This is a genomic window from Mesorhizobium sp. Root695, assembly GCF_001428185.1.
Classification (GTDB): domain Bacteria; phylum Pseudomonadota; class Alphaproteobacteria; order Rhizobiales; family Rhizobiaceae; genus Mesorhizobium.
The window spans coordinates 331193-385902 of record NZ_LMHO01000023.1 but is presented as its reverse complement, the minus strand read 5'-3'; the positions used below and the strand labels follow the sequence as shown (position 1 = coordinate 385902).

The 54710-nt window shown below is 64.1% G+C and carries 61 protein-coding genes and 1 pseudogene (2 of these 62 running past the window's edge); 34 read left to right on the top strand and 28 right to left on the bottom strand.

The features are described 5' to 3' along the window. Positions 1-104 carry the start of an ABC transporter ATP-binding protein gene (locus ASD99_RS20985; RefSeq protein WP_057144748.1) on the bottom strand. It extends 1789 nt beyond the left edge of the window, so only the first 104 of its 1893 coding nucleotides appear in the window; it begins with the start codon at positions 102-104; its stop codon lies off the left edge, out of view. Positions 105-152: 48 nt separating this feature from the next. Further along, positions 153-2048, bottom strand: a complete 1896-nt coding sequence (locus ASD99_RS20980) for an ABC transporter ATP-binding protein (protein ID WP_057144747.1) — start codon at positions 2046-2048, stop codon at positions 153-155. A 194-nt stretch (positions 2049-2242) separates the two neighbouring features. On the opposite strand from ASD99_RS20980, the gene ASD99_RS20975 reads away from it, so the two are divergent. Genes ASD99_RS20975 through ASD99_RS20965 form a run of 3 tightly spaced genes read left to right on the top strand, consistent with a single transcriptional unit; the run spans position 2243 to position 5467 of the window. Continuing rightward, the gene (locus ASD99_RS20975; protein ID WP_057144746.1) at positions 2243-3265 is read left to right on the top strand and encodes an LLM class flavin-dependent oxidoreductase; all 1023 of its coding nucleotides are present in this window, start codon (positions 2243-2245) and stop codon (positions 3263-3265) included. Positions 3266-3303: 38 nt separating this feature from the next. After that, positions 3304-3948 carry a ThuA domain-containing protein gene (locus ASD99_RS20970; protein ID WP_056591216.1) on the top strand — a complete coding sequence of 215 codons (645 nt, stop codon included), beginning with the start codon at positions 3304-3306 and terminating at the stop codon, positions 3946-3948. 25 nt (positions 3949-3973) lie between these two features. Continuing rightward, positions 3974-5467 (top strand): aldehyde dehydrogenase family protein, encoded by a 1494-nt coding sequence (locus tag ASD99_RS20965; protein ID WP_057144745.1) that lies wholly within the window; start codon positions 3974-3976, stop codon positions 5465-5467. 78 nt (positions 5468-5545) lie between these two features. On the opposite strand, the gene ASD99_RS20960 is transcribed toward ASD99_RS20965, so the two are convergent. Continuing rightward, positions 5546-7567: an amidase gene (locus ASD99_RS20960; RefSeq protein ID WP_057144744.1), complete on the bottom strand. Its 2022-nt coding sequence runs from the start codon at positions 7565-7567 to the stop codon at positions 5546-5548. A gap of 145 nt (positions 7568-7712) precedes the next feature. Here ASD99_RS20960 and ASD99_RS34360 point away from each other — a divergent pair, with 145 nt between their 5' ends. Continuing rightward, positions 7713-7988, top strand: a complete 276-nt coding sequence (locus ASD99_RS34360) for a hypothetical protein (protein ID WP_057144920.1) — start codon at positions 7713-7715, stop codon at positions 7986-7988. 15 nt (positions 7989-8003) lie between these two features. Here ASD99_RS34360 and ASD99_RS20950 read toward each other — a convergent pair whose 3' ends face one another. From ASD99_RS20950 to ASD99_RS20935, 4 genes are all read right to left on the bottom strand, one after another. Beyond that, the gene (locus ASD99_RS20950) at positions 8004-9095 is read right to left on the bottom strand and encodes a Gfo/Idh/MocA family protein (RefSeq protein ID WP_057144743.1); all 1092 of its coding nucleotides are present in this window, start codon (positions 9093-9095) and stop codon (positions 8004-8006) included. A 63-nt stretch (positions 9096-9158) separates the two neighbouring features. Beyond that, positions 9159-9923, bottom strand: coding sequence for an ATP-binding cassette domain-containing protein (locus ASD99_RS20945; RefSeq protein ID WP_057144742.1), 765 nt, complete (start codon positions 9921-9923; stop codon positions 9159-9161). After that, positions 9920-10921, bottom strand: a complete 1002-nt coding sequence (locus tag ASD99_RS20940; protein WP_056591230.1) for an ABC transporter permease — start codon at positions 10919-10921, stop codon at positions 9920-9922. The genes ASD99_RS20945 and ASD99_RS20940 overlap by 4 nt, the downstream gene beginning before the upstream one ends. Continuing rightward, positions 10918-11922 carry a substrate-binding domain-containing protein gene (locus ASD99_RS20935; RefSeq protein ID WP_057144741.1) on the bottom strand — a complete coding sequence of 335 codons (1005 nt, stop codon included), beginning with the start codon at positions 11920-11922 and terminating at the stop codon, positions 10918-10920. The genes ASD99_RS20940 and ASD99_RS20935 overlap by 4 nt, the downstream gene beginning before the upstream one ends. A gap of 260 nt (positions 11923-12182) precedes the next feature. Here ASD99_RS20935 and ASD99_RS33945 point away from each other — a divergent pair, with 260 nt between their 5' ends. Beyond that, a complete protein-coding gene (locus ASD99_RS33945) occupies positions 12183-12539 on the top strand; it encodes a hypothetical protein (protein WP_162252276.1) in 357 nt (118 codons plus the stop codon). 119 nt (positions 12540-12658) lie between these two features. Continuing rightward, positions 12659-12856: a hypothetical protein gene (locus ASD99_RS20925; protein ID WP_056591239.1), complete on the top strand. Its 198-nt coding sequence runs from the start codon at positions 12659-12661 to the stop codon at positions 12854-12856. Between the two features lie 528 nt (positions 12857-13384). Here the strand turns inward: ASD99_RS20925 and ASD99_RS20915 are convergent. The 7 genes from ASD99_RS20915 to ASD99_RS20885 all read right to left on the bottom strand — a co-directional run bounded on the left by ASD99_RS20915 (position 13385) and on the right by ASD99_RS20885 (position 19923). After that, on the bottom strand, positions 13385-14020 hold the full coding sequence (locus ASD99_RS20915; RefSeq protein ID WP_056591245.1) for an outer-membrane lipoprotein carrier protein LolA: 636 nt from the start codon (positions 14018-14020) through the stop codon (positions 13385-13387). A gap of 56 nt (positions 14021-14076) precedes the next feature. Further along, complete coding sequence (locus ASD99_RS20910) at positions 14077-14340, bottom strand: YMGG-like glycine zipper-containing protein (RefSeq protein WP_056591248.1); 264 nt, start codon at positions 14338-14340, stop codon at positions 14077-14079. Positions 14341-14423: 83 nt separating this feature from the next. Further along, positions 14424-14906 carry a VOC family protein gene (locus ASD99_RS20905; protein WP_057144740.1) on the bottom strand — a complete coding sequence of 161 codons (483 nt, stop codon included), beginning with the start codon at positions 14904-14906 and terminating at the stop codon, positions 14424-14426. Between the two features lie 184 nt (positions 14907-15090). After that, on the bottom strand, positions 15091-16239 hold the full coding sequence (locus ASD99_RS20900) for an amidohydrolase (protein ID WP_057144919.1): 1149 nt from the start codon (positions 16237-16239) through the stop codon (positions 15091-15093). A gap of 274 nt (positions 16240-16513) precedes the next feature. Next, positions 16514-16957: an SRPBCC family protein gene (locus tag ASD99_RS20895; RefSeq protein WP_057144739.1), complete on the bottom strand. Its 444-nt coding sequence runs from the start codon at positions 16955-16957 to the stop codon at positions 16514-16516. 291 nt (positions 16958-17248) lie between these two features. Beyond that, positions 17249-17644 carry a response regulator gene (locus tag ASD99_RS20890; RefSeq protein WP_057144738.1) on the bottom strand — a complete coding sequence of 132 codons (396 nt, stop codon included), beginning with the start codon at positions 17642-17644 and terminating at the stop codon, positions 17249-17251. Positions 17645-17652: 8 nt separating this feature from the next. Beyond that, positions 17653-19923 carry a PAS domain S-box protein gene (locus ASD99_RS20885; protein ID WP_057144737.1) on the bottom strand — a complete coding sequence of 757 codons (2271 nt, stop codon included), beginning with the start codon at positions 19921-19923 and terminating at the stop codon, positions 17653-17655. A gap of 338 nt (positions 19924-20261) precedes the next feature. Between ASD99_RS20885 and ASD99_RS34140 the strand changes: the two genes are divergently transcribed. Then, a complete protein-coding gene (locus ASD99_RS34140; RefSeq protein WP_082583366.1) occupies positions 20262-20405 on the top strand; it encodes a hypothetical protein in 144 nt (47 codons plus the stop codon). Between the two features lie 34 nt (positions 20406-20439). On the opposite strand, the gene ASD99_RS20880 is transcribed toward ASD99_RS34140, so the two are convergent. The 3 genes from ASD99_RS20880 to ASD99_RS20870 form a co-directional block, all read right to left on the bottom strand. Further along, positions 20440-21726: a DUF763 domain-containing protein gene (locus tag ASD99_RS20880; RefSeq protein WP_057144736.1), complete on the bottom strand. Its 1287-nt coding sequence runs from the start codon at positions 21724-21726 to the stop codon at positions 20440-20442. Between the two features lie 176 nt (positions 21727-21902). After that, a complete protein-coding gene (locus ASD99_RS20875; RefSeq protein ID WP_057144735.1) occupies positions 21903-22595 on the bottom strand; it encodes a DUF2270 domain-containing protein in 693 nt (230 codons plus the stop codon). 111 nt (positions 22596-22706) lie between these two features. Then, positions 22707-23924, bottom strand: coding sequence for an MFS transporter (locus ASD99_RS20870; protein ID WP_057144734.1), 1218 nt, complete (start codon positions 23922-23924; stop codon positions 22707-22709). Between the two features lie 112 nt (positions 23925-24036). Here ASD99_RS20870 and ASD99_RS20865 point away from each other — a divergent pair, with 112 nt between their 5' ends. Next, positions 24037-24945 carry a LysR family transcriptional regulator gene (locus ASD99_RS20865; protein ID WP_057144918.1) on the top strand — a complete coding sequence of 303 codons (909 nt, stop codon included), beginning with the start codon at positions 24037-24039 and terminating at the stop codon, positions 24943-24945. A gap of 141 nt (positions 24946-25086) precedes the next feature. After that, a complete protein-coding gene (locus ASD99_RS20860; RefSeq protein ID WP_056591271.1) occupies positions 25087-25809 on the top strand; it encodes a gamma-glutamylcyclotransferase in 723 nt (240 codons plus the stop codon). Here ASD99_RS20860 and ASD99_RS20855 read toward each other — a convergent pair. The 5 genes from ASD99_RS20855 to ASD99_RS20835 all read right to left on the bottom strand — a co-directional run bounded on the left by ASD99_RS20855 (position 25796) and on the right by ASD99_RS20835 (position 32091). Continuing rightward, positions 25796-27748 (bottom strand): glycoside hydrolase family 127 protein, encoded by a 1953-nt coding sequence (locus ASD99_RS20855; protein ID WP_057144733.1) that lies wholly within the window; start codon positions 27746-27748, stop codon positions 25796-25798. The two genes, ASD99_RS20860 and ASD99_RS20855, sit on opposite strands and share 14 nt — an antisense overlap. 22 nt (positions 27749-27770) lie before the next feature. Then, positions 27771-28628, bottom strand: a complete 858-nt coding sequence (locus ASD99_RS20850) for a carbohydrate ABC transporter permease (protein WP_056591276.1) — start codon at positions 28626-28628, stop codon at positions 27771-27773. Then, a complete protein-coding gene (locus ASD99_RS20845; protein WP_057144732.1) occupies positions 28628-29548 on the bottom strand; it encodes a carbohydrate ABC transporter permease in 921 nt (306 codons plus the stop codon). Before ASD99_RS20845 ends, ASD99_RS20850 begins: the two co-directional genes overlap by 1 nt. A gap of 170 nt (positions 29549-29718) precedes the next feature. Beyond that, complete coding sequence (locus ASD99_RS20840) at positions 29719-30966, bottom strand: ABC transporter substrate-binding protein (protein ID WP_056591285.1); 1248 nt, start codon at positions 30964-30966, stop codon at positions 29719-29721. Positions 30967-31029: 63 nt separating this feature from the next. After that, a complete protein-coding gene (locus tag ASD99_RS20835) occupies positions 31030-32091 on the bottom strand; it encodes a LacI family DNA-binding transcriptional regulator (protein ID WP_057144731.1) in 1062 nt (353 codons plus the stop codon). A 268-nt stretch (positions 32092-32359) separates the two neighbouring features. Here ASD99_RS20835 and ASD99_RS20830 point away from each other — a divergent pair, with 268 nt between their 5' ends. The 4 genes from ASD99_RS20830 (at position 32360) to ASD99_RS20815 (ending at position 34286) form a co-directional block, all read left to right on the top strand. Further along, positions 32360-33436 carry a sensor domain-containing diguanylate cyclase gene (locus ASD99_RS20830; RefSeq protein ID WP_057144730.1) on the top strand — a complete coding sequence of 359 codons (1077 nt, stop codon included), beginning with the start codon at positions 32360-32362 and terminating at the stop codon, positions 33434-33436. Between the two features lie 172 nt (positions 33437-33608). Beyond that, positions 33609-33815, top strand: a complete 207-nt coding sequence (locus tag ASD99_RS20825; RefSeq protein WP_056591295.1) for a hypothetical protein — start codon at positions 33609-33611, stop codon at positions 33813-33815. Positions 33816-33820: 5 nt separating this feature from the next. After that, positions 33821-34012 carry a hypothetical protein gene (locus ASD99_RS20820; RefSeq protein WP_057144729.1) on the top strand — a complete coding sequence of 64 codons (192 nt, stop codon included), beginning with the start codon at positions 33821-33823 and terminating at the stop codon, positions 34010-34012. 52 nt (positions 34013-34064) lie between these two features. Beyond that, positions 34065-34286: a DUF6500 family protein gene (locus ASD99_RS20815; RefSeq protein ID WP_057144728.1), complete on the top strand. Its 222-nt coding sequence runs from the start codon at positions 34065-34067 to the stop codon at positions 34284-34286. Between the two features lie 50 nt (positions 34287-34336). On the opposite strand, the gene ASD99_RS20810 is transcribed toward ASD99_RS20815, so the two are convergent. Next, positions 34337-34603, bottom strand: coding sequence for a DUF1488 domain-containing protein (locus ASD99_RS20810; protein ID WP_057144727.1), 267 nt, complete (start codon positions 34601-34603; stop codon positions 34337-34339). Next, complete coding sequence (locus tag ASD99_RS20805; protein ID WP_057144726.1) at positions 34600-34854, bottom strand: hypothetical protein; 255 nt, start codon at positions 34852-34854, stop codon at positions 34600-34602. The genes ASD99_RS20810 and ASD99_RS20805 overlap by 4 nt, the downstream gene beginning before the upstream one ends. 249 nt (positions 34855-35103) lie before the next feature. On the opposite strand from ASD99_RS20805, the gene ASD99_RS20800 reads away from it, so the two are divergent. The 5 genes from ASD99_RS20800 to ASD99_RS20785 all read left to right on the top strand — a co-directional run bounded on the left by ASD99_RS20800 (position 35104) and on the right by ASD99_RS20785 (position 38751). Continuing rightward, complete coding sequence (locus tag ASD99_RS20800) at positions 35104-35433, top strand: co-chaperone GroES (protein ID WP_056591324.1); 330 nt, start codon at positions 35104-35106, stop codon at positions 35431-35433. 100 nt (positions 35434-35533) lie between these two features. Continuing rightward, positions 35534-37165 (top strand): chaperonin GroEL, encoded by a 1632-nt coding sequence (gene groL, locus ASD99_RS20795; protein WP_056591328.1) that lies wholly within the window; start codon positions 35534-35536, stop codon positions 37163-37165. 141 nt (positions 37166-37306) lie between these two features. Beyond that, the gene (locus ASD99_RS34135; RefSeq protein ID WP_164482308.1) at positions 37307-37465 is read left to right on the top strand and encodes a hypothetical protein; all 159 of its coding nucleotides are present in this window, start codon (positions 37307-37309) and stop codon (positions 37463-37465) included. A 291-nt stretch (positions 37466-37756) separates the two neighbouring features. After that, positions 37757-38071 (top strand): GYD domain-containing protein, encoded by a 315-nt coding sequence (locus tag ASD99_RS20790; protein ID WP_056591331.1) that lies wholly within the window; start codon positions 37757-37759, stop codon positions 38069-38071. Between the two features lie 182 nt (positions 38072-38253). Next, positions 38254-38751: a GAF domain-containing protein gene (locus tag ASD99_RS20785; protein ID WP_056591334.1), complete on the top strand. Its 498-nt coding sequence runs from the start codon at positions 38254-38256 to the stop codon at positions 38749-38751. 65 nt (positions 38752-38816) lie between these two features. On the opposite strand, the gene ASD99_RS20780 is transcribed toward ASD99_RS20785, so the two are convergent. The 4 genes from ASD99_RS20780 to ASD99_RS20765 form a co-directional block, all read right to left on the bottom strand. After that, the gene (locus tag ASD99_RS20780; RefSeq protein ID WP_056591337.1) at positions 38817-39872 is read right to left on the bottom strand and encodes a YeiH family protein; all 1056 of its coding nucleotides are present in this window, start codon (positions 39870-39872) and stop codon (positions 38817-38819) included. Positions 39873-40108: 236 nt separating this feature from the next. Then, a complete protein-coding gene (locus ASD99_RS20775) occupies positions 40109-40495 on the bottom strand; it encodes an ester cyclase (protein WP_056591340.1) in 387 nt (128 codons plus the stop codon). Between the two features lie 158 nt (positions 40496-40653). After that, positions 40654-41643: a carbon-nitrogen hydrolase family protein gene (locus ASD99_RS20770; protein ID WP_057144917.1), complete on the bottom strand. Its 990-nt coding sequence runs from the start codon at positions 41641-41643 to the stop codon at positions 40654-40656. Between the two features lie 222 nt (positions 41644-41865). Continuing rightward, entirely contained in the window at positions 41866-42765 is a 900-nt protein-coding gene (locus ASD99_RS20765; protein WP_056591347.1) for a LysR family transcriptional regulator, read from the bottom strand. A 154-nt stretch (positions 42766-42919) separates the two neighbouring features. Between ASD99_RS20765 and ASD99_RS20760 the strand changes: the two genes are divergently transcribed. The 16 genes and pseudogenes from ASD99_RS20760 to arsK form a co-directional block, all read left to right on the top strand. Continuing rightward, a complete protein-coding gene (locus ASD99_RS20760; RefSeq protein WP_056591350.1) occupies positions 42920-43315 on the top strand; it encodes a cupin domain-containing protein in 396 nt (131 codons plus the stop codon). Positions 43316-43331: 16 nt separating this feature from the next. After that, on the top strand, positions 43332-44315 hold the full coding sequence (locus ASD99_RS20755) for an aldo/keto reductase (RefSeq protein ID WP_056592155.1): 984 nt from the start codon (positions 43332-43334) through the stop codon (positions 44313-44315). Positions 44316-44336: 21 nt separating this feature from the next. Then, positions 44337-44932 (top strand): annotated as a pseudogene (locus ASD99_RS35505) (flavodoxin). Between the two features lie 63 nt (positions 44933-44995). Beyond that, a complete protein-coding gene (locus ASD99_RS20745) occupies positions 44996-45736 on the top strand; it encodes an SDR family oxidoreductase (protein WP_057144916.1) in 741 nt (246 codons plus the stop codon). A 211-nt stretch (positions 45737-45947) separates the two neighbouring features. Next, entirely contained in the window at positions 45948-46412 is a 465-nt protein-coding gene (locus ASD99_RS20740) for a GNAT family N-acetyltransferase (RefSeq protein WP_057144725.1), read from the top strand. Positions 46413-46427: 15 nt separating this feature from the next. After that, complete coding sequence (locus tag ASD99_RS20735) at positions 46428-46811, top strand: ACT domain-containing protein (RefSeq protein WP_056591356.1); 384 nt, start codon at positions 46428-46430, stop codon at positions 46809-46811. Positions 46812-46968: 157 nt separating this feature from the next. Continuing rightward, positions 46969-48402, top strand: coding sequence for an aldehyde dehydrogenase family protein (locus ASD99_RS20730; RefSeq protein ID WP_057144724.1), 1434 nt, complete (start codon positions 46969-46971; stop codon positions 48400-48402). Between the two features lie 173 nt (positions 48403-48575). After that, the gene (locus tag ASD99_RS20725) at positions 48576-48986 is read left to right on the top strand and encodes an MbcA/ParS/Xre antitoxin family protein (protein WP_056591363.1); all 411 of its coding nucleotides are present in this window, start codon (positions 48576-48578) and stop codon (positions 48984-48986) included. After that, positions 48980-49678, top strand: coding sequence for an RES family NAD+ phosphorylase (locus tag ASD99_RS20720; protein ID WP_056591367.1), 699 nt, complete (start codon positions 48980-48982; stop codon positions 49676-49678). Before ASD99_RS20725 ends, ASD99_RS20720 begins: the two co-directional genes overlap by 7 nt. Positions 49679-49752: 74 nt before the next feature. Beyond that, complete coding sequence (locus tag ASD99_RS20715) at positions 49753-50085, top strand: ArsR/SmtB family transcription factor (RefSeq protein ID WP_056591369.1); 333 nt, start codon at positions 49753-49755, stop codon at positions 50083-50085. A gap of 16 nt (positions 50086-50101) precedes the next feature. Then, positions 50102-50608, top strand: a complete 507-nt coding sequence (locus ASD99_RS20710; RefSeq protein WP_056591374.1) for an arsenate reductase ArsC — start codon at positions 50102-50104, stop codon at positions 50606-50608. A 16-nt stretch (positions 50609-50624) separates the two neighbouring features. Beyond that, the gene (arsB, locus tag ASD99_RS20705) at positions 50625-51734 is read left to right on the top strand and encodes an ACR3 family arsenite efflux transporter (RefSeq protein WP_057144723.1); all 1110 of its coding nucleotides are present in this window, start codon (positions 50625-50627) and stop codon (positions 51732-51734) included. Beyond that, complete coding sequence (gene arsC / locus ASD99_RS20700; protein WP_056591379.1) at positions 51731-52153, top strand: arsenate reductase (glutaredoxin); 423 nt, start codon at positions 51731-51733, stop codon at positions 52151-52153. Before arsB ends, arsC begins: the two co-directional genes overlap by 4 nt. A gap of 63 nt (positions 52154-52216) precedes the next feature. Continuing rightward, a complete protein-coding gene (locus tag ASD99_RS20695; protein WP_056591381.1) occupies positions 52217-52537 on the top strand; it encodes an ArsR/SmtB family transcription factor in 321 nt (106 codons plus the stop codon). Positions 52538-52581: 44 nt separating this feature from the next. Further along, positions 52582-54012 (top strand): NAD(P)-binding domain-containing protein, encoded by a 1431-nt coding sequence (locus tag ASD99_RS20690; protein ID WP_082583365.1) that lies wholly within the window; start codon positions 52582-52584, stop codon positions 54010-54012. Then, on the top strand, positions 54005-54710 hold the 5' portion of the coding sequence (gene arsK, locus ASD99_RS20685; protein ID WP_057144722.1) for an arsenite efflux MFS transporter ArsK. 536 nt of this gene lie beyond the right edge of the window; 706 of the gene's 1242 nt are visible here — the first part of the coding sequence; the start codon lies at positions 54005-54007; its stop codon lies off the right edge, out of view. Before ASD99_RS20690 ends, arsK begins: the two co-directional genes overlap by 8 nt.

Genomic DNA, 54710 nt, shown 5'->3' with positions numbered 1-54710 from the left:
TAGGCCTTGCCGAAGACCTCTTCCTCGTCGCGGTGCGAGCCGACGACAGCCTTTGTCGGCCGGCCGCTGGTGTCCTCCTTGTCGTCGTCGCTCTGTGTCGACATCACGCGGCTCTATCTCTTTAGTTTTGACGCAATTCCCAAGGGAAAGCGCTACGCGCTTTTCCCGGGAAAACCGGTTTCCACTTTTCCTGGAATTGCTCCCGCCGCGACAGGCCGGTCATCGTCCGGCCGCAGCTGTAAATCGTAGAGCGCGCGATAGCGCCCACTGAGCGCCAGCAATTCCTCATGCGTGCCGCGCTCGACGATCCGGCCGTTCTCGACGAACAGTATCTGGTCGGCATGCATCAGCGAGCTCAGCCGGTGCGAGATGATCAGCGTGACGCGGTCCTTGGCGAAGCGCTTCATCGCCGCCCGGATGCGCTGCTCGGTGCCGGCGTCTATTGCCGCGGTCGAATCGTCGAAGACCAGCACCGATGGCCGCAACATCAGGCTGCGCGCGATGGTCAGGCGCTGCCGCTGGCCGCCGGAAAGCGATGCGCCGCGTTCGCCGACGACCGTGGTGTAACCGGCCGGGAGGCCGATGATGTAGTTGTGCAGCTGGGCGTACTCGGCCGCCTGCCCAATGCGGGTCTCGCGCGCCCAGGGATTGCCGTAGGCGATGTTGTTCTCGATCGAGGTGGTGAACAGGAACGCATCCTGCTGCACGACGCCGACCGCCTTGCGCAGCGATTTCAGCGTCACCTCACGGATGTCCTGGCCGTCGATGGTGATCGCACCTGACGTGACGTCGTAGAAGCGCGGGATCAGATGCGCGATGGTCGACTTGCCGCTACCCGGGGGGCCGACAATCCCGACGGTTTCGCCGGACCTCGCCTCGAAGGAGATGCCGGACAGCGTCGGGCGATCGCCCGCCCCCTCATAGCGGAAGCCGACATTGTCGAAGCGCAGCACGCCGTCGGTGACGACGAGGTCCCTGGCGCCGGGCGCGTCCTCGATGTCGAGTTCGGCGTCGAGCAGTTCGAACAGCCGCGTGCCGCAGGTCGAGGCGCGCGCGAAGGAGTTGACCATCAGGCCGAGCTGGCGCACCGGCATCTGCAGGATGGTCATGAAGGTGAGGAACTGGGCCAGCGTGCCGACGCTGATCTGGCCTGCGATCACCTTCTGGCCGCCGAACCAGAGCACCAGCCCCATGGCGGCCAGGAACGAGAAGTTCATGGCGCTGGTGTTCGAGACGCGGATGTCGACGCGCTGATTGGCAAGTTCCAGCGCCGACAGCTTGGCGCGGTCGAATTTTTCGAGCTCATGCCGCTGTGCCGCGAAGGCCCGCACGACGCGGATGCCGCCGAGGTTCTCGTCCATCACCCGGCTCAGCACCGACAGGCGCTCCTGCAAAGTCAGCCAGGTGCTGCGCAACTTGAGCTGGGTGACTGAGGACCGCCAGGCAACGAACGGCACAAAACTCAGGCTGAGCAGCCCGAGTACGAGATCGGTGCTGATCAGCAGGTAGGCGCCGACGCCGATCAGTACGCCGAGCAGGACGACGCGCAGGATGCCGGTGGAAAAGAACATGCGCACGCCGTCGAGATCGAGCAGGCCAAGCGTGATCAGATCGCCGGTGTGGACCCTGTCGTGGTAGGCGAAGCTCAGGCGCTGGATCTTCTCGTAGAAGGCCAGGCGCAGTTCGTAGCCGGTGCGGTGGCCGACGGCCTCGCCATAGTAGTTCTGCGCCATGGTGAAGAGACCGCGCAGGATGCTGACGACGAGCAGCGTCAGCGCCGTGTTCCACAGCGCCTGCTCCGCCGCGGTTCCGGCACCCGCGGCCATCACGCCCTGTGCCTGGTCGATGGCACGTCCCAGCAGGCGCGGAATGAAAAGCTGCAGCGTCGCGGCGATGAAGGTCGAGACGATGGTGATGCCGACCTGCCAGGGATGGCGCAGCGTCATGCGCACGATGCGGAGCAAGGTGCTGAGACCCTTGCCCCAGGAGGCTTCCGCTACATGAGCAAACGATTTCCCGCGCTCCGGCGCGCCGCCGATTGCTTGCATGTTCAAGGGAAATATCCAAACCAATCCGGAGGTTAGCCCGGACTAATAAAGCGACTCATTCAGATGGCGCGATGTTACGCGTGTCCGAGTTGACCGTTCAAGAGCCAATTCTGACATCGCACTGTGCCTGATCCAGACGTGCCGGAAATCTCTTTTGCATTGAAGCCTGACGCGCATCCTTATATCGCATGGCTATGAAGAAAATCGGTTTCCTGTCGTTCGGTCACTGGACGCCCTCGTCGCAATCGCAAGTGCGCTCGGCTTCGGATGCGCTTTTGCAATCCATCGAGCTGGCCGTCGCCGCCGAGCAGCTTGGCGCGGACGGGGCGTATTTCCGCGTGCATCATTTCGCCCGCCAGCTCGCTTCGCCGTTCCCGCTGCTGGCGGCCGTTGGCGCCAGAACCAACCGCATCGAAATCGGCACCGCGGTCATCGATATGCGCTACGAGAATCCGCTCTACATGGCCGAGGATGCGGGTGCCGCCGACATCATCGCCGGCGGCCGCCTGCAGCTTGGCATCAGCCGTGGCTCGCCCGAGCAGGTCATCGATGGCTGGCGCCATTTCGGCTACGCGCCGCCGGAAGGCAAAAGCGACGCCGACATGGCGCGGCATCACGCCGAGGTCTTCCTCGAGACGCTGCGCGGCGAGGGCTTCGCCCAGCCCAATCCGCGGCCGATGTTCCCCAACCCGCCCGGCCTGCTGCGCCTCGAGCCGTATTCGGAGGGCCTGCGCGAGCGGATCTGGTGGGGTGCGGCCACCAACGCCACTTCGGAGTGGGCGGCGAAGCTCGGCATGAACCTGCAAAGCTCGACGCTCAAATTCGACGAGAGCGGCAAGCCGTTTCACATCCAGCAGGCCGAGCAGATCCGCATCTACCGCGAGGCCTGGAAGGCTGCCGGCCACACGCGTGAGCCGCGCGTCTCGGTCAGCCGAAGCATCTTCGCGCTGGTCGACGATCGCGACCGCGCCTATTTCGGGCGCGGCAACGAGAGCCGCGACCAGATCGGCTTCATCGAGGAGAACACCAAGGCGATCTTCGGGCGCAGCTACGCGGCCGAGCCGGATGTGCTGATCAAGGAATTGGCGCAGGACGAGGCGATCGCCGAGGCTGACACGCTGCTGCTCACCGTTCCGAACCAGCTCGGCGTCGACTACAATGCGCATGTCATCGAGGCGATCCTGACTCATGTCGCGCCGGCGCTGGGTTGGCGCTGACGTTCGGATCAAGGCGGATAGTTCCAGGGAGGTACACCATGCCGAAGAAAGCCCTGATTGCCTGGGGCGGCTGGGAAGGTCACACACCGGAGCGCAGCGCCAACGTCGTGCGCGCGCTGCTGGAGCGGAACGGGTTCGACGTCACGCTCGGCCAGGGCACCGCGATGTTCGCCGATCCGGCGCTTGCTTCCTTCGATCTCATCGTGCCTGTCATCACGATGTCGACGATCGAAAAGGCCGAGCTGCAGAACCTGACGCTTGCGGTTCGCCAGGGCAGCGGGCTTGGCGGCTTCCACGGCACGATGGGCGACAGTTTCCGCAATGAAACCGATTATCAGTTCATGACCGGCGGCCAGTGGGTCGCGCATCCCGGCGACATCATCGACTACACGGTGGCCGTCACCCGGCCGGACGACCCGATCACAAAGGGCGTCAGTGATTTCGCCTACCGGTCGGAACAGTATTACATGCATGTCGACCCGAGCAACGAGGTGCTGGCCACGACAACCTTCACCGACGCGCATTTCCCGGGGATAGGCGGCGTTGTGATGCCGGTCGTCTGGAAGCGCCGCTATGGCGCTGGGAAGGTTTTCTACAGCGCTCTCGGCCACAATGCCGACGAGTTCGCAGTGCCGGAAATGGCCTTGATTTTAGAGCGGGGTCTCATCTGGGCCGCCCGCTAGGTCGGTGCGAACTGAGGACAGGACCATGACGGCACCGGTGAGAGATTTCCCGCTGCACACGCCCATCGATGGCCGGCACCGCAAGATGCTGATCGATGGCGCCTGGTGCGACGCGCTCAGCGGCCGGACCTTCGAGACGCGCAACCCCGCAACCGGCGCTGTGATCGGCACCGTGCCGCTCTCCGAGTCCCGTGACATCGACCTCGCCGTGGCGGCGGCCAGGCGCGCCTTCGATGGACCGTGGAGCCGGTTCAAGCCCTATGAGCGCCAGGTGCTGCTGCTCAAGATCGCCGACCTGATGGAGCGTCATTGGGAGGAGATTGCGCTTTCGGACACGACGGATATGGGCATGCCCATCGTGCGCACGCTGGCCAACAAGAACCGTGTGCTCGGCATGCTGCGCTTCTATGCCGGCATGGCGACGTCGATCCACGGCCACACGATCGGCAATTCGCTGCCGGGCGAGATCATCTCCTACACGCGCAAGGAACCGGTTGGCGTCGTCGGTGCGATCATTCCCTGGAACGCGCCGACCGCCGCCTCGATCTGGAAGATCGGTCCGGCGCTGGCGACCGGCTGCACCATCGTGCTGAAACCTTCCGAGGAAGCGCCGCTGACGCCGCTGCTGATCGGTGCGCTGATGATGGAGGCCGGCGTGCCGCCCGGCGTCGTCAACGTCGTCACCGGCACGGGTGGGGAGGCCGGCGCGCCGCTTGCCGCCCATATGGACGTCGACAAGATCGTCTTCACCGGCTCGACAGCGACCGGCCAGAACATCCTGCGCGCCTCGGCCGGCAACATGAAGCGGGTCTCGCTGGAACTCGGCGGCAAGTCGCCGGTCATCGTCTGCGCTGATGCCGATCTCGAACGCGCCGTGCCGATCGCGGCCATGTCGGTGTTCGCGAATTCCGGCCAGATCTGCATCGCTGGCTCGCGGCTGTTCGTCGAACGGCCGATCCATGACGAATTCGTCGAGCGGGTCTCGGCCTATGCGGCTAAGCTCAGGATCGGCGACGGCGCCGATCCCGAGACCGAGATCGGACCGCTGATTTCGCTCAGGCAGCTCGAACGCGTCACCGGTTTCATCGCGGATGGCACCAGGCAGGGCGCAAGGCTGGTCACTGGCGGCAACCGCATCACCGAAGGCGCGCTTGGCGCCGGCAACTTCATCACGCCGAGCGTCTTTTCCGGCGTCACCGACGACATGCGCATTGCCCGGGAGGAAATCTTCGGCCCGGTCATCTCGGCACTGCCGTTCGACACGCTGGACGAAGTTGTGCGGCGCGGCAACGACACGCTTTATGGGTTGGGTGCCGGCGTGTTCACCCGCGACCTCGGCAAGGCGCATCAACTGGCCAACCGCCTGCGCGCCGGCTCCGTCTGGGTCAACACCTATCACGCCATCGACCCGGCGGTGCCCTTCGGCGGCTACAAGATGAGCGGCTACGGACGTGAGGGCGGTGCGGAGCACCTCGACGAATATCTGAGCACGAAAGGCGTCTGGATCAGGACGGATTGAGAGGGATGGAGAGCCGGAATTTTGCCGGTGGCAATCTATGGCGCGAAGGAACGCGACGTGGATACTTCACCTCACAGCTCACCCGATGCCGCCGGTGACCACATAAGCGCCGGCGCTGCGCCCGTCGTCCAGCCGCACCACGGCCGTCACGATCGAGCCATACGGACCGCGCCAGACGCTGTGCAGCCGCTGATGCTCGACGGCCGGGACGAGCGTGCGCCCGCTGAAGCGCGCGCGGCTTCGCTGCACCGCGACGGCTTCTCCGTTGACATGCACCTTGACGCTGGCCGTTTCGGCGGCCTCCCTGGGCAGGTCGAGCGTGATGATGATCTCGTCCTCATCGCCGGAAGACCCCGTTTCGGCGGAAAGCACTATTGCAAGCGGAAGCCCCTTGCCGTCGCCGTCTCGGGCTGGCCGGGCTGAAAAGACCTCATCGGCCAGCTCGGGCGTGCGCGGCGGGCGGGTGCGGCGGTGACTGGACTGTTCGTAGTCGCCGGCCATGCGCAGCAGCCTCTCGTCGTCATAGGCCTTGCCGGCGAGGGTGAGGCCGACCGGCATGCCGATGTCGGCCATGGTGCCCATCGGCACGGTGACGGTCGGGATGCCGAAATGGCGCCAGACCAGATTGCCGTTGGCGACCCAGGTGCCGTTGCGCCAGGCAAGCGTGGCGGAAGCCTCGTTGACATCGGCATCGGCCGGCCCGACATCGGCGGCGGCGGGCAGCACCACGGCGTCGATGCCTTGCGCGTCGAGCCAGTCCTCGAAATCGATCCGCCTCGTCGCCTCCAGCCCTTTCAGGCCTTCTTTGAGCGTCGGAATATCCAGGACGGGGGTGACGCCGGCCCGCGCCCGCTCGACATACTCCCTCAGATCGAAGCCACCGTCATAGCGGTCAGGCAGCGTGCCCGGTGGCTGCGGGAAGATCTTGGGGCCATCGACCGAGGCGAGGTCGGGGAGCGCCGGATCGGCGTTGGCGCGTAAAAAGTCATCCCAGCCCCAGATGCAGAGATCCCAGAGTTCGTGCTCGGCGAAGTCTTCTGGCACCAGCCCGCGCTCGACCATGCTGCGCGCGCCGGGGCGGTCGCGTTCGTAGTTGGAGACGACGGGGAAATCGACCTCGACCACCTCGGCGCCAAGCCGCCTGAGATCAGCCGCTGCCTGCTCCCACAGGGCAAGCACCGAGGCGCAGGTTTCGATCTGCGTATCCGCCTCGCTGTCCCTGCCGATATACATTCTGGGCACCCCAAGCCGCATGCCTTTCAACGATCCGGCCAGTGTGAGACCGGTATAGCGCGTCGGCCGCACGTCGGCGCTTTTCGGCAGCTTGACCCAGGGCTGCGCGCGCCAGAAATCGCCTCGCGTCTCGGGATCGTCGGCGACGATCACGTCGAGCAGTTCGAGCATGTCGGGCACGCTGCGCGTGTGCGGCACCACGACATCCATGGTCGGCACCAGCGGCCAGTTGCCGCGCACCGAAATGACGCCGCGTGACGGCGTGTAGGCGACCAGCGCGTTGTTGGTGGCCGGCGCGCGGCCGGACGACCAGGTTTCCTCGCCGAGTCCGAAGGCGCAGAAGCTGGCCGCGGTCGCCGTACCGGAGCCGTTGGACGAGCCCGACGCGAAGGCGGCGGTCAGGTATTCGGCATTGTAGGGGCTTTCGGCGCGGCCATAGACGCCGCGCTGCATGCCGCCATTGGCCATTGGCGGCATGTTGGTGAGGCCGATCAGCACGGCGCCGCCGGCACGCAGCCGGGCGATGGTGAAGGCGTCTTCATTGGCGACGAGATGCTCGAAGGCCGGCGAACCGGCGGCCACCGTCAGTCCCGACACTTTGTAGCTGTCCTTGGCGGTGTAGGGGATGCCGTCGAGCGGCCCGAGCACGGCGCCGTTACGGCGCCGCCGGTCGGAAGCGGCGGCCTCCTCGAACATATCGGGGTTGAGCACCGGAACGGCGTTGAGGGCGATGCCGTGGCGGTCGAAATGCGCGATGCGCCTGAGATAGGCCCCGACCAGTTCGACGCTGGTGACGGTGCCGTCATCGAGCGCGCGGCGCAGTTGATCGATCGTCGCTTCGACGAGATGAAGGCCGGTATCGGTCATCACGGGTCCCACATTTCCACGCGCCATGGATGAGCGAGGCCGTTGGCTTCGGCAAGAGCCTATCGCGGTCTTCTCTGGAACTTTTGTCCGGCTGGCGATTTTGGATGTATGCTGCGATTCCGGAATGGCCAGGAGGGTGTTGCCGATGACCACGAAATGCGTTGCGATCCTAGCTCTCGCTCTGGCAATGGGCTCAAGCCTTTGCGCTCCGGCGTTCGCTGGCGATCGGCATCACGACCGCCGGGTGCAAGCCCAACGCTACGTTCCCGCCGAAGGCGACCTTATCGACATCCTGTTCGGCGGCCCGCGCTACTATGATCAGCAGCTGTTTACGACGGCGGCTGGAGCCTGCTCATACAATCGCGTCGGACCGGACGCGAATGCGTTGAACAAGATCAACGATCATCACTGTGGGAAGTAGGCAGTAGGCAGTAGGCTAGCCCCAGCGCCGGCTGCTCTCCTTCATCCGCTCGATGATCTCGGCCATCAGCGCCAGGTCGCGGCGGGAATCGGCGAGGTCGGTCAGCGGCTTCGTGCCTTCGGTGATGTGGCGGTGGAAAATCTCGAGTTCATTCGAGAAGGCATCGCCATAGAGCGGGCCGAAGCTTTTCGTCACTGGGCCGAGCGGGCCGGCATCTGTGACCTCCAGCCGGGTCGGCAGGCTGCGGATATAGGGCGTGTCGTAGATGATGCGCACGCGCCTGGTGTTGGAGCGCACCTCGATCATGGCGTCGAACAGGCCGAGATCGTCGACGACGGCATCATACAGACAAGCGAAATGCCCATAGTCGAAAGTGACCGATGTGTTGGCGCCGCCATTGGTGCGGTGGGCGGTGAGCACGCCCGCCGGCTCGCCGATCAGCCCGCGCATCGCCGAAATGTGGTGCGAGGACAGCGCTGTCAGGCCGCGATAGGCGCGCACCAGATCGGCTGGTGCGCCGGCGCCAACCACCTCGCGGATCAGTGCGTCGCGTTCGCGTGCGCCACGCGCCAGCAGGGCAGGGTCAATGTCTCTGGGATAAAGGACGTTCTGGCTCTTCTTGAGGAAATGCCGGCCTTCCGAAATCAGGTCGAAGATGCGGACATGGGTGATGTCGGCGAAGGCCGGCAGCTCGTCCCTGGCCGCTAGATAGGCCGGCGCGTAGCGGCGCATGTAGCCGACGAAAAGCGTCTTGTCGTAGCCCGGCATCAGCGCCAGCAGATCGTCGATCTCGCGCACCGTGAGACAAGCGGGCTTTTCCAGCAGGATGTGCTTGTTGGCAGCAATCGCCGCGCGCACGAAGCGGCTATGGGTGTCATCGGACGACAGCACGAACACCGCGTCGATGTCGGGCGAGTTGATCAGCGCCTCGGCCGTCTCGAAGGCCTTTGCCGTCGGATGTTGCGAGGTGCACAGCGCCACCAGGCTCGGCGACACGTCATACACGCCCGCGATCACCCAGCGGTCGCGCTGATCGCTCAGCACCGGCAGATGGATCGACTGCGCGACCTCTCCAAGACCGACAAGCCCGACACAAATTGGTGCCATTCGCAAACTCCCTTTGATTTCAAGTCTCGGGCTGGCCAGGACGGCCAGCTGTTGATTGACCGATCAAGCCGCGCCGGTGACCAGCGCGACGAGCTCGTTGCCTGATGTTTCCGAGGCGCGCACGGTCGCCGCCATCTTTCCCGCCCGCATTATCCAGATCTGGTCGGACAGGCGGCGGACCTGATCGAAATTGTGGCTGACCAGGATGACGCTGACGGACTGTTCGCGCAGGCGCCGGACCAGCGCCTCGACATTGGCCGTCTCCTGCACGCCGAGCGCCGCCGTCGGCTCGTCCATCACCACCAACTTGGCGCCGGAGCCGACGGCGCGGCAGATCGAGATCGCCTGCCGCTGGCCGCCCGACAGGCGCCGCACCCGCTGGTTGATCGACGGCACGTTGATCGACAGCCGCGACAGCATGGAGCGGGCCTCGCGCTTCATCGCCTTGCGGTCGAGGAACGCGAAGGGGCCGATGCGGCGCACGATCTCGCGGTTGAGGAACAGGTTCTGCGCCACCGTCAGTTCGTCGATCAGCGCCAGGTTCTGGTGCACGGTCTCGATGCCGGCTTTGCGCGCCTCGTCGGGGTTGGCGAAGGGCCGCGCCCTTCCGTCGAAGAACAAATTGCCAGCGTCGGGCTGATGCACGCCGACCAGGCTGCGGATGAGCGTCGACTTGCCGGCGCCATTGTCGCCGATGACGGCGGTGACCTCGCCGCGGCGGGCCTGGAAGGCGACGTCGGTGAAGGCGCGGATGCCGCCGAAATGCTTGCTCAGCCCTTCGCAGGCTATGATCGCCTCTGTGGCGGGGATGTGATGAGGCGCGCTCATTTCTGATACCGCATGATCAGCGCCGCCAGCACCACGATGGCACCCACGGCAAGCGGTTGATAGAAGGCCGACACGTTGAGCAAGGTCAGGCCGTTGACGAGCGCGGTCAGCATCAGCGCGCCGATGGCGGGTCCCAGAATGCTGGCGCGGCCGCCGAACAGGCTGACGCCGCCTAGCACCACCGCCGCCACCGAATTGAGCAGCAGGCTGGTGTTGATCTGCGGTTCGGCCGAGCCGATGCGGGCGACCAGGAGAATGGCCGCGATGCCGGCGCAGAGACCGGAGATCGTATAGGCGGCGATCTTGACCCGGTCGGTGCGTATGCCGAGCGCGCCGGCACTTTCGGTCTGGCCGCCGGTCGCCAGCAGGTGCACGCCGAAGCGCGTGTGGTAGAGCGCGATATGCGCGACGATGACGGCCGCGATTGCCACCCAGACCGGATAGCCGAACGGTCCGAACGAGCCGGAGGCGAGCCTGAGCAGGAAGGTCGAGCCGACCATGGTCGGTTCACCGCCCGACAGGATGAGCCCTAGCCCGGTGATGCCCGACAGCGTGCCGAGCGTCACCACGAAGTCGGGTATCTTGCCGGCCGTGATGATCAGGCCGTTGAGGAAGCCGACGGCGCTGGTGGCGAGCACCGCGAGCACGCAGGCGATGAAGATGCCGTAGCCGGCTGCATTGACGAGGCCGAGGATGATGGCGCCGAGCATGACGGCTGCTGCCAGCGACAGGTCGATGCCCGAGGTGGCGATGACGAAGGTCTGGCCGATCGACAGCACGACCAGGATCGCCGCCGCCAACAGCAGCGCCTGCAGGTTGGCGACGCTGAGAAAGACCGGCTGGGCGATGCCGAAGACGATGACGAGGCCGACCAGGCCGACGACGGATGCCCAGTCGGCCCAGAAGGAGGGATCGAGGAGGAGAGCCGCCAGGGAGGGACGGCTCTCCTCCGCACCCGCCGAATGGGCGGCGGGCGCGTTGTCTGCGGGTGTGCTCACTTCAGCATCTCGCGGAAGGGATCGGGATAGTCGCCGCCGGGACGCGGAAAGTTCTTCAGCGAGGCCTCGGCATTGTCCTTGTTGATCAACAGCACCGGTGCGGGCACGTTGGCGGGCAGTTCCTTGCCCTTGGCCGCGACCGCACAGGCTTCAACGCCCATGGCGCCAACGACATATGGGTATTGCGCGACGGTGGCCGAGAGTTCGCCTGCGGCGATCGATTTCAGCGCGTCGACGATGCCGTCGAGGCCGATCACCTTGACGTCCTTGCCAGAGGTCTGCACGGCGCGCTCGACGCCGAGCGCCATGATGTCGTTGGCGGCGAAGAAGCCGGCGAGATCCGGATGGGCGGCGAGGATATCGGTGGCGGCGGTCAACGCCTTTTCGCGATCCCAGTCGGCGCTGACCATCACCACGACTTCGAGCTTGCCTTCGACGGCCTGCTTGAAGCCCTTGATGCGGGCGTTGGAACCGACATCGCCGACGATGCCGGCGATCAGCGCGACCTTGGAGCCCTTCGGCACCAGCTTCAGCATCTCTTCACCAGCCAGCGCGCCGGCGGCGACATTGTCGGTGCCGATATAGGTCGAGACGGCAAAGCCGGCGGCCTTGGCCTGTTCGGGGTCGATGGTCGAGTCGATGTTGACGATCGGCTTCTTCTTCTGGGCGACCGGCACCAGCGCCTGGACGAGGTTGGAGACGCTGATCGGGTTGACCAGATAGCAATCGAAATCCTGCATGGCCATGGCGGTCAGGCGATCGGCCTGGCCGGTGGCATCACCCATATTGGCGGCGGCCTGGACGCTGACATTGACGCCGTTGGCCTTGGCCTGCTCCTCGATGCCCTTCTGCATGGTCTGGAAGAACGGGTTGTCGAGACCTTTGACGATGGCCGCGACTTTCGCCGCATCCGCGGCTTGGGCGGGCGCTGAGACGATGGTTGCAAGCATGCCTGCGCCAAGCAGGCTGGTGCCGAGTTTCAGGCAATTGTACACGCGCATGGTTTTTCCTCCTCCTGATTGTTTTATGTGCTGCATCAATGTCGCTGTCCGGCGACTGCAATGTCCGACGGTGCGCAAGCGACCCCGGCGCCTGGCGCGACGATCCGCCAGCAGGTTGGTGCCCGCCCTGTGGTGTGCGGGTCGCAGCCCCGGTTCGGGCGCTTTTTGATGTCAGGCATTGCTCCTCCCAGAGCGCCGGCCGATGCCATGCCAGCGTTTGCGCATGTTTTATAAAAAATTGACACGCGTCAAGATTTAAAATGGTGCGCAGCGATTTTGACCGTGCGGTCCCTTACAGCATGACTGGCCAGCCGATATGTGCTACAACCAAGACGCGAAAAATGCCGTTCGGAGGGAACCTCTTGGGGCATCCGCGTTGGTCGCTGCTTTTTGTGCAAAAGGGAGGTTTTGGGATGGAGCGTTTCACGGAATTGCCGGCAGCGGTCGAAGGCGGTGCGTGCATCGGGCTTTTCCGCCACGAAGTGCCGCTGGCACTGCTTGCAGCGATTGAAACGGTTCAGCCCGTCAATTTTTCGCTGCTGCCATCCTTGGCGGCGTTGAACGGCTGGCGGGTCAATGAAGGCGACCGGTCGCTTTCAGATGACCTGCTGGCATGAGCAAAGCCCGCCGCCATCGCATCAAAAAATCATACCTTAAGAGAAATCACGCCCTGTCGTCGAAAGCGGCGATCAGGCATGGGGGGCAAGGGGAGGTTGTAGAGCGTTGGAGATGAACAATGTCTGATCAGGACGACCTGATCCGTTCGGCCATCGGACGGCTGCTCGCCGAGAAGACAGGTACCGCCGTCATCTCGATGAAGGAGAGCATTACGGAGCTTCTGGCGCTGACTGGTGCCGCGCTGGATGAAAGCCTGCAGGACCTTCTGCTCGAGATGGCCGAAGTCCGCGGCATGACGGTCGCTCTCGATATTTAGGACCGCCATCGATATGGCAGGCAGAGCCGATACGAGTAGAACGCGTCGGGCGCTTCAGAAGGCCTCATAGACCTCGCCGTTTCTAGGCCGAAGATCACGATCGTCGCGGGTCAATTCGTCCTGGTGGGATCGATCGTCATCAGGCGTGCTCTGGCCTCGATGAGGCGCCTTTGCGCGGCCCTTATCCGCCCGCACAATGCTAGATTGAGGGCGACGCCACCTTCCTCATCCAGCAAGTCATTCGCGCGCTTGAGAGAGTTCTCAGCTCGTCTTACGCGCAGTCTGGCGTTGGCCGTTTCGATGCTATGAATTTCAATCATTTGTCCAGAGTCCTTTTGGAGTTCCGGTCCCTTCACTGAGTAAACCGCCGCTGATCGGATTGGTTCCGGCGATGGCGGGCACCGCCGTGGCAGGCGGCGCGATCCAGTCGTGCCTGCAACGGTGTCGCGCGGCTATGGTGACGATGCTGCCAGGCTTTGACCGGATGACCTCCGGCTCGCGGCCTACCCAATGGTGGCGATCCGCCAGCTATTTCGTTGTGGTGTTGAATTCACGGTTTGCCGCATAATCGATGGTGAAGGTACCCGCGGGAGGGCGAACGCCCTGCTTCACATTGAAGATCGTGACCGTCGTAGTGAGGCCCCTTTCGTCGGTAAGGCTCCATTTGCGTAAATCGAGCGATTTCCTGTCAAACACCATGGTGATGCTCGAATTGCCGAAGGCCGACTTGTCAGCCAGCTTAATGATAATTTGAGCGCCATCGTCTCTGATGCTTTTGAGGCGACGGCCAGAGAAGTCGACCTTGTTGTCGAGCAGCAGCTTGAGCGGCGTCTTCGAGAGAGCATAAAGCCGCGATGTCTTCAGCTTCTTGTTATAAACCACCAAGGATTTGCCATCTGCAATGACGCTGACCCCTGATTGGCCAGCATAGTTGAAGCGAATCTTGCCCGGGCGTTGGAGAAAAAACCTGCCACCGGTCTTTTCCGCTTTTGGGCCCGACTGGACGAAGTCCCCGGACATGGACTTTACCGATGAGAAGTGATCGGCAATCGTCTTCGCTTCCACAGGAGCGGCCGAGATCGCGGTCGTAAGTCCAACATTTATCGCGGCAGCGCTGGCGACGGCAAACCAGAGAGCCAGCAGTTTCTTGATGTCATATGCCATTCACTTATCCTACCCCGAGCAGGCGCGTGATCGAAAGAGATCACGCGCCTTTGAGATCAGTAGCCGTCCGGACAGCGTGCAACGTAAACTCGGCCATGCCGATCGCGATATCTGCACTGGCCGGCTTCGCTGGCGTGCCCGATGACCGCCCCGGCGATCGCTCCGACCGCACCGCCAACAACCGCCCCTTGCACCGGATCGCCGGCCACCGCGGCGCCTATGGCTGCGCCACCCAAGCCGCCGACGGCAGCGCCTTGCTCGGTGCGGGAGCATGCCGCGAGCGGAATGAGTAGGCTCAAAATGAGCAGCGTCTTCTTCATTGGTTCTCTCCTGAGGCCATTATTAGCCGAAGCTTAAATGCGCCACGGAGTTTTTCGATCCATCGACCCTTGCCTGTCGAGCGTCAGCCGCGCCGGGCCGCGTCGATCGCCGCGACGTCGATCTTCCTCATCTCCATCATCGCATCAAACGCGCGCTTGGCTTCGTCGCCGCCTGCCGCCATCGCCTCGGTCAGCGTGCGTGGCGTGATTTGCCAGGACACGCCCCATTTGTCCTTGCACCAGCCGCACGCGCTTTCCTGGCCGCCATTGCCGACGATGGCATTCCAGTAGCGGTCGGTTTCCTGTTGATCGTCAGTGGCGATCTGGAACGAGAAGGCTTCGCTTTGCTTGAACGCGGAGCCGCCGTTCAATCCGATGCAGGGAATGCCTGCAACCGTGAATTCGACCGTCAACACGTCGCCCTTCTTGCCGGACGGAAAATCGCTTGGCGCACGGTGAACGGCGCCCATCTCGGTGTCGGGAAAGGTCTCCGCGTAGAAGCGAGCCGCAGCCTCGGCGTCCTTGTCGAACCAGAGGCAAATCGTGTTCTTTGGCGTCTTTGGCATTGCGTGTTCCTTTCGATCTGAAGCCTGATTTCCGTCCTTGTGTCCCACCCAAGCTCTTCCAGAATAGGTCGCCAACCGCTTTTCTCCACCCTGGCGCAAGCAAGCCGACAAGCGCGGCTGACCGCTTCGCGTCAGAGCGCTCGGCGGAATGCTGTTTTCTGCGCCAGAGGGGATCTGGCAGACGTCAGCCCAGAAGATTACGCGCCGTGCGCATGAAGATCTTTGAGCCGATCGGGATCAGGTCGTCGGGAAAGTCGTAGTCCGGATTGTGCAACGCAGGATGCCGCTCGCCTGCACCGAGGAAGAACATCGCCGACGAAGCGCTGTGGCCGAACAGGCCGAAGTCCTCCGAGGCGCGCATCGGCAGGGCTTCTTCGCCGTGCACGACGCCCTCTTCCTGGAGCGCCCTTTGCAGATGCTCCACCGCATCCGATGCGTTGACGCTGGCGACGAAGATCTCGTGATAGTCCCAACGGGTGGAAAGACCATGCTGGCCGGCGATCTTGGTGACCAGCGCTTCAGCAGCAGTGCACAGGTTTGCCATGCGCTCGTCGCGGCGGGTGCGCAGCGTCGCCCAAACCTCGGCGTGAGCCGGCGCGATGCCGAACACGGCTTCGCCCATCGCGGCATGGGTGACGGTCACCATGGAGAAGTCGTCGTCGGCGAACGTTCCGCTGCCGAGTGCCGGCAGGGCCGGCATCAGCTCACTGATCGCCAGCATCGGCGAGGTGCCGGTCTCGGGCATGGACGAATGCGCTGTCTTGCCCTCCAGCACGATGCGCATGCCGCGTGAAGCGCAGTTGACCACGCCGGCTTTGAGCCGCACTTCGCCCAATGGCACGCCGGGCAGATTGTGCAATGAGAAAGCGAAATCCGGCGCGATCTCGCCGAAGCGGGGATCGGCGACGACGCCGGCCGCGCCATTGCCGGTTTCTTCCGCCGGCTGGAACATCAGCACGACACGGCCGCTCGCGGGCCTCTCTCGCCCCAGCTGACGGCCGAGGGATGCCAGAATCGCGGTGTGTCCGTCATGTCCGCACATATGCGACTTGCCCGGTACGCGTGAGGAATGCGGCACGCCCGAAAGCTCTTCGATCGGCAAGGCATCGAGCTCCGAGCGGAACAGCACGGTCGGCCCCGCTCTACCGCTGTCGTATATTGCCGCGACGCCGTGCCCGCCCAATCCGGTCAGCACCTTGTCCGGTCCCGTATCGGCGAGGAAATCGACGACCGCTTTTGCCGTCTTCTCCTCTTCATTCGAGATTTCCGGGTTCTGATGCAGCCGGCGCCGCCACGCGGTCAACTCGACAATGTCTCGATTGGTCAGGGTCATCCCTTTGGCCTCCGCTGCATTCTTCATGACACGCGCCGGGCGTGTCCAAACGCGATGAGGAATTGCTAGCGATAAATGGCAGCCCCCGCCACAGTCCAAGTTTCAGGCGTCAGGGGGCCAGAAACGTGGCAACCTCCTACTGCCCAACGGCTGGGAAGGGGGCTCGGGATGCGCGCCGACCTGCGCTGAAGGGACAAGAATGAGCAGCGAGCCTGCCTTGGCGTCGACGCCAAATCGACGGCCGGTCCTCCCAGCCCCCGTGTCACCGCTCTAGCTATTGATTGATTTCGGGCTCGACGAGCCTTGCCAGGTTTCTGAGTGACTCCTGCCAGCCGAGATAGCAGGCCTCGACCGGAATGACGTCCGGAATGCCGGCCTGGGTGATGTCAATTTCGGTGCCGACCGACACCTTTCTCAAGATCACGGTGACCCGGATCTCGCCGGGCAGATTGGGATCGTCGAACCTGTCGGTGTAGAGCAGGCGTTCGGCCGGAATGAGTTCGAGATACTCGCCGCCGAAGGAATGACCGTCGCCGGTGGTGAAATTGCGGAAGGACATCTTGAACGTGCCGCCGACCTTTGCCTCGAGGTGATGGACCGTGCAGGTGAAGCCGTTCGGCGGAAGCCACTTGGCCAGTGCGTCCGCTTCAACGAAAGCGCGATAGACCTTCTCCGGGCTGGTCGTCAGAACGCGATGTAAACGTACGGTGCCGGGCATTTCGTGGATCCTTTCATGATTGCGGTTCGGTACCTCAAGGACGAACGACGCGTGGTCAATCCTACATAGGCTCCTGGATTTTCTTAAAGCGCGTGGCCGCAGCCTGACGGGCTGGCGGCCGAATTGAAGCGGGAACGTACAGTTCATTGGGAAGTCCGAGGGCCCATGCCTTCGCACGGCCCGAGCGCAGAAGTTGCGCAACTTATATGGACGAACTGCCTCGCGCTATTCCGGCGGATAGGTGCCGGCGTTCATTCGTTGAAGCAAGACCCGACTCTATCACCCTGCTCATCAACGATCTTTTACCGCAGGCGTTCGCCATGCGAGCAGCCCGTGAATGGTCGCGGCGACCGTCACCGGGGCATAGGGCTTGGGCAGGAAGACGCCGCCGCTCGGCATCGCATCCTGCGTCGGCTGGCGCTTGCCGGAGGTGATGATGATCTTGATCGGCGGCCAGCGGTCGCGCACGGCGGCCGACAGGCGCAGGCCGTCCATTGAACCCGGCATGTCGATGTCGGTGAACAGGATGGCGATGTCCTGGCGTGCCTCCAAAAATCGGATCGCCTGGTCGGCGTTGGTGGCTTCCAGCACGTCGAACCCGGCCTCGCGCAATTCATCGGCGATGGCAAACAGCAGGAATGCTTCGTCTTCGACGACGAGAACGGTGGCGGGGGGGTGCATCGTCATGACATGCTCTATCTGGGTCGGTAGGGCGCGGTCGGCAACTGGGGTGCCGGTGCGTTCAACACACATTCGACTCCGGCGGGATGGTAATCGATCTGCACGGAGCCGCCGAAGTCGGTGCCAAAGACGCGCTCGATCAGGAAACGGCCGAAGCCGCGCCGGCTGGGCGGCGTCACCTGCGGACCGCCGCTTTCGCGCCAGCGCCATATCAGCCGCGTTTCGCCTGAAGTGTCGGCTGCGGGCTGCAGCGACCATTCGATCGACACCTTGCCGTCCGACGTCGACAGAGCGCCATACTTCAGCGCGTTGGTGGCGAGCTCGTTGACGGCGAGAGCGAGCGTCAGCGCCATCTTCGGATTGATCGGCAGCGCCGGTCCCGAAACCGAGATCTGGCTGGCCGGGAAGGCGGCAATGGTGTTGTCTACCACCTCGTGGATGGAGGCACTGGTCCAACGCGTCTTGTTCAGAATGTCATGAGCGTTGGCCAATGCCCGCAGCCTTTCGTTGAAGGTGGCGCTGGCGGTAGCGATGTCGGTGTTGCGCAATGTCTGCGAAGCAATGGCCGCGACCATGGCCAGGATATTCTTGATGCGGTGCTCCAGTTCGTGAGTCAGAAGCTCCTGTCTCGCCTGCGCTTCGCGCCGGTCGGTAACGTCCTGCATGACGCCGAACATCTTGACCGGCTTGCCGGTCTCGTCGTGGACAAAGTCGATATGGCGCGACAGCCAGCGCAATTCGCCATTGTCGGGCCGCCGAATGCGGTATTCGACGGCAGGCGCCGCAGTGCCCTGCCTGCGCGTCTCCGGGTTGGAACGGACGCCCTTGTCTTCGGGAATGACGATGTTTTCCAGGACGCTGATAGGCACGCTCTCGCGCGCGGAGAGACCCCAGAGATCCCAGAAGCCCTCGGAGCCGACCACGGTCCCGCTGGCGATGTCGAGCTCCAGCGCCGCGATGCCTGCCGCATTTTGCGACAGCTGCAAGCGTCGCTCGCTCTGCAGCAAAGCCTGCGTCGCCCGCTTCTGGTCGTCGATATCGGTGTTGGTGCCGATCCAGCGCACGACGGTACCGTCGGTGTCGCGGATCGGAACGGCGCGCGCTATGAACCAGCGATAGGCGCCGTCATGCCGCCGCAGCCGAAACTCGGTCTCGTAGAACACGCTGGCCGTCAGCGCCTGCTGCCATTTCTCCGCGGCTGGGCCGACATCATCGGGATGCACGATGGCGGCCCAGGCCTCGCCGTCGAGTTCACCCGGCATGGCGCCCGAATAGTCGTAAACGCGCGGGTTGAACCAGTCGAGCAGGCCGTCGGGGGAGGCGGTCCAGACATGATTGGGCATCGCCTCGGCGAAGGTGCGGAACTGCATCTCGCTCTGGCGCAGCGCTTGTTCCGCAAACAGCCGGTCGGTGACGTCGACGCCTTGCACGAAGATGCCAAAGACCTCGCCCGATGGGTTGCGCACCGGCTGATAGACGAGATCGATGAAACGCTCTTCCGTCGCAGCCCCAGGTGTGCGCTGCAATTTGGTCTTCAGCGCGTAGCCGATGAAGGCTTCGCCGGAGGTGAAAACCTGGTCGAGCAGCTCGAAAAATCCTTGCCCCTCGACCTCGGGCAGGGCCTGGCGGATCGGCATGCCTATGATGTCGCGATGGCCGACAAGTTGCATGTAGGCGGCGTTTGTCAGGTCGACGACATGCTGTGGGCCGGACAGCATGGCCATGAAACCGGGTGCCTGTTCGAACATCTGGCGTTGGCGGTCGCGTTCGCTCGACTGCCAGCGCTCGGCCGCGACCTTCGCGGTCGTTTCGATTACGATGGCGATGACGCCTGCCGGTTCACCGCTTTCGTCGAGCACCGGTGAATAATCAAGATCGAGCCATACCTGCTCGGGTTTTCCCGTACGATTGAGCGTCAACATCTGATCGCGATAGGCAAGCGTGCCGCCGGCCAGGCAGACCTTCATGATGTTGTCGTTGAAGGCGGCCACTTCGGGCCAACCTTCGCGCACCTTGGAGCCGAGAAGCCGGGGGTGACGGCCGCCGGCAAATTCCGAATAGGCGTCATTGTAGATCATGACGCCGTCCTCGCCCCACAGCATGACGATCGGCACGTTCGAGCGCAGGATGAGCGACACCGCCGTCTTCAGGCTTTGCGGCCAATCCTCTATCGGCCCGATCGAGGTAGATGCCCAGTCGAAGGCTGCGATCAGGCAGCCGAGTTGGCCGCCGCCGGCGAGGAAGGCGTGCCTACGATCGGCTACGATTGTGCTGGAGTCTGGCATGGCGTCTCATGGATCGGTCGGCGTTGTTTCGAAGTGGGATTAGCTAACGTGTCAGATTCTCCGGACGACCAGTCGCATGGCCCCTTCAGCCACAGGCGAACTGAGCTGTTGCCGGCGTTTGACGAGATCTTTAACAGCATTGATACCCCCGAACGCCACAACACGGAACGAGCCATTCGGTTCCCGCCGAGCGCCGATTTTCCTTTGGCTGCCGGGCATTAGGTCGGGGACAGGCAGGCAATAGCCGGCTATTCGATCTAATTTCTTTGCAAGCCGTTAATGCGGCCATGCTGTTAATCAGTATTCGCTAATGAAGACGATCGACTGCGGGGTACGCCATGACCAAGAATCTCGGCAATGCACGCTACATGCCGCCAAAGGACGTCAAAGCCTCTCTGTTCAGCAAGGCCGCACCAGCTCTGTTCCCGCTTGTCGCGGCGGCGCTGGGCTACCTGATAGGCAAGCAGTTCTTCGGCATCTAAGGCCTGCAAACCTTCCATCAATGTCGCTTGCCGCCTATGCCTTGGCTGCCGGCAAAATCTTCGCGGGCAAATCTTGGGACGGCGCCGGGACGGTGGGAGGCGGTTCCCAACCGAAGACGCTGCGGCCGCCGAGCTGGTGCGACTGGTCGAACTCGCCGGCGACGATCTCCTTCAAGCTCGGCCCGGTGACGTAGCGCTCCAGCCGTCGCGCCTGGCCGTCCAGCCGTTGCAAGGCGCCAAGCTCCTCCTCATTGCCGAGCTTTGCCTTGCGGACCGCCGATTTCATGACCGCGATGGTCTCGTCATAGACTTTCAGCGGCACCGGAAAGGGATGCCGGTCCTTGCCGCCATGCGCCAGCGAGAACCGCGCCGGATCGGAGAAGCGGCACGGCGCGCCATGCACGACCTCGGCCACCATCGCCAGCGCCCGCACGGTGCGGGCGCCGACGCCCGGCACAAGCAGCAGTTCGGGAAAATCCGACGGGCCGCTTTCGATGGCCGCGCAAATGTTGCCGTGCAGGCGGCGCATGACGATATCGCTTTCGCGCACATCATGGTGGGCGGGCATGATCAGATTGGGCAGCATCGGCTGTGCGGATTGCGGCCTTGCCGAAGGTTCTATGGCCGCGAATTCGCGCACGATCCTGTCGGGACCGAGCTTGCGCAACAGGTCCAATTGGCCACTGCGCGAGGCCTCGGCGCGGTGGTCGGTGAGGTTGACGATCTCGCCCTGCCGCTCGCCCTCGATTGCCGCATGCGGCTCGTCGATGAAACTTTTCAGGCCTTCCGAGAGCCAGTGGTAGCGGCGCGCCAGCTTGCTGTCGCCGTTCATGCCTTGCTGGACGACCACCCAATGGCTGTCATCGGTGACGATGAAGCCGTGCAGATAGAGATCGAAGCCGTCCTGCACGGCGGCGCTGTCGACCTTGGCGACCAGCCGGCTGGCCGTGGCCAGAGCCTTGCCGTCGAAACCGACACGCTCGCCGATCGCCTCGAGTTCATGGGGCGTCTTGCGCGAATGGGTGCCGCGCCCGCCGCAGACATGGATGCCAAGTTCGCCCGACAGCGGTGTCAGCCCGCGCTTCAGCGCGCCGATGACGCTGGTGGTGATGCCGGAGGAATGCCAGTCCATGCCCATCACGGCACCGAAGGACTGGAACCAGAACGGATGCGCCAGCCGGCGCAGCAACTCCTCGCGGCCATAATGATGGATGATGGCTTCGCACAGCACCGCGCCGAGGCGCGTCATGCGATCGCCCAGCCATTTCGGAACCCGCCCGCCATGCAGCGGCAGGTCGGCGCTGCCGCTTCGCTGCGTCACTAATACCTCCGGCCGGCGAGTCGGTCACCGGCAGCCTCGGATAGAAATGGCATCGGGGCGGCGATTTGCAAGCGGATGCGCGAGCGCTCGTTCAGAACCTGAATCAGGTCGGGGCTTTATCTCACTGTTTGACGATGATTTTCTTCAGTCGGCTCTATCTAAAGATGGACGTCGCCCTAAACATGGACGTCGCCGAAGGAGAGTTCCCCGTCGTCGCCAGGCGTCAGGAACGCAGCCGCCAGGAGGCCGGCGTAGAGGAGCGCAACCACGGCAACAATGACTGAGCCCGGAATAGGACCGAGCGCAGCGGCGGTGACGGCCTCGCGCAGTGTGCCGACGAAGCCGGACGGCACACCTTGATCGATCAGGCTCGGCGTCGACAGTTTGAGGATCCAGGCGAGGAGCAGGATCAGCATCATATGCATGTAGTTGCGGCGCAAACGCCGCGCCAATGCCACCCTTTGCGAGACCAGGAACTTCGGCGCGCGCAGGCTTTCGCCCACGATCAGCAGCCAGTCAGAAGCGAAGTCCGGCTGCGGCGAGAAGATCTGAGCGAAATAGTGGCGCTCGAGCTGGCGCACGCGGGCGCGATAGACATCGAAGAATCGGTAGCGACGCGCCTCGATCCACAACAGAAGGAGCACCAGCAGCATGGCGAAAAGCAGCACGCCGTGATGGGCACTGGCCGTTGACAGCGACACAGACAGCATGGCGGCGACAACGGTGATCGCCCAATTGCTCGTACGGTCGAGGCGGTCGCGCCAACCGGCCATGCGGGCAATCTCGGCGCGGTGGAAATGCGACATCACGGTGACCAGTTCGCCTGACGAAAGCGGCCTGCCGATAGGCGTTGCCGGAGCATCGTTCATGGCTCCCTCCAACGAGATAAAACGCATCAGATTTGATCTCGTTCCGCAGCGTCCAGGATGGCCAAGGGAATCTCGACACGCTGGCAGGGCTCGCAGGCCTGGTCCGGTCGGTCACTCCGGTCCGCCGATCCAGTCGACCAGCAGGGCGGCGAGGCCGAAGCCGGCGCCGATCGCGCAGACCTCGGACCAGCCGCCCCAGGCCCAGGCGATGCCGGCGAGCATCGAGCCGATGGCGCCGCCGATAAAGAAGATGCCGACGAAGAGGCCGTTGAGGCGGCCGCGCGCCTTCGGCTGCAGCAGGTTGATGGCGCGGCGGCCGAGCGTCTGGTCGCCGGTGACGCCGATGTCAAGCAGCACGGCGCTGAGGCCCATCAGCGCCATCGGTCCCCATGAGGCCCCCGCCTGGACGAACCCGGTGCAGGCGGCGAGCCCCATCGCGCAGATCAGCACGAGATGGGAGACGATGGTTGCGGACCGCGTCCAGCCGCGGTCGCCGGCGCGGCCGAACAGCGGTGTGACTACCGCACCGCCTGCGCCGACCAATGCGAACAGCGCGATGCCGCGCTGGCCGAGGTCGAAAGGCGGCTGCGCGAGGCGCAGCGCCACCGCTGTCCAGAACAGGCTGAAGGCCGCCATCACCAGCGCCGCCGTCAGCGCGCGGCGCCGCAGCACCGGCTCGTCGCGCAGCAGGTCGAACAGCGAAGCGATCAGCGCGCCATAGGACGATCGCGCTGCCGGGCGTCGCCGGGGCAAGGTGAAGGCAAGCACGCAAGCCAGTATGACCAGGGCCGCGGCGCTGAGTCCGTAAAAGGCTCGCCAGCCCCAGGCATCGGCAATCAGGCTGGCCAGCGGGCGCGCCAAAAGGATGCCGACCATCAGCCCGCTCATCACGTCGCCGATGACGCGGCCGGCCTCGCCGGGCGGCGCCATCGAGGCGGCTATCGGCACCAGGATCTGGATGGCAGAGCAGGCGGCACCGAGGACGAACAGGACGATCAGCAGCGAGCCGGCGGTGGGCGCCATTGTGGCGACGCCAGCCGCCAATGCCGCCGCGGCAAGCATGCGCAGGATCAGGGTGCGGTTTTCGGCGAGATCGGCGAGCGGCACCAGGAAGAACAGGCCGGCGGCATAACCGAGCAAGGTGGCCATGGCGACGAAGCCGACGCTCGCGGCACTGGCGCCGAGCGATGGCCCGATCAGGCCGACCAGTGTCTGCGGGGCGAACAGGTTGGTGACGATGATGCCGACCGCCGTGGCAAACAGCAGCGTCTGCGGGCCTGTGATGGTCTCGGCCGGCCCGGCCATCCGGCCGTCATTGGTATCGAGCATTGGGGTATCGAGCATTGAGTCCTCAAGGATTTGCATATCGTTCGAGGACTTTATGCCAAAGCATTATCATGCTACAATTCAATCAATTCGATAATGATTATGCGAGATGCGCATGAATATTCACGACCTCGAGGCCTTCATTGCCGTGGTGGAAACCGGCTCGATCGTCGGTGCCTCGGCAAGGCTCAACCTAACCCAGCCAGGCGTGACGCGGCGCATCCAGAACCTCGAGGACGGGTTGGCGACAGCGCTGCTCGACCGCCAGTCGAAACCGCTGAAGCCGACCGCTTCCGGCCGCGAGGCCTATGAACATGGCCGCCGCGTGCTGCGCTCGCTCGAAGATCTGAGGGCCGGCGTGTCGCCGCAAGGCGAGGTCAAGGGCGAGTTCCGCCTGGGCATCATGCCCTATCTCTCCGACGCCGCGCTGGCGCTGCCGCTCGACAGTCTACGTGCTGCCTTTCCGCGACTGACGCTGCGCATCTCTTCCGGCTGGTCGCCGAGGCTGGTGGAGCAGGTGGCGCGCAGCGAACTCGACGCGGTGGCGGTATGTCTCGCCGAGGGTTTGGCACCGCCCGACGAACTGGTCTGCGACGATCTCGGCGTGCAGTCGGTGCTGCTGGTGGCGTCACCCGGCCTCGGTGTGCCGAAGCCCGCCGATCTAGCCTCGTTGTCGCGCTTTCCCTGGGTGATGAACGAAAATGGCTGTGGTTTTCGCGCTTTCATCCGCCAGAGTTTCGACGCCCTCAGGCTGCCGTTCCAGGTCGGGGTGGAGGCGCTTAGCGTCGATCTCAGAATGTCGCTGGTGGCGCGCGGCCACGGCATCGGCATCGTCACGCCAGGCGCCTTCGCCGACAGCCGCTGGCGCGATAGGGTGGAAGTCATTGATTGCCCGGATTTCAAGCCGCAAGTGCGCGCATGGCTGCTGCACCGCCCGCCGGCCGGCCGGCTGAGCCGCCCGATCGCGCTGTTTCGCGACGCGCTGATCGAAGGGCTTGAGGTGCCAATGCCGCTGGTGTCGTAGCGTGGTGGCAGGACAGTCGATACTTACGAATCCTTTCAGGCGGTTGGCCGAAACTGTTCGAGCTTTGAGTCCGCGCGACCCGTCGGCCCTTGAGAATCTCCTTGCCTTGGGCAAGATGGCGACGATGCCCGAGGCGCCAGAATGAACAAGACGATTTCTGCCATATCGCCGCGCAAGGCGCCGATGGCTCTGACCGAGGACCTCGTCGCCCGCACCATGCGCGCGGTCGAGGATGCCGGGCCGACGCCGGGCATGGTCTACATGACCGATGCGGACTATGCGCGCATCCGCGACGAGGTGCTGGCCACGGCCCCGCCCGGGCCGCTGAAACTGTTTGCCTATGGCTCGCTGCTGTGGAAACCGGCCGGCGAGGTGAGGGGCGGCGAACGGGCGGCGGCGACAGGCTGGCACCGCTCGTTCTGCTTCACAGTGCAGCGTTTTCGCGGCACCGTCGAGCAGCCCGGCCTGATGATGGCGCTCGATCGTGGAGGCCAGTGCCAGGGCATGGTGTTCGAGATCGCCGAGCCGATTGCCGCCAACCTCGAAGCGCTGCTGCGCCGCGAGATGACTATCCTGCCGGCCGTCAACGTGCCGCGCTGGCTGCAGGTCAGGACCGAAGGCGACCTCTGCCGCGCGCTCGGCTTCGTCGTCGATCCCGCCAATCCGCGCTATGCCGGCAAGCTCGACAAGCGGGCGATCGCGGCGACGCTGGCCACAGCCGTCGGCCATTGGGGATCGGGCGCGGAATATCTGTTCGAGACGATCCGCCATCTCGACGCTTGCGGCATCCGCGACCGCAATCTGTGGAAGTTGCAAGCGTTGGTGGCCGAGGAGATCGGACGCTCGTCGTTCATCCGTCCCTGAGCCATACCAGCATTTCGCCGGGCTCGCGGTTGTCCCAGGCGAAATAGGGAATGGCGGTCAGACACGTCTCTGCGGTGGCCGGCGGCTCGGGCCGGTAGAGCCCGCTTTGCCAGCCGTCGGCGGCATCGGCACGTGCCGTAGCCGACAGCGTCACCACACCGCCGAGAAGCTCTGGCCGGTGCCGGGCTTGGACGCTGGCCGTCCTCGGCAGGGACACGCGATGCAGCTGGCTGTCATTGTCGGTCGCCTCGACGCAGTAGATCAGCGGGCCGCGCGACAGCGCGACGCGGCCGGCATCCTGGCGAACCTGCGGGTTGGCGTAGAGCCGCTCGATCGGCATTTCGAGATCGAGCCGCACCTGGTCGCCCGTTTTCCATGTCCGCCGGATCGCGGCGTAGCCGTCGCTGGTGACATCCGCCAGCTTGATGGCCTCGCCGTTCACCTTCAACTCAGCGCCGGTGCTCCAGGCGGGGATGCGCAGGTGCAGGGTGAATTCTACCGGCGCCCGCGGTTCAACCGTGATCTCGACGGCGCCGTCCCAGGGATAGCGGCTTGCCTGCGTCAGGCTCACCGGTGTGCCTGATATGTCGAAGCGAGCGGCCGAGTCACCATAGAGATGAACTGCCAGCGCATCGTCGGCGAGGCTGTAGAAATAGCTGCCGATCGAGGCGACCATGCGCCCGATATTGGGCGGGCAGCAGGGGCAGCGGTGCCATTTCCAGCGGTTGTGGGCGCCGCGGCTTTCCAGCGGGTTCTCGTAGAAGAACAGCGAGCCGTCGAGCGACAGGCCCGAGATCGAGCCATTGTAGAGGGCGCGTTCCATCATGTCGGCGTAACGCGCGTTCGGTCCCATGCCGAGCATGCGGCTGGCCCAGAACACCAGGCCTACCGCGGCGCATGTCTCGGCATAGGCGCTCTCGTTAGGCAGGTCGTAGTCGCTGGTGAACCCTTCATTGTCCGCCGATGGTCCCAGTCCGCCGGTGATGTAGAGGCTCTTGGTGGTGAGATCGTCCCACAGAAGATCGAGTGCGGTGCGCAATGTGTCGTCGCCATATTCGGTCGCGATGTCGGCCATGCCCGAATAGAGGTACATTGCTCTCACCGCATGGCCGACGACCTTGTCCTGCTCGCGCACCGGCTTGTGCGACTGGTTGTACTCATAGGTCTTGAAGTGGAAATCCTTCGGGTCGGCGCCGCGGGCGCGGGCCTCCTCGTCGAAATAATGTGGCTGCCGGCCGCGCTGGTCGATGAAGTACTTCGCCAGCTCCATGTACTTCCGCTCGCCGGTCACCCGCGCCAGCTTGACCAGCGCCAGCTCGATCTCCTCATGGCCGCAATAGCCGTGTTTCTGGCCGGGCTGCGGCCCCAGCACGGTGGCGATATGGTCGACGAAGCGACACATCACATCGAGCAGCTTGCGTTTCCCGGTGGCCTGGTAGTAGGCGACCGCGCCTTCGATCAGATGGCCGGCGCAATAGAGCTCGTGGCAGTCGCGCAGATTGGTCCAGCGCAGGCCGGGCTGGATGCGCTGGTACCAGCTGGAGAGATAGCCGTCCTCCTGCTGCAGCTTCTCATACATGTCGATGACGGCATCGATCTTCTTCTCCAGTGCGGGGTTCTTGCGCCGGTAGAGCGAGTAGGCCGCGGTTTCGATGGTCTTGCCCCAGTCGGAATCCCAGAACATCTGCGTCGTTACGGTGCGGGCGGTGAAGCCGTCATTGACATGGAAGGGGATGACGACGCCGGGCGAGGGTCGGGCCGGATCGATCTGCTCAAGCATGCGGGCCTCGACGCAGCGCTCGTAGAGGATGTCGGCGGTGCGCGTGGCGACCGCGTCGGCGCGGTCGCCCCAGAAGCCGTGCACGTCGACCTGCGGCACCGGCAGCGGGCGGAAGGCGAGCTTGGGTTTTCCGGTTTTTGCGGATGGCGATGCGGTCATGAACTTACTCCATTCGGTCTGTCTATTTGACGGCTCCGGCCATCAGGCCGCGGATGTAGAAGCGCTGCAGCGCCAGGAACAGGATGAGGCACGGCACCATCATCACGGTGACGCCCGCCTGCACCGCGCCCCAGTCGATGGCGCCGAAGCGGCCCGACTGCAGTGCGGTCATCATCACCGGCAGCGTGAATTTGGACTGGTCGGTCATCAGCACGAGGGCGGCGAGGAATTCGTTCCAGGCGCCGAGGAAGGCAAACAGCGCGATGGTGACGACGCCCGGCCAGACCAGCGGCAGCATCACCTTCAAAAGCATGGTGAGATTGCTGGCGCCGTCCATGCGGGCGGCTTCCTCGATCTCGCGCGGCACCGCGTCAAAGGCGTTGCGCATCATGAAGATCGAGAACGGCAGTTGCAGCGTCACATAGACGCCGACCAGGCCGGTCAGCGTGTTGTGCAGGCCAAGCTTGGTCAGCACCAGGAAGATCGGCGTCAGGATCGACTGGAACGGGATCATGATCGTCGACAGGATGAGGATGAAGAACAGGTCCTTGAACGGAAACCGGAACCGCGAAAAGCCGTAGCCGGCCAGCACGCTGACGGCGACCGACAGCACCACGGTCATCACCGAGACATAGATGCTGTTCTGCGCCGAGACCCAGAGCCCGTCGCCGAAGCTGTTGAGCGTGGCGTAGTTCTCCAGCGAGAAGCCTGACGTCGGCCAGGGCGGCAGCGGCGGCAGGCGTGCTTCCTGCGCCGGCTTGAACGCCGACAGCACCGCCCAAACGATCGGCGCCGCAAACAGCACCGAGGCGATGATGCCGGTCGAATGCTCGCCGATGCGGGCCAACAGCTTGCGGTTGCGGGATGCGGCCTGCGCCATCAGTCGAGCCCCTCGGGCTTGCGCAGCAGCCACAGCTGGACGAGGCTGAGCGCCACCAGGACCACGAGCAGCACCATCGACAGGGCCGCGCCATAGCCGAGCTTGAACGACACGAAGGACTGGTTGAAGATCCAGTAGACCGCCGTCAGCGTCTGGTTGCGCGGGCCGCCGCGCAGGATGATGTAGAACTGGTCGAAAGCGAGGATCGAGCCGGCGACCGACAGGATCAGCGCCAGCGCCAGCGTGCGGCGCATCAGCGGCAGGGTGATCGCCCTGAACCTGGCGAACGGCCCGGCGCCGTCGATGACGGCGGCCTCCTGCAGATCTTGCGGGATCGATTGCAGCCCGGCCATCAGGATGATCATGGTGAAGCCGGCGACCTTCCAGACGACCATGGCGATGATCGACCAGAAGGCCGGCTGGAAGGTGGCCAGCAGGTTGAATTTCTTGTCGATCAGGCCGAGGTCGTAGGCGGCCGGGCTGAACAGGCCGGAATCGACATTCAAGAGCCACGACCAAAGCAGGCTGGCCGAGGCGAAGCCGACAACCGCCGGCATGAAGAACATGGTCCGGTAGAGATTGGTCAGCGGCCGCGGCCGTTCGACGAACAGCGCCAGCGGAAACGCCACCACGAAGATCGCGATGGTGACGATCACGGTGTAGTAGGCGGTGAAGCGCAGCGCGTTCCAGAATCTGGTGTCGCGCAGGATGGCGACATAGTTACCGAGGCCGATATAGAAGTGCTCGCCCATCAAGGGCCAGTTGTGCAGCGACATCCACGCCGTCATGCCAAGCGGTATCAGGAAGAAGACGACGACCAGCGCGACCGCGGGCGCGACATAAAGCAAGCCGATCCACTGCCGGCGGCCGGCGAGTTTGCGGGCGCGGAGCGGGGCGGTGGCTGCTGCGATGGTGGTCATGGCTGTTCCCTTGGCGCTGCGTTCCCCTCCGCCTCGAGGGGAGGGTCCGGCTGAAGGCCGGGTGGGGTCCTCTCTGCAGCGCGCCGACATCAAGAAACGTCGAGCACGTCCGAGACGACCCCACCCGGACCTGCGGTCCGATCTCCCCTCGAGGGGGAGGTGGGTTGGCGCTACTTCTGCGGCGCCTGGTCGATGATCGACTGCATCGTCTCCTGGGCATTGGCGATCGCGCCGTCGACATCGTCGCCGAAGAAGACCTCGTTGATCATCTGCGTCCACGGCCCGTTGGCGGAGTTGATCAGGTCGTTGAACACCACCGAATAGGGCGTGCGGCCCTTGGCCATGGCCTCGGCGGCGATCTGGTAGCGAGGATCGAGATCCTTCAGCGCGTCCTTGGCGATGTCGCCGCGCACTGGCAGGCTGCCGTATTTGGCGAGGATCGTCTGGCCCTCGAGCGAATAGGCGAAATCGAGGAACTCCTTCACCACGGCCAGTTTCGTGGTGCCCTTGGTGACGACGAAATTGTCGCCGCCGGCAAAGGACGACCAGCCGCTATCCTTGCCCGGCAGGAAGGTGACGCCGTAGTCGATATCGGGATACTGGGTGTTGAGCGCGCCGATGGCGAAGGCGCCGGACGGCGAGATGCCGATATTGCCGGCGGCGAAGGCGGCAAAGAAGTTGGCGCCGGTATCGGTCTGCGCGCCTGCCGGCACCAGATCCTTCTTGACCATCGAGCGGTAGAGATCGATGGCGCCGCGCAGCTGCGGGCTGTCCAGCGTCGCCTTGGAGCCGTCCTCCGAGAGGATGTCGCCACCCGACGCCCAGATCAGCGGCGTGAAGGTGAAGATGTTGCAGCCGCCGCAATTGCCGGAGAAGTAGAAGCCCTTGATGTTGCCGCCAAGCGCGTTCACCTTCTCGGCGTCGGCCGCGATCTCGGCCCAGTTGGCGGGGCCTTTTTCAGGGTCGAGGCCGGCCTGCTTGAACAGTTTCTTGTTCCAGATCAGCACCGAGGCGTCGGCGGAGAAGGGCAGGCCGTAAATGTGGTCCTTGTAGGTGCCGGTCTTCACATGCGCCGGCGACAGGCTGGAGAAATAGGGCAGGGACTTGGCCCAGTCGGTGATGTCCTCCAGCTGGCCGGCAGCGGCGAAGGAGGGCGTGTAGATCAGGTCGAGCGACAGCGCGTCGGGCGCGGTGCCGCCAGCAGCCGCGGCACCATATTTCGGGATGATCTCGGCATTGGGGATGATGTCCAGCTTGACCTGGTTGGTGTGCGCCTTGTTGTAGGCGTCGACGATCCTCGGCATGAAATTCGAGCCGTCGGCGCGCACCCAGATGTTGGCCGTCTCGGCGGCGGCAATGCCGAGACTGCTACCCAGAACGACAGCGGCCAGGGCCAGTTTGGCAATCAGGTTCCTCATGTTCTCCTCCTCCAGGGTTGGCCGCGCTCCGCGGCTTGGCGCCGATCGCGCGGCGCTTCGTCTTCAGCCATCCAGCGGATGACCGCATGACTGCCGCACCACCAGCCGGCACGGCAGTTTTCGAATGCCCGGCGCGGCGGGCTTGCCGCCGACCAGCGAAAGCAGGGTCAACCCGGCCTCGCGCCCGAGTGCGACCAGGTTCATGTCGACAGAGGTCAGCGGCGGGCGCGTCGCCTCGGCCACGATCTCCCAATTGTCGAAGCCGATGACGCCGACATCGCCGGGAACGCTCAAGCCGCGCTCGCGCAAGGCATCGATGACGCCGCGCGCGATCTGGTCGTTGCCGCAAAAGACGGCGTCCGGCCTCTCGTTCTTACCGCTGTGAGGTCCTGGGCCGTCGAACAGCTGCGCCACCGCCTCATGACCCCAGGCTTCCGACCAGGAGCCAAGCAGCGGCTCGGTGACCGGCAGTCCGTTTTCGATCAGCACGTCGCGGTAAGCCTGGGCGCGGGCGTGCACCACGGCAAAGCTTGCCGGTCCGGTGACGTGCGCAATGCGCTTCCAGCCCAGCCGGCACAGATGCTCGACCGCCAGCCGTGCGCCATCAGCGTCGTCCGAGACGAAGGCGATGGCGTCGGGATCGGGCTGCGTGAAGGCGTAGATCACCGGGACGCGCAGATTGGAGAGGTCGACGGGCAGGTGGCGGTCGATGCGCTTGCCGGTGGCGATGATGCCGTCGACGCGCTTGTCGAGCATGGCGTCGACATGCATCTGGCCGAGCCGCGGATCCTCCTCGACATTGCACAGGAACACCGAGACGCCATTGTCGACCAGCGCGTCTGAAATGCCCGACATTAGCGGCAGCGAGAAGCGGCCATAGGTATCGTTGGTGAGCAGGCCGACGGTGAAGCTGCGTCGCCTGAGCAGGCTCTGCGCCAGGCTGTTGGGCCGGAAGCCGAGACGCCGGGCCGTCTCGCGAATGCGCTCGCGCGTCTCGGCGGTCATCCGCCCCTGATCGTTGAGCGCCTTCGAGGCGGTGGCGACGCTGACGCCGGCCTGCGCGGCCACGTCACGCAAGGTGACTGGCTTGGAAAAGACAGGAACGGGCAGATCGTCCGATGGCATGGCGCCGAGAACCCTTGGCTGGGAAAAGGTTTTCTCTTAGTGGTCTGAACAAGGCCGGCACGTGGCCAAGCCCAACCGGAGATGTTTGGAAAAACCTTTTCTCAAATCAAGGCTAGGCCAGATCAGATGGTCGTTCAAGGGGAAAAGTGATTTGGAGCTCCATCGGTAGGAAGACGAAGGCCTGAGGTAGCAAGGCTTGGGTTTGTGAGCGAAGTGTTAATCGCTTGCGCGCCATGGTGGTCTCCCGCCAAGACAGCAGAGCCTCGCCATGTCCGATACGCCCTACAGTCCGAAAGGCCCGGCGCGGCCGGGCGCCGCGCCCCGCGCCGGCGTGACGGCGGCCATGCAAGGCGCCGACGAACGACGCCGCGCCGCCACCACCATCGCCCGGCTCAAGGCAGAACTCGCGGCGCAGGCCGCACTGATCGCCAGCCAGGAGCTTTCGCTGGCGCACAGCCGCAAGATCTTCGACCGCGCCTCGGTCGCCGCGCGCCTCGGCGTTTGGGAATGCAGCCTGCCCGGCGAGCAACTGGCCTGGACCGATGTGGTCTATGATTTGTTCGACCTGCCGCGTGGCTCGGCGCTCGATCGCTCGGAGATCATCAAGTGCTACCCGGCGGAGTCGCGCAAGGCGCTGGACACAATGCGCGGCCGGGCGATCGCCGAGCGCAGCGGCTTCAATCTCGACGCCGAGATCACCACCTTCGCCGGCCGCAGCCGCTGGATCCGCATCACCGCGACCGTCGAGTGCGAGGCGGGCGTGCCGGTCCGCATCTTCGGCATGAAGCAGGACATCACCGAGGAGAAGATCCTGTCGGACCGGATGCGCTATCTCGCCGAATATGACGTCATGACGGGGCTGGCCAATCGCGGCCGGTTCCAGGCGCGGCTTGCGCATGCCGACGAAGGCCGCCCGCTCGGCGCGCTGCTCCTGGTCGACCTCGACGGCTTCAAGGCCGTCAACGATACGTTCGGCCATGTCGTCGGCGACGAATGCCTGAAGGAAGCGGCCAAGCGGCTTGCCGCCGGCTGCGGCGAAGCCGACCTGGTGGCGCGCGTCGGCGGCGACGAGTTCGCGGTGCTGGTCGGGCCGCATCTCGACCGTGGCGCGGTCTCCGGCCTGGCGCGCCGCATCATCGAGGCAATGGGCAAGCCAGTCCCCGCCTGCGGCCAGTCGCTCGGGCTCGGCGCCTCGGTCGGCATCGCCTTCGCTGAAGCGGGCGCGTCCTGCGATCTGTTCACGCAGGCCGACACCGCGCTCTATGCCGCCAAGGCGGCAGGGCGCAACACGTTCCGGATCTTCAAGGCCGAGGCCGGCGTGAGAGGCCGCAGCGCCGCGGCGTAAGGGTTGGCGGCTGTTTGTCGTACAGCCTCGCCGACCGGACTCGCGCATCCTCCATCAATGCAGCCGGTGGCGCCCTATTTGCATTTGGCATGCAGGGCGCTCGCGAAAAGAGTGCTATGGAAGGGACAAGAGCAACCTTGCTCCGCTCTTCCCGACATTCGAGGTTATTTTCGTGCGTGAACCGTCGCTGCTGCCTGTCTTTGGAAAACTTGGCCTCAAGGCGCCTGTCGCCTTGGTGGCGACGCCGGTCTCGTCGGCAGGTGTCGTGTCGCGCCTGCGGGAGCTTCTGGCCGCGCATGGCGGCATGGTGCTGAAACTGTCGGTCATCGCCTGGACGGTGCTGATCCTGGGCGCCGTGTTCTTCATGATGCAGGGCTGACCGACATGGCCAGCCGCTACACGCTGCGCATGGAGCTTCCCCAGAGCTGGAGCATCATCGATGTCTTCACCGGCCAGCCTGCCGTGGTCCGGCAAAAGGTGATGGTCGGGATGGGCCCGCGTGAGGCCGAGGAGATGGTCGTGCAGATGAATGTCCGTGACGTCAAACGCCGCGAGCGGGCCGAGCGCAAGGCCTGATCCGTATCGGCCGCCGGCGGAAGCCTGCCGCACCGCAAATCAAGGGATTCCCGTGAGAGCCAGTCTGACGCAGAAGATACTGGAAGTCTGCGACCGCAAGATTTCCGAAAAAGGGTCCGGCGTCGGCGTGTCGTTCTATGCGTTTTTCGCCAACAGGAACGACGACCCCGAACTCCTGATGGAAGCCGCCGAATGGTGGATCAGAACGCACCGCCTCGACCATTTTGAAAAGGCTGCCAAGATACGCGCGATGGTCGAGGAGATGGATCTTTAATCTTCGTTTCCATGCATGTCATTGTCTTTGAGCGACATGCATCGGGCTGATCAGCCAAAATCGGCTGCCGTCAGCACATACATGCTCTTGTGGGTGCGGTCGTAGGCCTTTGCCGCCACCTCGCGGATGGCGCTGCTCTCGGTGTCGAATGTCTGGAGGTAACCGGCTTCATCGGCAGCAGTTCCCGGCCGCATCTTGGCCATGGCCTCGGCAGCGACGGAGAAGGAGATCTGGAACATGCCGTCATGGCCTACGAAACGGATGCGCTTGCCGGCTTCGTCATAGCTGCGGCTGCGGTTGGGGAAGGTGAGGCTCATGTCTTGACCTCCGTCGTGGCGGCCTTCTTGGTCGCCCGCTTCTTCTTCGGCGTCGGGTTCAGGGCTTCGGCCACGCGGTCGGCCTCTTCCTTGGCCAGCCGCAGCTCCCTCAGCCTTGCGGTCTTGATCTCCCGTGCCCTTGCCTCCGACATGTATTCGGCGGTTGCCTTGTTTTTCTCCGCTGTCTTCTTCTGCTTGTCGAAAAAACGGGCTTCAGCTTTTTCCATGATCGTCTGATTGCCTTCGGCCATCGAAGAAATCTCCCTTGTATCTGAAATCGTGAAAGTGAACTTGTCCGATAAATAGGCACTCGATCGGCAAAATTCAATCTTTTGAATTATTTGACAATCTGCGGATAGCACGAAACGGCTGGCCGAAATAATACTTTTGAATATTTAATCTGGCCCGCGAATAATTTTTGGCACTCCTATCTATCGAGTGCCAACGCGTCTATATAGGAGGGGCGTGGCCGCCTGTGCCGGCCCCAGAAAGAAGTTCCCATGAAATTTCGGCCACTCCACGACCGCGTCGTCATTCGTCGCGCTGAAGGCGATATCAAATCAAAGGGCGGCATCATCATTCCCGACAATGCCAAGGAAAAACCGCAGGAAGGCGAAGTCATCGCCGTCGGACCGGGTGCACGCGACGAAAACGGCGCGCTTGTCCCACTCGACGTCAAGGCCGGCGACTTCATCCTGTTCGGCAAATGGTCGGGCACCGAGGTCAAGATCGACGGCGAGGACCTTCTGATCATGAAGGAAGCCGACATCATGGGCATTATCGACAAGACGGGCGTCGAGAAGACCGTGCCTGCCAAGAAGGCCGCCTGATTGGAGCGCCGCGCGTCCTTCCGGATGCGCAAGGGACACTCCGGGCTTTGATCATGGAGGGCAGGGCTCTGCCTTCCTCAACCGAACTGGATAAAAAATCATGTCTGCCAAGGAAATCAAATTCTCCACCGATGCGCGCGACCGCATGCTGCGCGGCGTCGAGATCCTCACCAATGCGGTGAAGGTCACGCTCGGTCCCAAGGGCCGCAACGTCATCATCGACAAGGCGTACGGCGCGCCGCGCATCACCAAGGACGGCGTCACCGTCGCCAAGGAAATCGAGCTTGCCGACAAGTTCGAGAACATGGGCGCGCAGATGGTGCGCGAAGTGGCCTCCAAGACCAATGACCTCGCCGGTGACGGCACCACCACCGCAACCGTGCTGGCCGCCTCGATCCTGCGCGAAGGCGCCAAGCTGGTCGCCGCCGGCATGAACCCGATGGACCTCAAGCGCGGTATCGACCAGGCGGTTTCCGCCGTGGTCAAGGAGATCCAGGCGCGCGCCAAGAAGGTCAAGTCGTCGGCCGAGATCGCACAGGTCGGCACCATCGCCGCCAATGGCGATGCCAGCGTCGGCGAGATGATCGCCAAGGCGATGGACAAGGTCGGCAATGACGGCGTCATCACCGTCGAGGAAGCCAAGACCGCCGAGACCGAGCTCGACGTCGTCGAAGGCATGCAGTTCGACCGCGGCTATCTCTCACCTTATTTCGTAACCAATGCCGACAAGATGCGCGTCGAGCTGGAAGAGCCCTACATCCTCATCCACGAGAAGAAGCTCGGCAACCTGCAGGCGATGCTGCCGATCCTCGAAGCGGTGGTGCAGAGCGGCAGGCCGCTGCTGATCATCTCCGAGGACGTCGAAGGCGAGGCCCTGGCGACGCTGGTCGTCAACAAGCTGCGCGGCGGCCTCAAGGTCGCGGCCGTCAAGGCGCCGGGCTTCGGCGATCGCCGCAAGGCGATGCTGGAAGACATCGCCGTGCTGACATCAGGCCAGATGATCTCCGAGGACCTCGGCATCAAGCTTGAAAACGTCACCATCGAGATGCTCGGCCGCGCCAAGCGCGTGCTGATCGAGAAGGATACCACCACCATCATCGACGGCGCCGGCACCAAGGCGACGATCCAGGCGCGCGTCGCCCAGATCAAGGGCCAGATCGAGGAGACGACGTCCGACTACGACAAGGAAAAGCTGCAGGAGCGGCTGGCCAAGCTCTCCGGCGGCGTTGCCGTCATCCGCGTCGGCGGCGTCACCGAGTCGGAAGTCAAGGAAAAGAAGGACCGCATCGACGACGCGCTGAACGCAACCCGCGCCGCGGTTGAAGAAGGCATCGTGCCCGGCGGCGGCGTAGCGCTGCTGCGTGCAAGGACCGTGCTTGGCGGCCTGACCGGCGCCAATGCCGATGTCACGGCCGGCATTACGATCGTGCTGCGGGCGCTCGAAGCGCCGATCCGCCAGATCGCCGAGAATTCCGGCGTCGAAGGCTCGATCGTCGTCGGCAAGCTCACCGACAGCAAGGACCACAATCAGGGCTTCGACGCCCAGAACGAGACCTATGTCGACATGATCAAGGCGGGCATCGTCGACCCGGCGAAAGTGGTGCGCACCGCACTGCAGGATGCCGGCTCGATCGCAGCGCTTCTGATCACCGCCGAAGCGATGATCACCGACATCCCGGCCAAGGATGCCGCGCCTTCGGGTGGCGGCGGTGGCGGCATGGGCGGCTACTAAGATTCAGCCGGCCTGCGAAGGTGGCTTTCATGGAAGCCACCTTTCAGGCCTGACCTGAATCTTCGACGCCGGTTCCAAGAGCCGGGACTACCGCCGGGGGATTTTCTCCCGGCGCAGGCCTCTAGCCCAGGAGACGGATCCATGATCACGTTCGTGCGGAAGCCAGAGACTGTCGTCACGACCGAAAAAACCGAGGAAAGCCGCTTCGACCGCATCCGCAGGATTGCCGCAGACAAGCACAAGAAATCCGACTCCGACACGGCGACGCCAGCAAAGAGCGAACCCAAACGCCCGATGTGAGGCTGCGGCTCGTTCGCCGCTACTTTCCGCTCAACCTCAGCACCACATCACGCGTCAGCGGCGCGAGCTCGATCGCGCGGGCCGAGCATGGTCCAGCCAGACACCTTCCTGTCGGCGGTATCGGCATGTCGGTATTGTCATTATATTAGCTTCAGCGCATATTTATCCGGCAGTGGGCCCTTGGTCGCCAACGCGTCCAAGGGCGCCTGCAATTGTTCCGAAAAACAAATCGCTCCGTGCCGCTCGAATTATGGAGCAGCCATGAGTCAATGACATTTGGAGGAAATACCCATGAAAGTGACTATCTTGGCAAACTATGCGCCTCATGCCGCCAAAGGATTGCTGCAAGGCTCGGACAGGCAAGCCGCGGTCAAGGCGCTTTTTGAAAGCGTTGGCGGCAAGGTGACCAGCGTGATGTTCACGCGCGGCATCTATGACGTCGTCGTCAATGGCGAGGTGCCAGACCAGTCAGCGGGGATTGGCATGTCCCTTGCGGTGCGAGCGAGCGGCTCGTTGACCGACTTGGTTGTCCTGGAAGAACTCGACATGAAGGCAGTGCTCGCCGCTGCCAACAAGGCTGCTGGCGCATACAAACCCGCCGGCTGATGGACTTGCTTTCTCGGTCAAGGCAGCACGGTTCGATGGATGTGCAGTGCTGCCGAGTGTAGGACAGCGCATCTTCTTCCGACTTTCCCGGCGACCGGAATTCACGCTAGTATCGTCCGGTGGTCGTTTGGTGCAGAGAGCTTGCGAAAGGCAACCGCGATTCTGAGTACGGAGACAAGTTCATGTTTGCAGCCAAGGCCATCGACACGTCAGACAAGGCCGCGTTCTACCGCGACCTCGCCACCCAGCTGAAGGCGCTGCTGGAGGGCGAGCGCGATTCGATCGCCAACGCCGCCAACACCGCGGCACTCATCTTCCAGATGGTGCCGGACCTCAACTGGGCCGGCTTCTATTTCCTGCAATCGGACGAGGAAATGGTGCTCGGACCGTTCCAGGGCAAGCCGGCCTGCGTGCGCATCGCCGTCGGCAAGGGCGTGTGCGGAACCGCGGTCGAGCTCGGCACCTCGATGCTGATCAAGGACGTGCATGATTTTCCCGGCCACATCGCCTGCGATGCCGATTCGCGTTCGGAGCTGGTGGTGCTGCTTGAGGACGATGACGGTGTCTTCGGCGTGCTCGATCTCGACAGCCCGCTGCCAGGCCGCTTCGACACGGCCGACCAGGCGGGCATCGAGGCGCTGGCGGCGATCTATGCCGCGGCGAGTTCGTTCGAGGATTAGGGCATAGTGATATTCAGGTGAGGCCGGCCTGACCTGAATCTCAACATGCCCTGGCCCGGGCTAGATTAGGCGAATTTCACCAGCATCAGGCTGAAGCAGCCGATGAACAGGAAGGCCGAGAAAGCGAGCGCCAGCGGGCGCAGGCCGCGTGAACGCAGCTGCGAAATGTCTGCCTGCAGGCCCATCGCGGCCAGCCCCATGGTCAGCATGATGGTGGTGGCGAGAGTCATTGCCGATTTCACCTCGGCCGGAATCGTGACCAGGCTGTTCAGCGCCACGACAGCGACGAAGGCGGCGACGAACCACGGCATGGGCGGCCGCGCCGCCGAATGATCGCCGCTCTTGCGGCGCACCATCAGGCCGAGCGCGACGACCATCGGCGCCAGCATGGCGACGCGGGTCAGCTTGGCGACGGTGGCGATCTCGCCGGACTGGGTGCCGTTCTGGAAGCCGGCGCCGATGACTTGCGCCACCTCATGGATCGAGGCGCCGGCCCACAGGCCGAAAGCGTGCTGGTCGAGGCCGAGCATCGGCGCCATGAGCGGGAAGCCGAGCATGGCAATCGTGCCGAACAAGGTGATCGAGGCGACGGCGTAGGTGACGTCCTCGTCGCGCGCATCGGTGACGATGTTGGTGGCGACGATGGCCGAGGCGCCGCAGATCGAGGTGCCGGCGGCGATCAGCTGCGCCAGCTTGGCGTCGACGCCGATCAGCCGGCCGAGCGTGATGGTGAAGAGGAAGGTGGCGCCGAGCGTGGCCGCGACGATGCAGACACCGCCGGCGCCGATGGAGACGACCTGGCCGATTGTCAGCTGCAAGCCGAGCAGCACGATGGCGAAGCGCAAGAGCCGGCGCTGCGAAAACGTGATGCCGGCCTTGGCATGGGCTGGCGTGCCGAGCACGTTGGAGTAGATCATGCCGGCGACGACCGCTGTTATCATCGGGCTGAACAAAGCGAAGCCGGAGACGTTGCGGGCCGAGAAGGCGACGGCAGTGATCATCGCGACAAGGACGATGCCGGGCACGATGCCATTCAAATTGAGGGATTTTCGTCCTTGTACCAGATCGGCAGGAAACGCGCTTTTCGGAATATCGTTCGCGAAGTGGGAAACAGAAGACAATGCAATACTCCAGCCGTGTACGCTGGGAGAATGTCATTCCTATACCGATCTTTCCAACGAATTATTCTCGTTAGAACGATCGATTTTTACGAACGATTGCCACCTTCCCATCGGACGACATCGCCGCCGCGATGGTGAAATCGTTGATGACGGCGTCCTTCTCCCCGTTCTACGGGGAGAAGATGGCGGCAGCCAGATGAGGGGCAGCGCAGACTTTGCCTTCTGGCCGACCTGCATCAAAGCTGCGCTTCGATGGCCGCCTTGTCGATCACCGACCAGACATGCCTGATCCTGCCGTCGAGAAATTCATAGAAGACGTTCTCGCTGAAGGCGACTCTCCTGCCGTTGACCGGCAGGCCGAGGAAGGTTCCGATCGGCGTGCAGTTGAATTGGAGCCGGCTGGCTATGAAGGGCGTATCTGACATCAGCAGCCGGATGTCGAAATAGAGGTCCGGTATCTCGGAAAAATCCCGCTCCAGCATCTTGCGATACCCGGCGAGTCCGATCCGGTCGCCATTGTAATGCACCTCGTCGTGGACGAACCGGTGGAGGTTCTGCCAATCCTGGGCGTTGAGGCAAGCGATGTAGCCGCGATAGGTGTCGGCGAGGTCGGTGTCGGTCACGGCTATTGCTCCGGTGCTGGTGCCAGGTCTCGAACCTGCGGTTCGCGCAAACAGGAAGATAGAATGATCAAGGATTCAATCCAGATGGATTGCGCTCTGTCGGCAGCAAAGCACCGGGGCGGCCGGCAGTCGCCAGCCGCCTCCGGGTCACGCTTGTCCTAGAACATGCCGCGGTCGTTGCTGCGCTGGTCGTCCTCCACCATATGCGGTTGGTAGATTCCCGTCCGCGCCGTTCGCCGCCAGGGCCGGGCCGGGTCTCCCGGATTGTTGTCGATATCGGCGACGGCAATCGCGGGGGTTCCATCGGCTGGGCATTGCGCCGCCCAGCGGCCACCGGGGGCAACAATTCCCGAAGGCGCGGTCAGGCTGTGTTGCGCGGGGACGGAGAAACTGGCCCAGTAATTGTTGCTGGCCGCGTGTCCCTGCATCTCGACGGCGAAAACCGGGCCGTCGACGTGAGAGTTTGTCGAGAACAAGACACAGTCGACATCGCGCCTCTCATAGTCGATGAAAATCTCGGGAAAGTGCGCTTCCATGCCGAGCGTACAGCCGAAGCGGAGCCCGTCGACCTCGAACGTCACCGGGATCGAACCCGGCGTGTACATGAAGGAGATCTTGGTGTTCGACAGCATGCGCTCGTCATAGCGCGTCACCAGCTCGCCACGATCGGAGACATGGAGGCTGCTGTGCGGCCGGCGCGGCTGGCTGAGTTGATGCACCGAGCCGAAGACCGTCCATAGTCCAAGCTCGCGCGCAAGCGCCGTCGTCGCCTCCAGTTCCTCGCGCAGGACCGCCCATTCGAACCAGTCCCAATCGGCCGGCCCAATATTTTCGCGACCGCCGGCCGACATGATGCGCTTGTTGGGAGAGCAGGTCGCGCCTTCGGGAAAGTGCAACAGTCTGGCGCCCGCCTGCCGCGCCTCTCGCATCAGGCGCCGCATCTCCAGCCCGCTGTCGCGCAGTTTGCCGATGTCGCGAGGGTCGTCATGGACGGTGCTTTGCGCTACGGCCAATCGCACCGATCTCGTTTCGGGCGCCAGATCGTCCGGCGCGCTGCGGTGAAAATGCCTGAGAGCAGCCGTATAGGATTCGCCCGTCCTGGCAGCGCGAGCCCGCACACGACGTTTGAAATTTGTATTTTGCGTCATTGTCATGGCCTTTCACGTCCCGGATGGCGTTCCCCAGCAACCACATCCGAAACGGTCGGACCAAGACAGTGGCCTGAGACTGGAAAGCCCCTTTGCCTCCGTTAGAAGACCGTGCTGGGGACGGTCCCTGGAGGTTCGGCGCAGGCCACGCCGTCGAGAATGATGCCGATGCTGTCCTGCTTCGTCAACCAGGCAGGCAACGATCCTGACCGGTCGAAGGGTTCACATCTTATCCCGGTAGCGCAAGGCGTCGACCAGCAGTGAGAAGGCTGGCGTCGCCTGCCGGCGGCTGGGGTAATAGAGGTGGTAGCCGGGGAAGGGCGGGCACCAGTCGGCAAGCACCCGCACCAGTTCGCCACCGGCAAGCCGCGTGCGTGCCTGGTCCTCGGGCAGATAGGCGAGTCCCAATCCGGCGACCACGGCATTCATGCGCAACGCGGCTGTGTTGAACACCAACTGGCCCTCGACCCGCACCTTCAGATCGCGCCCGGCCTTTTCGAACTCCCAGGCATAGAGCCCGCCATAGGTCGGCAGCCGCAGATTGATGCAATTGTGGTCGGTCAGGTCCTGCGGCACGCGCGGCTTCGGCCGCGTGGCGAAATAAGCCGGCGACCCGACCACCGCCATGCGCATATCGGGGCCGATGCGCACCGCGATCATGTCGCGCGCCACCTGTTCTCCCAGCCGCACGCCGGCGTCGAAGCGCTCGGCGACGATGTCGGTCAGGCTGTAGTCGATGATGATCTCGACCTTGATGTCGGGATAGTCAGGCAGGAATCTCGCTAGGGCAGGCCACAGGATCGCGTCGGCGGCGTGCTCGCCGGCGGTGATGCGGATGGTGCCAGCGGGCTTTTCCCGCAACGCGCTGAGCGCGGCGAGCTCAGTCTCGATCTCGTCGAGCCTCGGCCCGACGGTGCGCAGCAACCGTTCGCCCGCTTCGGTCGGCGAGACACTGCGCGTGGTGCGCGTCAGAAGCCTCACGCCCAGCCGTTCCTCGAGCGCCCGCACCGTGTGGCTGAGCGCCGATTGGGAAACGCCGAGCTTCGCCGCCGCCCTGGTGAAGCTTTCCTCGCGCGCGACGGCGAGAAAGGCGGTCAGCTCGTTCAGATTGTCTCGCGGCATTCATGAGCCCTTCTCATAAGTACATGCCAGATATAGCAGCTAATCATGGGCAATCGCAGGCCCTAAATTGGCGTCATCACAATTGGGCCCCAGACTTGGCGGCCCTGAGGTCCGGTCGCAGTGTGCTGCCCGGCGCAGACGAAGGGAAAAGACCATGGATATCAAGCGAAGCGGCTCTCAAGCCTCGGCCAAGGGACCGGGCGCCTGGTTCACCGGCACGGTGCGCATCGACCCGCTGTTTGCGGCCATTGCACCAGCCCGTGCGGCCGGCAACGCCGTCACCTTCGAGCCCGGCGCGCGCACCGCCTGGCACACCCATCCGCTCGGCCAGTTGCTGATCGTCACCGCCGGCTGCGGTCGCGTGCAGCGCGAGGGCGGCCCGGTCGAGGAGATCCGGCCCGGCGACGTGGTTCATTTCGAGCCGGGCGAAAAACACTGGCACGGCGCGGCACCCACCACCGCCATGACCCACATCGCCATCCAGGAAGCGCTCGACGGCAAGGCGGTCGACTGGATGGAGCATGTCAGCGATGCGCAGTACCAAGCCTGAACAAAGGAATATGACGATGCAAAAGCGCACACTTGGAAACAATGGTCTCGAAGTCTCGGCCATCGGGCTGGGCTGCATGGGCCTGAGCTATGGCTACGGCCCGGCGACCGATAAAAAGCAGGCCGTCGAGCTCATTCGCGCCGCAGTCGATAGCGGCGTCACCTTTTTCGACACGGCGGAAGCCTATGGCCCGTTCGTCAATGAAGAGCTGCTGGGCGAGGCGCTGGCGCCGGTCCGCGACCGGGTCGTCATCGCGACCAAATTCGGCTTTGCCGGCGGCGAGGTGTCGCGCGGCATGGACAGCCGGCCCGAGCACATCAGGGAGGTCGCCGAGGCGGCGCTGAAACGGATGAGGACCGACCGCATCGATCTGCTCTATCAGCACCGCGTTGATCCCAGCGTGCCGATCGAGGATGCGGCGGGTGCGGTGAAGGAACTGATCGCCGAGGGCAAGGTCGGCCATTTCGGCCTGTCGGAAGCCGGCGCGCAGACCATCCGCCGCGCACATGCCGTGCAGCCGGTCGCTGCCTTGCAGAGCGAGTACTCGCTGTGGTGGCGCGAACCGGAGAAGGAGGTCATTCCGACACTGGAAGAACTCGGCATCGGCTTCGTGCCGTTCAGCCCGCTGGGCAAAGGTTTTCTGACCGGCGCCATCAGCGAGACCACCACTTTCGCCAGCGACGATTTCCGCAACATCGTGCCGCGCTTCTCGCCCGAGGCGCGCAAGGCCAACCAAACGCTGGTCGACGTGCTAGGCGCCATTGCAACGGCCAAGCAGGTGACGCCGGCGCAGATCGCACTGGCCTGGCTGCTGGCGCAGAAGCCGTGGATCGTGCCGATCCCCGGCACCACCAAGATCAGCCGCCTGAGGGAAAACATCGGCGCGGCCAGCGTCGTGCTGAGCGCCGACGAATTGCGCGACATCGAGAGCGCCGTGTCCACGATCACCGTGCAAGGCGACCGCTATCCGGCGCATCTGCAGGCGCGGGTCGGGCGCTAGAGCCAAGCGCAGGAGCGCGAGATGAGCCAGCCGGTCTCAAGACGGAGTGCACTGATGACTGCGCTTGCATTTCCACTGGGTGTCGGTGCCGGATCGAGCCTGCCCGCCGTCGCGACGAACGCGCGGCAGGCGGGTGGCGCCAAGGTACTGGTGGCGTACTACACCCGCACCGGCAACAGGCGTGTCATCGCGCGCCAGATCTGCCGGGCCCCCGGCGCGGATCTTTTCCAGATCCGGACCGTCGATCCTTACCCGGAAGACTACGAGCAGCAGGTCGCGGTGGCGGAGCAGCAGCGTGTGTCCGGGTTCGAACCGCCGCTCGCCGCCACGGTGCCCGACATCAAATCCTGCGAGACGGTGTTCCTCGGATTCCGATCTGGGGGATGACCGCGCCTTCGGTGATCCGCTCCTTCCTGGCGAAAAACGATCTGTCGGGCAAGCCATTGGTGCCGTTCATCACCCATGGCGGCTACGGTCTGGGGCAGAGCCTGAAAGTCCTCGCCGACCATGCTCCAGGGGCGCGGCTCATCGAAGGTTTTTCCAAACAGCGCAACCAGGAGCGCGAGACGCTTGAAGAGGTCACGGGCTGGCTGGGCAAGATCAAAATGCCCGGCTGAGCCGTCAACGAGAATGCGTGGGTTGCCGTGGGCAGCGAAGCCGAAATCGGAAAGGACATCATCATGGCCGAGAACATCAAGGGCAAAGTCGTCGTCATCACCGGCGCCAGCAGCGGGCTGGGCGAAGCCGCTGCTAGGCTTCTGGCGAAAGAGGGCGCCAGGCTGGTGTTGGGCGCGCGGCGCCTCGACCGGTTGCAGGCGCTCGCCGACGAGCTCTCGCTTGGCAAGGACGCCATCCTGGCCACCGACGTCACCGATGTCGGCCAAGTCCGGCGTCTGGTCGATCATGCGGTCAAGATGCATGGCCGCGTCGACGTGATCATCAACAATGCCGGCCTGATGCCGCACTCGCCGCTGGAGCGCGGCAAGGTCGAGGATTGGGACCGGATGATCGACGTCAACATCAAGGGCGTGCTCTACGGCATTGCCGCGGCACTGCCGCACATGAAGACGCAGAAAAGCGGCCACATCATCAACGTGTCGTCGGTCGCGGGCCACAAGGTCGGGCCGGGCGGCGCGGTCTATGCTGCCACCAAGCACGCGGTGCGTGTCATCTCGGAGGGCCTGCGGCAGGAAGTAAAACCTTACAACATCCGCACCACCATCATCTCGCCCGGTGCTGTGGCGACGGAGCTGCCCGACAGCGTCACCGAGCCCGATGTCGCCGAGGGCGTGCGCGCGCTCTATGACCGGGTGGCCATCCCGGCCGATTCCTTCGCCAGAGCGGTGGTGTTCGCGATGAGCCAGCCCGACGAGGTCGACATCAACGAGATCCTGTTTCGGCCGACGGCGCAGGAGTATTGAAAACCGCTGGCTTGACGCGCCGCGCTTCCTGCGCCAGCTTGGCGCCATGTTCGTTTCCGAGCCCAACAACACCAACCGACGCCGTTCCCGAACAGTGCGGAGCGACAAGCTGATTGCGCGACGACAAAGGCCGGCAGGATAGATCCGGTTCGTTCGTTTCCAGCCCCGCCCGCGACAACGCTGGCGGGTTTTCCATGTTTGGAGCCTTGTCATGACTAACAATTCCATCCGGTTTCGGTTGGCCGAGCCCCCCGACGCTGCGGCCATCAGGGACATCGTGCGTGCGGCCTATGCCAAATGGGTGCCGGTGATCGGCCGCGAGCCGCTGCCGATGCGCGCCAACTACGAGAAGGCGGTTGCCGAGCATCCGCTCGATCTCGCCGTTGCGGACGGCCATATCGTCGGCATGATCGAAACCATTCCGGCCGAGGATCACCTCTGGATCGAGAATGTCTGCGTCGCACCGCACGCCCAGGGCAGGGGCATCGGCCGGCTCTTGCTGGAGCGGGCTGAGCGCAAGGCACTCGAAGCGGGCCATTCCGAGATTCGCCTGCTGACCAACGGCGCTTTCGAGGCCAATGTGTCGCTCTACAGGAAGCACGGCTTTGTCATCGACCGAGAGGAGCCGTTCATGGGCGGCATGACGATCTATATGAGCAAGAAGTTGCCGCGATAGCGGCGAGTTGGAAGAATGGCTGCCAAGGTCAAACTCAAGCAACTCTCCGGGCTTTACGCGATTTCGCGGCTTGAAGCGCGCGATAGCATTCCCGGTTGGGCGGACGAACCGGGCTTCGTCAGCATCACCAGGACCGAAGACGAGCTTTCGATCACATGCCTGCAGGATCGGGTTCCAGGCACGGTCAGGCAGGATGGCGACTGGATCGCCTTCAAATTGCAGGGCCCCTTTGCTTTCGACGAAACCGGCATCGTGTTGTCGGTGATCAGGCCGCTGTCGGAAAACGGGCTGGGCATCTTCGTGGTGTCCACCTTCGACGGCGATCATCTGCTGGTGAAAGCGGCAGATGAGGAAGCGGTGAAACGGTTTCTGCTCGAAGCCGGGCACACGCTGCTCTAGCCTGTCCTGACCCAGCCGGCCAACCCGTCTGGCTCAACGACTGGCGGGCTGGCTTAACCACTTCGGGGGTTGCGTTTGACAGCGGCGCTTGTGCATCGTTATCTCCAGCCACATATGACGGCCGGCACGGCCATGCGGTGCATCCCAGGGAGAAACCATGTCACACAATCTGCAGTTCTATATTGATGGCGCGTGGGTCGATCCTGTTGTGCCCAACACATTCGACGTCATCGATCCCTCGAACGAGGATGCCTTCGCGCAGATCTCGCTCGGCTCCAAGGCCGATGTCGACAAGGCGGTGGCCGCGGCCAAGCGCGCCTTCAACAGCTTTGGTTTCACCGAGGTCGGCGAGCGGCTCGAACTCCTGAACCGCATCATCGCTGTCTACAAGAAGCGCAGTGGCGATCTTGCTGTCGCTGTGTCGCGCGAAATGGGCGCGCCGCGCCAGATGGCGTTGGACAGCCAGGTCGGCATCGGCCTTGCGCATCTGCAGAAGATGGCCGACGTGCTCGGGAGTTTCGAGTTCCGCCACGTCAAGGGCAATCATCTGGTGGTCAAGGAGCCTATCGGCGTCGTAGGTCTGATCACGCCGTGGAACACTCCGCTCAACCAGATCACCTGCAAGGTCGGCCCGGCGCTTGCCGCCGGCTGCACCATGGTGCTGAAGCCGTCCGAGATCGCGCCGCTCGACGCCATCATCTTCGCCGAGATTCTGGACGAGGCCGGCGTGCCGAAGGGCGTCTTCAACCTCGTCAATGGCGACGGTCCCGGCGTCGGCCAGGCGCTGTCCAGCCATCCCGACATCGACATGATGTCGTTCACCGGTTCGACCCGCGCCGGCATCCTGGTGGCCAAGGCCGCCGCCGACACGGTCAAGCGCGTGCATCAGGAGCTTGGCGGCAAGTCGGCCAACATCCTGTTCCCCGATGTCGATCTCGCAAGCGCCGTCACCAAGGGCGTCGCCGGCTGCTTCAGCAACAGCGGCCAGTCCTGCAACGCGCCGACGCGCATGTTCGTGCCGCGCGACCGCCATGACGAGGCGGCCGGCTACGCCAAGGCGGCTGCGGAAAAGTTCACCGTCGGCCCCGCCGACGCTGCCGGCACGAAGCTCGGCCCGGTCGTCAGCCAGGTCCAGTTCGACAAGATCCAGGACCTTATCCAGGCCGGCATCGACGAAGGTGCGACGCTGGTCGCCGGCGGCCCCGGCCGTCCGGCTGAACTCAACCGCGGCTACTACGTCAGGCCGACGGTGTTTGCCGACGTCACCCACGACATGCGCATCGCACGCGAGGAGATTTTTGGGCCGGTGCTGGCGATCATGCCCTACGACAGCGTCGACGAGGTGATCGAGACCGCCAACGACACCGTCTATGGCCTTGCCTCCTACATCCAGGCCAAGGACATGAAGAAGGCGCGCGAAGTCGCGGCACGCATGCGCACCGGCAATGTCTACATCAACTATCCCCAGTGGGACGCCGGCCTGCCTTTCGGCGGCTACAAGCAATCGGGCAACGGCCGCGAATATGCCGAATACGGGCTCGAGGATTTCCTCGAGATCAAAGGCATCGCGGGCTATGAGGCGGCGGAGTAGACCGGGTACTGGCGGCGATCTTCCAGGACTTGGGTTCCTCGCCCCGGCTTCCGTGGGGGCGATGAACCCAAGCCTTGCTATGTCCTGCCATCCTCTTCCCTAGGTGCGGTTGGACCTATCTTGCCAATTGGCAAATAAATGCTATATATCTGCCAAATAGCGAGGCACCAAGAATGCAGCTTCAGTCCATCGTCACGACACCGGCCACGGTTGGAAGCACCATCACTGATGACGAGGCGGGCGCCTTGGCGCGCACCACGGTCAACCTGTTCAAGGCCTGGAACCTCACCGACCTCGAGGCCTGCATCCTGCTCGGCGGCATATCGGCGCGGACCTGGGCACGCTGGAAGGAAGGCGCCATCGGCAGGATCGACCGCGACCTGCGAACCCGCATGGCGCACCTGATGGGCATCCACAAGGGCCTGCGCTATCTGTTCACGGAGCCGGCGCGCGGCTACGCCTGGATCCGCAAGCCCAATGCCACCTTCGGTGGCCAGTCGGCCCTCGACCTGATGTTGCGCGGCGAAATCTCCGATCTTGCCGCGATGCGCGAATGGCTCGATGCGGAGCGTGGTGCATGGTGAGTGGGCTTGCGGTCCGTCGCCGCGTCGACTGGCACCAGACCTTCCGCATCATCCGCTCCATCCATCCGCCGATCGACCTCTTCGAGGACATTGCCGAGCCGCGCGACTGGGAGGCGCTGGCGGGCGTCGAGCAGAAGACCAACCCGCGCATACGGTTCGAGATCGGCGACCTTGGCAAGGTGTCGGCCGCTAGGCGGGTTTCGGGTCCCGGCGCGAGCTTCGTGATGGCGCCCTTCGTGCATTGTTCGACGCTGCGGCCCGGTCGCTTCTCGGATGGCAGTTACGGGATCTACTATGCCGGCGACAGCGAGGAGGTGGCGCTGGCAGAGACCATCCACCACCATCAGAACTTCATGGGCGCCACCAACGAGGGGCCGGGCTGGACGGCGGATTTCCGCGTGCTGATCGGCGGCGTCGACCGCGATCTCGATGACGTGAACGCCGTGCCCGGTGTGCTCGATCCGGACGACTACACCGCCTCGCAGGCGGAAGGCCGGGCGTTGCGGGCTGCCGGCAGCGATGGGCTGGTGTGGAACAGCGTGCGCATGCCGGGCGGCGGCTGCATCGGCATCTTCTGGCCCGACGTGATCACCATTCCCGTCCAAGGCCGGCACTACAGCTACCATTGGGACGGCGTCCGCGTGGACTTCGTGCGCCAGCACGATACGGGAAAGGTGCTTGCTGTCACATGATGGCGGGCGGACAGGCTTTACAGATCGAGGGGAAGCCGGTATCCAGGAGTCCATAAATCCAAGGATTCGGATATATGGATAAGAAAGACACTTTGAATGCGCTGGCCGCACTTGGCCAGGAGACGCGGCTGGATGTCTTCCGGCTGCTCGTGCACGCCGGGCCGGAAGGCATTCCGGCGGGCGAGATCGCCACAAGGTTGGACACGGTCCAGAACACCATGTCGGCGCATCTGAAGGTGCTCGCCCACGCCGGGCTGATCCGCCCCGAACGCGACGGCCGGATCGTGCGCTACGTCGCCGACATGACCGGCTTGCGCGACCTGCTGGCCTATCTGATGGAGGATTGCTGCAATGGCGCGCCGGAGCTGTGCCGGCCCGTCATCAATGCCGTGACCTGTAAATGCTAGAAAGGAGGCACACGCCATGAGCGAGCCATACAACGTTCTTTTCCTTTGCACCGGCAATTCGGCACGGTCGATCATCGCCGAAGCGATTCTCAATCGTGTCGGAGCCGGCAAATTCAAGGCCTATTCGGCCGGGTCGCATCCCAAAGGGGCGGTGCATCCCTACACGCTCCAGCTTCTGAAGAACCTGAACTACAACACGTCCTTTGCCCGCTCGAAGGACTGGGAAGAATTCGCGGTTCCCGGTGCGCCGGAGATGAATTTCGTTTTCACAGTCTGCGACAACGCTGCCAACGAATCGTGCCCGGTCTGGCCGGGACAGCCGATGACCGCACATTGGGGCGTGCCTGATCCGGCTGACGTGGAGGGCACCGATGCCGAAAAACATCTGGCCTTCGCCGAAGCCTATCGCATGCTCAACAACCGGATTTCGATCTTCATCAGCCTGCCGATGAACATGGTCGACAAGCTTGCCCTGCAAAAGCGGCTGGATGAAATCGGCCGCAATCTGCCGAAGGCCGGCTGAGCCAAGGAGCCCCATCATGACCGATCACGTTCTGAACGCGGACAATGCGGCGCGGCCTGGCATCGGCTTCGTCGAGAAATATCTGACGGTGTGGGTGGCGCTGTGCATCGTCGCGGGCATCGCGCTTGGCCATCTGCTGCCGGGTGTGTTCGGCGCGATCGCGTCGGCCGAGATCGCCAGGGTCAACATTCCCATCGCCGTGCTGATCTGGCTGATGATCGTGCCGATGCTCTTGCGCGTCGATTTTGCCTCGCTGGCCAGGGTCGGCACCTATTGGCGCGGCATCGGCGTGACGCTGTTCATCAACTGGGCGGTGAAGCCGTTTTCGATGGCGCTGCTGGGCTGGCTCTTCGTCGGCTGGCTGTTCCGGCCCTGGCTGCCCGCCGCGCAGATCGATTCCTACATTGCCGGGCTGATCATCCTTGCTGCGGCGCCGTGCACGGCGATGGTGTTCGTCTGGTCGAACCTGACGCGCGGCGAGCCGAATTTCACGCTGTCGCAGGTGGCGCTCAACGACGCGATCATGATCGTCGCCTTCGCGCCTATTGTCGGGCTGTTGCTCGGCCTGTCGGCGATCACCGTGCCATGGGGCACGCTGATGCTGTCGGTCGCGCTCTACATTGTCGCGCCGGTGATCGTCGCGCAGCTGGTTCGGGGCCGGCTGCTGGCGGCAAGCGGGCAAAGCGGGCTCGATGCGCTGCTCGCCGCGCTGCAGCCCTTGTCTCTGGTTGCCCTTCTGGCGACGCTGGTGTTGCTGTTCGGCTTCCAGGGCGAGCAGATCATCGCGCAGCCGCTGGTGATCGTGCTGCTGGCGGTGCCGATCCTGATCCAGGTCTATTTCAACTCCGGCCTTGCCTATCTGCTCAACCGCGTCAGCGGCGAGCGGTACTGCGTGGCCGGACCGTCGGCGCTGATCGGCGCGTCGAACTTCTTCGAACTGGCGGTGGCCGCCGCGATCGCGCTGTTCGGGCTGAATTCGGGCGCCGCCCTTGCCACCGTGGTCGGCGTGCTCATCGAGGTTCCGGTCATGCTGTCGGTGGTGTGGATCGTGAACCGCACCAAGGGCTGGTACGAAGAGGGCGGCGCCGTCAGGAATACCATCTCTGCTGAGAGGACCGCGAAATGACCATCACCATCTACCACAACCCCGATTGCGGCACCTCGCGCAACACGCTGGCGATCATCCGGCAGTCCGGCGAGGAGCCGCAGGTGATCGAATATCTGAAGACACCGCCGTCACGGCAAAAGCTGGTCGAGTTGATCGCGGCCATGGGCATGACGCCGCGCGACCTGCTGCGCGAGAAGGGCACGCCCTATGCCGAGCTCGGCCTCGCCGACCCGAAATGGTCCGACGAGCAGATCCTCGATTTCATGCAGGCGCATCCGGTCCTGATCAACCGGCCGATCGTGGTCAGCCCGCTTGGCGTCGTGCTGGCGCGTCCGTCGGAAAAGGTGCTGGACATTCTGCCCAACCCGGATCTCGGCGCGTTCACCAAGGAGGATGGCGAGGTGGTCACCAACGCCTCGAGCAAGCGGGTCGGCTGACGCTATTTCCATATTTTTCGAAATTGAGTTGACGACGCGAAAAGTGTCGCGTAGCTTATTTCCATGAAACTCGAAAAAGCAGCCGCCCAACTCGAAGCCCTCGGCAATCCGACGCGGCTTCAGCTCTATCGCATTCTGGTGCGCGCCGGTGACGACGGGCTTGCCGTCGGCAGCGTCCAGGGCAAGCTCGACATTCCGTCCTCGACGCTGTCGCATCACCTCAAGCGGCTGGTCGACACCGGCCTGGTGACGCAGGAGCGGCAAGCGACGACGCTGATCTGCCGCGCCAACTATCCCGGCATGAATGCGCTGATCGGCTATCTCGCCGACGAGTGCTGCGCTGACGCCACTTGCGCGCCGGCCGTCGGCAAAGCACTGGCTTGATTTTTTTGCGCTTATAATTCGAAGATACCGGAAGGATCGAACCTATGGACATGATGGCAAATCTTCCCGTCGCGGTGATCGGCGCAGGCCCGGTTGGGCTGGCCGCCTCGGCGCACCTGGTCGAGCGCAGCATCCGTCCGCTCATCCTGGAGCGCGGCGAAAGCGTGGGTGCCGCGCTGCTCGAATGGGGCCATGTGCGGGTGTTCTCGCCGTGGGAATACAACATCGATGCGGCAGCGCGGGCGCTGCTCGATCGCTCCGGCTGGACGGTGCCTGATATGCGCGGCCTGCCGACGGGCGGCGAAATCGTGCGCGATTATCTGGCGCCGCTTGGCCGGCTTCCTGAGATCGCCGCCAATTTGAAGCTCGGCGCCGAGGTCACCGCGATCACCCGTCAGGGACACGACAAGGTCGCCAATGACGGCCGCAAGGATGCGCCCTTCGTGATCCGCTATCGCGATGCCGGCGGCGAGCACCGCGTGCTCGCGCGTGCCGTCATCGACGCGTCTGGAACATGGTGGCGGCCAAACCCGATTGGCGTCGACGGCCTATCGGTTCCAGGCGAAGGCGCGGCTAGCGGGCGCATCGCCTATGGCATTCCCGACGTGGCCGGCAAGGCGAGAGAAGACTATGCAGGCAAGCGCATCCTGGTCATTGGCGGCGGGCACTCGGCGATCAACGTCGCCCTGGCGCTGATGGAGCTGCAGGACGCGGCACCAGGCACCGAGATCTTCTGGGCGCTGCGCCATGCCAGCGTCGACAGATTGCTCGGCGGTGGGCTGAACGACCAGTTGCCGGAACGCGGCGCGCTTGGGCTGGCCGCCAGGCAGGCGATGACGGACGGCAGGCTGAACATGCTGGCGCCCTTCGCCGTCAACCGCATCGAGACGCAAGGCGAGGAGCTCGTCGTCGACGCCCACCTCACCGGCAAGCCGTTCAGCCTGGCCGTCGACCGCATCGTCGTCACCACCGGCTTCCGGCCCGATCTGTCGTTCCTCGGCGAAATCCGCATCGCGCTCGATCCGGTCGTCGAAGCGCCGCCGGCGCTGGCGCCGCTGATCGATCCGAACTTCCACTCATGCGGCACCGTTCCCGCGCATGGCATCGGGGAACTCGCCCATCCCGAACCCGGCTTCACCATCGTCGGCTCGAAATCCTACGGCCGCGCCCCGACCTTTCTGATGGCGACCGGCTACGAGCAGGTCCGCTCGGTGGTCGCCGACATTGCCGGAGACCATATTGCTGCCCGCGAGGTGCGGCTGGTGCTGCCGGAGACCGGCGTGTGCAGCGCCGTCGGTGTCGTGACGGCACCGGAAAGCGCTGGCTGCTGCGGCGGACCTGCACCCGCGAACGTCGATGCCTGCTGCGTCGAGGATGCGCACGCCAAGGCAAAGGGCGCGTCGGGCTGTGGTTGCGCATCTGCGCCGGCCAGCACCGAGGCGCGACAGAATATGGCGGCCAGCGTCGATGCCTGACCGGTCCGTCCTGCGCAAGGCGATCTGGGCGCTGGGGCTGACCCAGATCGTCGGCTACGGAACGCTCTATTACAGCTTCTCGATCCTGGCGCCGGCAATGGCCAGGGAGTTCGGCCTCACGGAAGGCTGGGTGTTCGGCGCCCTGTCGGCCTCGCTGTTTGCCAGTAGCCTGTTCGCGCCGACGGCCGGGCGGTGGGCCGACCGCTTCGGCGCTGGCCGCATCATGACCATCGGCTCGGTGGCGGCGGCGATGGCGCTGGCGCTGTGCGCCGTCGCGCCCGGCCGCGTGAGCTTCGTCCTGGCCTTGCTGGCGATGGAGCTGGCCTCCAGCTTCGTCCTCTACAGCGCCGCCTTCGTGGCAATTGTGCAGATCGGGGTTCCCAGGCCGCAACGCAGCATCACCCATCTCACGCTCATCGCCGGATTTGCCTCGACCCTGTTCTGGCCACTGACTTCGGCGCTGCATGCGCATCTGACATGGCGCGAGGTCTACCTCTTGTTCGCCGCACTCAATCTCGGGCTCTGCCTGCCGATCCACGCCTCGCTGATGCGCCTGTCGCGCCGCCACGCCACGGCCGCGAGCCATGAGCGCGGGCCAGCCTTGGAGGCGGCCGCGCCGCTCGATTCGCGGCGCGGCCGGGCCGCGTTCCTGCTGATGCTGGCGGGGTTCGCGACCGAGGGCTTCGCGCTATCGGCGA

Excerpts from the sequence above, each read along its gene's own strand:
- ASD99_RS20980 (WP_057144747.1), bottom strand. The coding sequence starts at position 2,048 with ATGCAAGCAATCGGCGGCGCGCCGGAGCGCGGGAAATCGTTTGCTCAT.
- ASD99_RS20975 (WP_057144746.1), top strand. The coding sequence starts at position 2,243 with ATGAAGAAAATCGGTTTCCTGTCGTTCGGTCACTGGACGCCCTCGTCG.
- ASD99_RS20970 (WP_056591216.1), top strand. The coding sequence starts at position 3,304 with ATGCCGAAGAAAGCCCTGATTGCCTGGGGCGGCTGGGAAGGTCACACA.
- ASD99_RS20965 (WP_057144745.1), top strand. The coding sequence starts at position 3,974 with ATGACGGCACCGGTGAGAGATTTCCCGCTGCACACGCCCATCGATGGC.
- ASD99_RS20960 (WP_057144744.1), bottom strand. The coding sequence starts at position 7,567 with ATGACCGATACCGGCCTTCATCTCGTCGAAGCGACGATCGATCAACTG.
- ASD99_RS34360 (WP_057144920.1), top strand. The coding sequence starts at position 7,713 with ATGACCACGAAATGCGTTGCGATCCTAGCTCTCGCTCTGGCAATGGGC.
- ASD99_RS20950 (WP_057144743.1), bottom strand. The coding sequence starts at position 9,095 with ATGGCACCAATTTGTGTCGGGCTTGTCGGTCTTGGAGAGGTCGCGCAG.
- ASD99_RS20945 (WP_057144742.1), bottom strand. The coding sequence starts at position 9,923 with ATGAGCGCGCCTCATCACATCCCCGCCACAGAGGCGATCATAGCCTGC.
- ASD99_RS20935 (WP_057144741.1), bottom strand. The coding sequence starts at position 11,922 with ATGCGCGTGTACAATTGCCTGAAACTCGGCACCAGCCTGCTTGGCGCA.
- ASD99_RS33945 (WP_162252276.1), top strand. The coding sequence starts at position 12,183 with ATGGTGCGCAGCGATTTTGACCGTGCGGTCCCTTACAGCATGACTGGC.
- ASD99_RS20925 (WP_056591239.1), top strand. The coding sequence starts at position 12,659 with ATGTCTGATCAGGACGACCTGATCCGTTCGGCCATCGGACGGCTGCTC.
- ASD99_RS20915 (WP_056591245.1), bottom strand. The coding sequence starts at position 14,020 with ATGGCATATGACATCAAGAAACTGCTGGCTCTCTGGTTTGCCGTCGCC.
- ASD99_RS20910 (WP_056591248.1), bottom strand. The coding sequence starts at position 14,340 with ATGAAGAAGACGCTGCTCATTTTGAGCCTACTCATTCCGCTCGCGGCA.
- ASD99_RS20905 (WP_057144740.1), bottom strand. The coding sequence starts at position 14,906 with ATGCCAAAGACGCCAAAGAACACGATTTGCCTCTGGTTCGACAAGGAC.
- ASD99_RS20900 (WP_057144919.1), bottom strand. The coding sequence starts at position 16,239 with ATGACCCTGACCAATCGAGACATTGTCGAGTTGACCGCGTGGCGGCGC.
- ASD99_RS20895 (WP_057144739.1), bottom strand. The coding sequence starts at position 16,957 with ATGCCCGGCACCGTACGTTTACATCGCGTTCTGACGACCAGCCCGGAG.
- ASD99_RS20890 (WP_057144738.1), bottom strand. The coding sequence starts at position 17,644 with ATGACGATGCACCCCCCCGCCACCGTTCTCGTCGTCGAAGACGAAGCA.
- ASD99_RS20885 (WP_057144737.1), bottom strand. The coding sequence starts at position 19,923 with ATGCCAGACTCCAGCACAATCGTAGCCGATCGTAGGCACGCCTTCCTC.
- ASD99_RS34140 (WP_082583366.1), top strand. The coding sequence starts at position 20,262 with ATGACCAAGAATCTCGGCAATGCACGCTACATGCCGCCAAAGGACGTC.
- ASD99_RS20875 (WP_057144735.1), bottom strand. The coding sequence starts at position 22,595 with ATGAACGATGCTCCGGCAACGCCTATCGGCAGGCCGCTTTCGTCAGGC.
- ASD99_RS20870 (WP_057144734.1), bottom strand. The coding sequence starts at position 23,924 with ATGCTCGATACCAATGACGGCCGGATGGCCGGGCCGGCCGAGACCATC.
- ASD99_RS20865 (WP_057144918.1), top strand. The coding sequence starts at position 24,037 with ATGAATATTCACGACCTCGAGGCCTTCATTGCCGTGGTGGAAACCGGC.
- ASD99_RS20860 (WP_056591271.1), top strand. The coding sequence starts at position 25,087 with ATGAACAAGACGATTTCTGCCATATCGCCGCGCAAGGCGCCGATGGCT.
- ASD99_RS20855 (WP_057144733.1), bottom strand. The coding sequence starts at position 27,748 with ATGACCGCATCGCCATCCGCAAAAACCGGAAAACCCAAGCTCGCCTTC.
- ASD99_RS20850 (WP_056591276.1), bottom strand. The coding sequence starts at position 28,628 with ATGGCGCAGGCCGCATCCCGCAACCGCAAGCTGTTGGCCCGCATCGGC.
- ASD99_RS20845 (WP_057144732.1), bottom strand. The coding sequence starts at position 29,548 with ATGACCACCATCGCAGCAGCCACCGCCCCGCTCCGCGCCCGCAAACTC.
- ASD99_RS20840 (WP_056591285.1), bottom strand. The coding sequence starts at position 30,966 with ATGAGGAACCTGATTGCCAAACTGGCCCTGGCCGCTGTCGTTCTGGGT.
- ASD99_RS20835 (WP_057144731.1), bottom strand. The coding sequence starts at position 32,091 with ATGCCATCGGACGATCTGCCCGTTCCTGTCTTTTCCAAGCCAGTCACC.
- ASD99_RS20830 (WP_057144730.1), top strand. The coding sequence starts at position 32,360 with ATGTCCGATACGCCCTACAGTCCGAAAGGCCCGGCGCGGCCGGGCGCC.
- ASD99_RS20820 (WP_057144729.1), top strand. The coding sequence starts at position 33,821 with ATGGCCAGCCGCTACACGCTGCGCATGGAGCTTCCCCAGAGCTGGAGC.
- ASD99_RS20810 (WP_057144727.1), bottom strand. The coding sequence starts at position 34,603 with ATGAGCCTCACCTTCCCCAACCGCAGCCGCAGCTATGACGAAGCCGGC.
- ASD99_RS20805 (WP_057144726.1), bottom strand. The coding sequence starts at position 34,854 with ATGGCCGAAGGCAATCAGACGATCATGGAAAAAGCTGAAGCCCGTTTT.
- ASD99_RS20800 (WP_056591324.1), top strand. The coding sequence starts at position 35,104 with ATGAAATTTCGGCCACTCCACGACCGCGTCGTCATTCGTCGCGCTGAA.
- groL (WP_056591328.1), top strand. The coding sequence starts at position 35,534 with ATGTCTGCCAAGGAAATCAAATTCTCCACCGATGCGCGCGACCGCATG.
- ASD99_RS34135 (WP_164482308.1), top strand. The coding sequence starts at position 37,307 with ATGATCACGTTCGTGCGGAAGCCAGAGACTGTCGTCACGACCGAAAAA.
- ASD99_RS20790 (WP_056591331.1), top strand. The coding sequence starts at position 37,757 with ATGAAAGTGACTATCTTGGCAAACTATGCGCCTCATGCCGCCAAAGGA.
- ASD99_RS20785 (WP_056591334.1), top strand. The coding sequence starts at position 38,254 with ATGTTTGCAGCCAAGGCCATCGACACGTCAGACAAGGCCGCGTTCTAC.
- ASD99_RS20770 (WP_057144917.1), bottom strand. The coding sequence starts at position 41,643 with ATGACGCAAAATACAAATTTCAAACGTCGTGTGCGGGCTCGCGCTGCC.
- ASD99_RS20765 (WP_056591347.1), bottom strand. The coding sequence starts at position 42,765 with ATGCCGCGAGACAATCTGAACGAGCTGACCGCCTTTCTCGCCGTCGCG.
- ASD99_RS20760 (WP_056591350.1), top strand. The coding sequence starts at position 42,920 with ATGGATATCAAGCGAAGCGGCTCTCAAGCCTCGGCCAAGGGACCGGGC.
- ASD99_RS20755 (WP_056592155.1), top strand. The coding sequence starts at position 43,332 with ATGCAAAAGCGCACACTTGGAAACAATGGTCTCGAAGTCTCGGCCATC.
- ASD99_RS20745 (WP_057144916.1), top strand. The coding sequence starts at position 44,996 with ATGGCCGAGAACATCAAGGGCAAAGTCGTCGTCATCACCGGCGCCAGC.
- ASD99_RS20740 (WP_057144725.1), top strand. The coding sequence starts at position 45,948 with ATGACTAACAATTCCATCCGGTTTCGGTTGGCCGAGCCCCCCGACGCT.
- ASD99_RS20735 (WP_056591356.1), top strand. The coding sequence starts at position 46,428 with ATGGCTGCCAAGGTCAAACTCAAGCAACTCTCCGGGCTTTACGCGATT.
- ASD99_RS20730 (WP_057144724.1), top strand. The coding sequence starts at position 46,969 with ATGTCACACAATCTGCAGTTCTATATTGATGGCGCGTGGGTCGATCCT.
- ASD99_RS20725 (WP_056591363.1), top strand. The coding sequence starts at position 48,576 with ATGCAGCTTCAGTCCATCGTCACGACACCGGCCACGGTTGGAAGCACC.
- ASD99_RS20720 (WP_056591367.1), top strand. The coding sequence starts at position 48,980 with ATGGTGAGTGGGCTTGCGGTCCGTCGCCGCGTCGACTGGCACCAGACC.
- ASD99_RS20715 (WP_056591369.1), top strand. The coding sequence starts at position 49,753 with ATGGATAAGAAAGACACTTTGAATGCGCTGGCCGCACTTGGCCAGGAG.
- ASD99_RS20710 (WP_056591374.1), top strand. The coding sequence starts at position 50,102 with ATGAGCGAGCCATACAACGTTCTTTTCCTTTGCACCGGCAATTCGGCA.
- arsB (WP_057144723.1), top strand. The coding sequence starts at position 50,625 with ATGACCGATCACGTTCTGAACGCGGACAATGCGGCGCGGCCTGGCATC.
- arsC (WP_056591379.1), top strand. The coding sequence starts at position 51,731 with ATGACCATCACCATCTACCACAACCCCGATTGCGGCACCTCGCGCAAC.
- ASD99_RS20695 (WP_056591381.1), top strand. The coding sequence starts at position 52,217 with ATGAAACTCGAAAAAGCAGCCGCCCAACTCGAAGCCCTCGGCAATCCG.
- ASD99_RS20690 (WP_082583365.1), top strand. The coding sequence starts at position 52,582 with ATGGACATGATGGCAAATCTTCCCGTCGCGGTGATCGGCGCAGGCCCG.